This is a genomic window from Mycobacterium sp. (assembly GCF_039583805.1).
In the GTDB taxonomy this organism is placed as follows: domain Bacteria; phylum Actinomycetota; class Actinomycetes; order Mycobacteriales; family Mycobacteriaceae; genus Mycobacterium.
Genome location: NZ_JAVKSH010000003.1, coordinates 16,146 through 60,471 on the forward strand (window position 1 = coordinate 16,146; position 44,326 = coordinate 60,471).

33 protein-coding genes, 5 tRNA genes and 1 pseudogene are annotated in these 44,326 nt (G+C 69.0%); 14 read left to right on the forward strand and 25 right to left on the reverse strand.

The annotated features are described in order from the left end of the window. Positions 1-720, forward strand: a 720-nt coding sequence (gene mmuM, locus ABDW21_RS00575) for a homocysteine S-methyltransferase (protein WP_343709926.1), incomplete at its 5' end; no start/stop codon positions are given. 55 nt (positions 721-775) lie between these two features. On the opposite strand, the gene clpP2 is transcribed toward mmuM, so the two are convergent. The 4 genes from clpP2 to ABDW21_RS00595 all read right to left on the reverse strand — a co-directional run bounded on the left by clpP2 (position 776) and on the right by ABDW21_RS00595 (position 3,611). After that, entirely contained in the window at positions 776-1,411 is a 636-nt protein-coding gene (gene clpP2 / locus ABDW21_RS00580; protein ID WP_343601001.1) for an ATP-dependent CLP protease proteolytic subunit ClpP2, read from the reverse strand. Further along, positions 1,408-2,001, reverse strand: a complete 594-nt coding sequence (locus ABDW21_RS00585; protein WP_343601002.1) for an ATP-dependent Clp protease proteolytic subunit — start codon at positions 1,999-2,001, stop codon at positions 1,408-1,410. The genes clpP2 and ABDW21_RS00585 overlap by 4 nt, the downstream gene beginning before the upstream one ends. A gap of 96 nt (positions 2,002-2,097) precedes the next feature. Beyond that, positions 2,098-3,489, reverse strand: coding sequence for a trigger factor (gene tig / locus ABDW21_RS00590; protein ID WP_343709927.1), 1,392 nt, complete (start codon positions 3,487-3,489; stop codon positions 2,098-2,100). 48 nt (positions 3,490-3,537) lie between these two features. Beyond that, positions 3,538-3,611, reverse strand: a tRNA-Pro gene (locus ABDW21_RS00595). A 127-nt stretch (positions 3,612-3,738) separates the two neighbouring features. On the opposite strand from ABDW21_RS00595, the gene ABDW21_RS00600 reads away from it, so the two are divergent. Continuing rightward, positions 3,739-3,809, forward strand: a tRNA-Gly gene (locus ABDW21_RS00600). A gap of 31 nt (positions 3,810-3,840) precedes the next feature. Further along, complete coding sequence (locus ABDW21_RS00605) at positions 3,841-5,025, forward strand: serine hydrolase domain-containing protein (protein ID WP_343601004.1); 1,185 nt, start codon at positions 3,841-3,843, stop codon at positions 5,023-5,025. A gap of 35 nt (positions 5,026-5,060) precedes the next feature. Here ABDW21_RS00605 and ABDW21_RS00610 read toward each other — a convergent pair whose 3' ends face one another. Genes ABDW21_RS00610 through ABDW21_RS00620 form a run of 3 tightly spaced genes read right to left on the reverse strand, consistent with a single transcriptional unit; the run spans position 5,061 to position 6,994 of the window. Continuing rightward, positions 5,061-5,855 carry a DNA-formamidopyrimidine glycosylase family protein gene (locus tag ABDW21_RS00610; RefSeq protein ID WP_343601005.1) on the reverse strand — a complete coding sequence of 265 codons (795 nt, stop codon included), beginning with the start codon at positions 5,853-5,855 and terminating at the stop codon, positions 5,061-5,063. A gap of 2 nt (positions 5,856-5,857) precedes the next feature. Beyond that, the gene (locus tag ABDW21_RS00615) at positions 5,858-6,337 is read right to left on the reverse strand and encodes a ribose-5-phosphate isomerase (RefSeq protein ID WP_343601006.1); all 480 of its coding nucleotides are present in this window, start codon (positions 6,335-6,337) and stop codon (positions 5,858-5,860) included. Between the two features lie 45 nt (positions 6,338-6,382). After that, entirely contained in the window at positions 6,383-6,994 is a 612-nt protein-coding gene (locus tag ABDW21_RS00620; RefSeq protein ID WP_343601007.1) for an Rv2466c family mycothiol-dependent reductase, read from the reverse strand. A 166-nt stretch (positions 6,995-7,160) separates the two neighbouring features. Between ABDW21_RS00620 and pepN the strand changes: the two genes are divergently transcribed. Continuing rightward, positions 7,161-9,719, forward strand: a complete 2,559-nt coding sequence (gene pepN, locus ABDW21_RS00625) for an aminopeptidase N (protein ID WP_343709928.1) — start codon at positions 7,161-7,163, stop codon at positions 9,717-9,719. Between the two features lie 309 nt (positions 9,720-10,028). On the opposite strand, the gene ABDW21_RS00630 is transcribed toward pepN, so the two are convergent. From ABDW21_RS00630 to ABDW21_RS00640, 3 genes are read right to left on the reverse strand one after another with little or no spacing between them, the layout of a single operon-like run. Continuing rightward, positions 10,029-10,496, reverse strand: coding sequence for a DUF5130 domain-containing protein (locus tag ABDW21_RS00630; RefSeq protein WP_343600436.1), 468 nt, complete (start codon positions 10,494-10,496; stop codon positions 10,029-10,031). After that, positions 10,483-10,701: a hypothetical protein gene (locus ABDW21_RS00635; RefSeq protein WP_343600455.1), complete on the reverse strand. Its 219-nt coding sequence runs from the start codon at positions 10,699-10,701 to the stop codon at positions 10,483-10,485. Before ABDW21_RS00635 ends, ABDW21_RS00630 begins: the two co-directional genes overlap by 14 nt. Positions 10,702-10,736: 35 nt before the next feature. Then, complete coding sequence (locus ABDW21_RS00640) at positions 10,737-11,393, reverse strand: HNH endonuclease (RefSeq protein WP_343600456.1); 657 nt, start codon at positions 11,391-11,393, stop codon at positions 10,737-10,739. A gap of 122 nt (positions 11,394-11,515) precedes the next feature. On the opposite strand from ABDW21_RS00640, the gene ABDW21_RS00645 reads away from it, so the two are divergent. Both ABDW21_RS00645 and ABDW21_RS00650 read left to right on the forward strand, forming a co-directional pair. Next, positions 11,516-11,902: a globin gene (locus ABDW21_RS00645; RefSeq protein ID WP_343600457.1), complete on the forward strand. Its 387-nt coding sequence runs from the start codon at positions 11,516-11,518 to the stop codon at positions 11,900-11,902. Next, on the forward strand, positions 11,899-13,464 hold the full coding sequence (locus ABDW21_RS00650; protein ID WP_343709929.1) for a glycoside hydrolase family 13 protein: 1,566 nt from the start codon (positions 11,899-11,901) through the stop codon (positions 13,462-13,464). Before ABDW21_RS00645 ends, ABDW21_RS00650 begins: the two co-directional genes overlap by 4 nt. A 47-nt stretch (positions 13,465-13,511) precedes the next feature. Here ABDW21_RS00650 and ABDW21_RS00655 read toward each other — a convergent pair whose 3' ends face one another. The 8 genes from ABDW21_RS00655 to ABDW21_RS00690 all read right to left on the reverse strand — a co-directional run bounded on the left by ABDW21_RS00655 (position 13,512) and on the right by ABDW21_RS00690 (position 29,814). Continuing rightward, entirely contained in the window at positions 13,512-18,347 is a 4,836-nt protein-coding gene (locus tag ABDW21_RS00655; RefSeq protein ID WP_343600438.1) for an NAD-glutamate dehydrogenase, read from the reverse strand. A 49-nt stretch (positions 18,348-18,396) separates the two neighbouring features. After that, complete coding sequence (gene ettA, locus ABDW21_RS00660) at positions 18,397-20,073, reverse strand: energy-dependent translational throttle protein EttA (protein WP_343600439.1); 1,677 nt, start codon at positions 20,071-20,073, stop codon at positions 18,397-18,399. 72 nt (positions 20,074-20,145) lie between these two features. Next, positions 20,146-20,628, reverse strand: coding sequence for a single-stranded DNA-binding protein (gene ssb, locus ABDW21_RS00665; protein WP_343600440.1), 483 nt, complete (start codon positions 20,626-20,628; stop codon positions 20,146-20,148). A gap of 204 nt (positions 20,629-20,832) precedes the next feature. After that, positions 20,833-22,842 carry a cytochrome c oxidase assembly protein gene (locus ABDW21_RS00670; protein ID WP_343600441.1) on the reverse strand — a complete coding sequence of 670 codons (2,010 nt, stop codon included), beginning with the start codon at positions 22,840-22,842 and terminating at the stop codon, positions 20,833-20,835. Next, positions 22,839-25,199 carry a glycerol-3-phosphate 1-O-acyltransferase gene (locus ABDW21_RS00675; RefSeq protein WP_343709930.1) on the reverse strand — a complete coding sequence of 787 codons (2,361 nt, stop codon included), beginning with the start codon at positions 25,197-25,199 and terminating at the stop codon, positions 22,839-22,841. The genes ABDW21_RS00670 and ABDW21_RS00675 overlap by 4 nt, the downstream gene beginning before the upstream one ends. Next, a complete protein-coding gene (locus ABDW21_RS00680) occupies positions 25,196-26,878 on the reverse strand; it encodes an HAD-IB family hydrolase/lysophospholipid acyltransferase family protein (RefSeq protein ID WP_343600443.1) in 1,683 nt (560 codons plus the stop codon). Before ABDW21_RS00680 ends, ABDW21_RS00675 begins: the two co-directional genes overlap by 4 nt. Then, on the reverse strand, positions 26,875-28,350 hold the full coding sequence (locus ABDW21_RS00685; RefSeq protein WP_343709938.1) for a wax ester/triacylglycerol synthase family O-acyltransferase: 1,476 nt from the start codon (positions 28,348-28,350) through the stop codon (positions 26,875-26,877). Before ABDW21_RS00685 ends, ABDW21_RS00680 begins: the two co-directional genes overlap by 4 nt. 222 nt (positions 28,351-28,572) lie before the next feature. Next, positions 28,573-29,814 (reverse strand): alpha/beta hydrolase, encoded by a 1,242-nt coding sequence (locus ABDW21_RS00690; RefSeq protein WP_343600445.1) that lies wholly within the window; start codon positions 29,812-29,814, stop codon positions 28,573-28,575. A 208-nt stretch (positions 29,815-30,022) separates the two neighbouring features. Here ABDW21_RS00690 and ABDW21_RS00695 point away from each other — a divergent pair. Next, a tRNA-Arg gene (locus tag ABDW21_RS00695) sits at positions 30,023-30,096 on the forward strand. A 60-nt stretch (positions 30,097-30,156) separates the two neighbouring features. Beyond that, positions 30,157-30,909 carry an enoyl-CoA hydratase gene (locus ABDW21_RS00700; protein ID WP_343709931.1) on the forward strand — a complete coding sequence of 251 codons (753 nt, stop codon included), beginning with the start codon at positions 30,157-30,159 and terminating at the stop codon, positions 30,907-30,909. A 10-nt stretch (positions 30,910-30,919) separates the two neighbouring features. On the opposite strand, the gene ABDW21_RS00705 is transcribed toward ABDW21_RS00700, so the two are convergent. From ABDW21_RS00705 to ABDW21_RS00715, 3 genes are read right to left on the reverse strand one after another with little or no spacing between them, the layout of a single operon-like run. Then, positions 30,920-32,083, reverse strand: a complete 1,164-nt coding sequence (locus tag ABDW21_RS00705) for an acyl-CoA dehydrogenase family protein (RefSeq protein WP_343600447.1) — start codon at positions 32,081-32,083, stop codon at positions 30,920-30,922. After that, the gene (locus ABDW21_RS00710; protein WP_343709939.1) at positions 32,080-34,080 is read right to left on the reverse strand and encodes a biotin carboxylase N-terminal domain-containing protein; all 2,001 of its coding nucleotides are present in this window, start codon (positions 34,078-34,080) and stop codon (positions 32,080-32,082) included. The genes ABDW21_RS00705 and ABDW21_RS00710 overlap by 4 nt, the downstream gene beginning before the upstream one ends. A 2-nt stretch (positions 34,081-34,082) precedes the next feature. Continuing rightward, on the reverse strand, positions 34,083-35,630 hold the full coding sequence (locus tag ABDW21_RS00715; RefSeq protein ID WP_343600448.1) for a carboxyl transferase domain-containing protein: 1,548 nt from the start codon (positions 35,628-35,630) through the stop codon (positions 34,083-34,085). 82 nt (positions 35,631-35,712) lie between these two features. Here ABDW21_RS00715 and ABDW21_RS00720 point away from each other — a divergent pair, with 82 nt between their 5' ends. Next, the gene (locus tag ABDW21_RS00720; RefSeq protein WP_343600449.1) at positions 35,713-36,360 is read left to right on the forward strand and encodes a TetR/AcrR family transcriptional regulator; all 648 of its coding nucleotides are present in this window, start codon (positions 35,713-35,715) and stop codon (positions 36,358-36,360) included. Positions 36,361-36,427: 67 nt separating this feature from the next. Then, positions 36,428-37,171, forward strand: a complete 744-nt coding sequence (locus ABDW21_RS00725; RefSeq protein WP_343709932.1) for an MmpS family transport accessory protein — start codon at positions 36,428-36,430, stop codon at positions 37,169-37,171. A gap of 7 nt (positions 37,172-37,178) precedes the next feature. On the opposite strand, the gene ABDW21_RS00730 is transcribed toward ABDW21_RS00725, so the two are convergent. Further along, entirely contained in the window at positions 37,179-38,507 is a 1,329-nt protein-coding gene (locus ABDW21_RS00730) for an MFS transporter (protein ID WP_343709933.1), read from the reverse strand. A 42-nt stretch (positions 38,508-38,549) separates the two neighbouring features. On the opposite strand from ABDW21_RS00730, the gene cmrA reads away from it, so the two are divergent. Beyond that, positions 38,550-39,359 carry a mycolate reductase gene (cmrA, locus tag ABDW21_RS00735; protein ID WP_343709934.1) on the forward strand — a complete coding sequence of 270 codons (810 nt, stop codon included), beginning with the start codon at positions 38,550-38,552 and terminating at the stop codon, positions 39,357-39,359. On the opposite strand, the gene ABDW21_RS00740 is transcribed toward cmrA, so the two are convergent. Next, positions 39,356-40,885 (reverse strand): helicase HerA-like domain-containing protein, encoded by a 1,530-nt coding sequence (locus ABDW21_RS00740; protein WP_343600453.1) that lies wholly within the window; start codon positions 40,883-40,885, stop codon positions 39,356-39,358. The genes cmrA and ABDW21_RS00740 overlap by 4 nt on opposite strands. Positions 40,886-41,014: 129 nt before the next feature. Between ABDW21_RS00740 and orn the strand changes: the two genes are divergently transcribed. Next, the gene (gene orn, locus ABDW21_RS00745) at positions 41,015-41,653 is read left to right on the forward strand and encodes an oligoribonuclease (RefSeq protein ID WP_343709940.1); all 639 of its coding nucleotides are present in this window, start codon (positions 41,015-41,017) and stop codon (positions 41,651-41,653) included. A 39-nt stretch (positions 41,654-41,692) separates the two neighbouring features. Continuing rightward, positions 41,693-41,765, forward strand: a tRNA-His gene (locus ABDW21_RS00750). A 563-nt stretch (positions 41,766-42,328) separates the two neighbouring features. On the opposite strand, the gene ABDW21_RS00755 is transcribed toward ABDW21_RS00750, so the two are convergent. Then, positions 42,329-43,546, reverse strand: coding sequence for an Ig-like domain-containing protein (locus ABDW21_RS00755; RefSeq protein WP_343709935.1), 1,218 nt, complete (start codon positions 43,544-43,546; stop codon positions 42,329-42,331). 157 nt (positions 43,547-43,703) lie between these two features. Between ABDW21_RS00755 and ABDW21_RS00760 the strand changes: the two genes are divergently transcribed. Next, positions 43,704-43,776: transfer RNA gene (locus ABDW21_RS00760), tRNA-Lys, on the forward strand. A 169-nt stretch (positions 43,777-43,945) separates the two neighbouring features. Here ABDW21_RS00760 and ABDW21_RS00765 read toward each other — a convergent pair. Beyond that, positions 43,946-44,326: pseudogene (locus ABDW21_RS00765) on the reverse strand (hypothetical protein); the annotation flags it as partial.

The following is a 44,326-nucleotide window of genomic DNA, read 5'->3' on the forward strand; positions in this document are numbered from 1 at the left end:
GGGCGCAGCGGGTCGCCCGCCGACGGTCACGGCGATCGCAAGCGCGGCGAAGCCGGGCGCAGCGGGTCGCCCGCCGACGGTCACGGCGATCGCAAGCGCGGCGAAGCCGGGCGCAGCGGGTCGCCCGCCGAGCATCGATGGGTGGCGGCCTCGGTCGGCCCGTACGGCGCCGCACTGGCCGACGGATCGGAGTACCGGGGCCGCTACGGGCTCAGCGTCGCCGCGCTGGAAGCCTGGCATCGGCCCCGGCTGGAGGTGCTAGCCGGCGCCGGCGCCGACGTGCTCGCCGTGGAAACCATTCCCGACGCCGACGAGGCCGAGGCGCTGGTGGGCCTGGTCCGACAGGTCGGCGTGCCGGCCTGGCTCAGCTACACCGTCGTGGGCACCTTCACCCGCGCCGGCCAGCCACTGGCCGATGCGTTCGCGGTGGCGGCCGGCGTGCCGGAGATCGTCGCGGTCGGCGTCAACTGCTGCTCACCGGACGACGTGCTGCCGGCGATCGAGTTGGCGGCCCCGACCGGGAAGCCCGTCATCGTCTACCCCAACAGCGGCGAACGCTGGGACGGCGCCCGCCGTGCCTGGACGGGGCCGAGACTCGGCGGATTTTCCGGGCAGCTCGCCCGTGAGTGGGTTGCGGCCGGAGCCCGCATCGTCGGCGGCTGCTGTCGGGTGCGGCCCGCCGACATCGCGCGGGTGACGGCGCTGCTGCGTCGAACGTGAAGCCCTTGCGAAAAAACGAGCGAAAATTCGCAACAGCGTCACGCTCGGCGGAGGATCAGGCCGTCGCCGTCGACAGCTTCCGGTACTCCAGCACGGTGTCGATGATCCCGTACTCTTTGGCCTCGGCCGCGGTCAGTATCTTGTCGCGGTCGGTGTCTTTGCGGATCACTGCGGCGTCCTTGCCGGTGTGGCGCGCCAGCGTGGTCTCCATCAGTGTGCGCATCCGCTCGATCTCGGCGGCCTGAATTTCCAGGTCGGAGAACTGACCCTGGATGACACCGGACAGCGACGGCTGGTGGATCAGCACGCGCGCGTTGGGCAGCGCCATCCGCTTGCCCGGAGTCCCGGCGGCCAGCAGCACCGCCGCGGCGGACGCGGCCTGGCCCAGGCACACGGTCTGGATGTCGGCCCGCACGTACTGCATGGTGTCGTAGATCGCCATCAGCGAGGTGAACCCGCCGCCGGGTGAGTTGATGTACATGGTGATGTCGCGATCCGGATCCAGCGACTCGAGCACCAGCAGCTGGGCCATGATGTCGTTGGCGGACGCGTCGTCGACCTGCACGCCGAGGAAGATGATGCGCTCCTCGAACAGCTTGTTGTAGGGGTTGGACTCCTTGACTCCCCAACTGGAGTGCTCGATGAACGACGGCAGGATGTAGCGCGCCTGCGGCTGGATATCGGGATTCATGATGCGGCTCCGTTGACGTGGGCGCGGGTGATGATGTGGTCGACGAAGCCGTAGTCCAGGGCTTCTTGGGCGGTGAACCAGCGGTCGCGATCCGAATCGGCTTCGATGCGCTCGATGGGTTGGCCGGTGAACTGGGCGTTGAGCCGGAACATCTCCTTCTTGATGACGGCGAACTGTTCGGCCTGGATGGCGATGTCGGCGGCGCTGCCGGTGACGCCGCCGAGCGGCTGGTGCATCAGGATGCGGGCGTGCGGCAGCGCGTAGCGCTTACCCCTGGTTCCCGCCGCCAACAGGAACTCGCCCATCGACGCCGCCATGCCCATCGCGTAGGTGGCGATGTCGCACGGCGCCAGCTCCATGGTGTCGTAGATCGCCATGCCGGCGCTGATCGAGCCGCCCGGGGAGTTGATGTACAGCGAGATGTCCTTGGTCGAGTCCTCGGCCGCGAGCAGCAGAATCTGCGCACACAACCGGTTCGCGATGTCGTCGTTCACCTCCGATCCCAGGAAGATGATGCGCTCGGAGAGCAAACGCTCATAGACCGAGTCGACGAGGTTGAGACCCTGCGCATTCGAACGCATGTCAGCCACGGCGCGATACCTGCTTTCTCGAGATCCGCTATGCCCCGACACTAACGAACCCACGCCGGTGCGCACTCCCCGAAGGACCCGCGTTCGCTCACAGCGTCACTTCGCCTGGTCCGCGGCCTCGCCGGAGTCGTCGGCCTCGTCGGAGTCCTCGGCCTCGTTGGACGCAGCAGTCCGCCCGAAGAAATCGCTGGTGTCGACGACATTGCCGGCGGTGTCGGTGACGGTGGCCGCCTCGATGACCGCGGCGATGGTCAGCCCGCGCCGCACGTCGGCGAACATGGCCGGCAGTTGGTTGTTCTGCTGCAGGTACTGCAGCAGCTGCTGCGGGTCGACCCGGTACTGCTGCGACGTCAGCACCAGCCTCTCGGTGAGGTCGTTCTGGGTCACCTGGATGTCGAGGTCGTCGGCCAGCGCGTCCATCAACAACTGCGTGGTGAGGGTCTTCTCGGCAGAGGACCGGGCGTCGGCGGCGAACTCCTCGCGGGAGGAGCCCCGCGTCGCGAGCGCCTCGGCGAACTTGGCCTCGTCGTGGTCGAGGCCGTGCAGGGCCTGGTGCAGCGTCCTGTCCACCTGCGCCTGAACGATCGCCTCCGGCAGCGGGATGTCGACCTGCGCCAGCAGGGCGTCCAGCGCCGCGTTGCGGACCGCCTCCGCCTGCCGGATCCGCTTGGCCTGGCGGACCTGGTCGGCCAGGCTGGCCCGCAGCTCGTCGATCGTGTCGAATTCGCTTGCTAGTTGGGCGAATTCGTCGTCGGGCTCGGGAAGTTCGCGCTCCTTGACCGATCCGACCGTGACGGTGACCTCGACCTGTTGCCCGGCGTGCCGGCCGCTCGCCATCGTGGTGGTGAAAACCCGGGATTCGCCGGCCGACAACCCGATGATCGCTTCGTCGAGGCCCTCCACCAGCTGGCCGGAGCCGACCTCGTGGGACAGGCCCTGCGTCGCCATGTCGGGCACGTCCTCGCCGTCGAGGCCGGCCGACAGGTCGATCGAGACGACGTCGCCATCGGCGGCCGGCCGGTCCACCGCGGTCAGGGTGCCGAACCGGGCACGCAGCGACTGCAACTCGGCGTCGACGTCGTCGTCGCCGACCTCGACCGGGTCCACCGTGACCCGCAACGCGCTCAGGTCCGGAAGCGTGATCGCGGGGCGCACGTCGACCTCGGCGGTGAAGACCAGCTCCTGGCCGTACACCTTCTTGGTCACCGCGATCTTGGGCTGGCCCAGCGGCCGCACATCCGATTCCGTCACGGCCTGGCCGTAGCGGCTGGGCAGGGCCTCGCTGACCACCTGGTCGAGCACCGCTTCCCGGCCGATCCGCGCCTCCAGCAGCTTGGCCGGCGCCTTGCCCGGCCGAAATCCCGGCAGCCGCACCTGCTTGGCCAACTCTTTGTAGGCGCGCTCGAAGTCCGGCTGGAGCTCGGGGAACGGCACCTCCACGTTGATGCGAACCCGGGTCGGGCTCAACTGCTCGACGGTGCTCTTCACGTGCGTACTCCTCGGTGTCGTTCGTCGGACGGCCGCCGCCGCGGTGGGTCGGGGTGACAGGATTTGAACCTGCGGCCTTCCGCTCCCAAAGCGGATGCGCTACCAAGCTGCGCTACACCCCGCACTCGACTCCGCGATCCTACGGCCCGACCCGGCGGGCCCGGCTGACGACCTCACCGCGAGATAACGAGGGAACGGCAGTTGGATTTGATCCCGGCGGGGACGTAAGGTCACGCACGAGCAATTCGCGCGGGTGTAGCTCAATGGTAGAGCCCTAGTCTTCCAAACTAGCGACGCGGGTTCGATTCCCGTCGCCCGCTCCGGCTGGGGGCCGCGCGACAGGAAGGCGCCATGCGCGACGTCGACATCCAGGGCTCATGCGCGCCGGGATTCGAGAAGGTGCGCGACGCGTTCGAGCAGAACTTCGCGCTGCGCGCCGAAATCGGAGCCGCCGTGGCGGCCTGGGTCGACGGCGACCTCGCGGTCAACCTGTGGGCCGGCTCGGCCGACGCCGGCGGGGCCCGCCCGTGGCGGGAAGACACGCTGGCCAACGTGCTCTCCGGCACCAAAGGGCTGACCAGCACCTGCGTGCATCAGCTCGTCGAGCGCGGTGAGATCGACCTGCATGCTCCGGTGGCCCGGTACTGGCCCGAGTTCGGGCAGGCCGGCAAAGAGGACGTCACCGTCGCGATGGTGATGAGTCACCGATCCGGGGTGATCGGCCCGCGCACCCGACTGCCCTGGCGGCAGGTCGCCGACTGGGATTTCGTCTGCGAACGGCTGGCGGTCGCCGAACCGTGGTGGAAACCCGGAACGGCCCAGGGCTACCACATGACCACCTTCGGGTTCATCCTCGGCGAAGTGTTCCGCCGCGTCACCGGACGCACGGTCGGCCAGTACCTGCGCGCCGAAATAGCCGAGCCGCTCGGCGCCGAAGTCCACATCGGCCTGCCCCGCAGCGAACAACACCGCTGCGCCGAGCGGCTGAACAAGCCGCACATCCGCACGATGCTGGCCGACGTGTCAGCGCCCGAGCACCCCACCACGCTCGACGCCCACCCGAAGGCGGGGCTGGCCGTCGCGATGGGGTTCGCCCCCGACGACGAGCTCGCCTGCAACGACCCGCAGCTGTGGCGGGAGTTGGAGTTCCCCGGCACCAACGGCTACGTTTCGGCGTTGGGCCTGGCGACGTTCTACAACGCGCTCGCGCAGGAGAAACTGCTGAGCCGTCGCCACATGGAGCTCGTCCGGGTGTGCCAAGGCGGCTTCGACACCGACCTGGTGCTCGGCCGCCGCGTCGCCGACCACGGGTGGGGTCTGGGCTACATGCTCAACCAGCGCTGCGTCAACGGCCCCAACCCGCGGATCTTCGGCCACGGCGGCCTGGGCGGCTCGTTCGGGTTCGTCGACCTCGAGCATCGCATCGGCTACGCCTACGTGATGAGCCACTACGACGCCACCAAGGCCAACGCCGACCCGCGCAGCGTGGCGCTGTCCGGCGAGATCTACGCCGCGCTGGGCGTCACCACCGGCTGACCGGTGCCGCACGGCACGCGTCGGCCCCGCCGGCGTCACCGCTGACAGCCCGGGCACCAGAACAGGTTCCGGCCTTCCAGTTCCGCGGTGCGAACCGTGGTCGCGCACACCCGGCACGGGTCACCGGCCCGGCGGTACACGTAGGTCCGCGGGCGCCGCGGCGCGTAGGACGGCGCGCCGTGGTCGTGCTCGGGACGGACCACCACGATCCGCCCGCGGCGCAACCCCACTGTCATCAGCGCAACCAGATCGGTCCACGCCGCGTCGAATTCGGTTTCGGCGATCGCTGTGCCGGGCCGGTACGGGTCGATGCCGTGGCGGAACAACAGCTCACTGCGGTACACGTTGCCCACCCCGGCGATCACCGCCTGATCCATCAATAACGCGCCAATCGGCCTGCGGGACTTGTGAATTCGCGTCCACGCCGACAGCGGATCGGCGTTCCGGCACAACGGATCGGGCCCGAGTCGGGCCACCAGGTCGGCGACCTGGGCGTCGTCGATCACTTCGCACACCGTCGGGCCGCGCAGGTCGGCGCCGTACTCGGCGCCGACCATCCGCATCCGCACCTGGCCGACCGGCGCCGGCATCGGCGTGGCGTGTTCGGTGAACCTGCCGTAGAGGCCGAGGTGTATGTGCACCGTGGGGCCATGCGCGTAGTGGTGGAACAGGTGTTTGCCCCACACGCCGGTGCGCTGCAGCACCTGCCCGTCGATGGCGGCAGCCGACGCCGCGAACCTGCCCTGCGGGCTGGACACCGCGACCGGGGCGCCGGCGAACCGCCGCTGGTGCAGCCGGGCCAGCCGGTGCAGGGTGTGCCCCTCGGGCACGGTCAGCCCGACGCGCCGGGTACCGGCGGCGCTTGGTGGGTGCGCTCGTAGTCACCGAGGATGTCGATACGACGCTGGTGGCGCGGTGCTTGTGACCACGGTGTGGTCAGGAACGCGTCGACGATGGCCAGCGCCTCGGAGACGGTGTGCATGCGGCCGCCGATGCCGATCAGCTGCGCGTTGTTGTGCTCGCGGGCCAGTGCGGCGGTCTTCACGCTCCAGGCCAGCGCGCATCGGGCCCCGGGCACTTTGTTGGCGGCGATCTGCTCACCGTTGCCCGAACCGCCCAGCACGATGCCCAGGCTGCCCGGGTCGGCCACGGTGCGCGTCGCGGCGGCGATGCAGAACACCGGGTAGTCGTCGTCGGCGTCGTAGCTGAAGGCGCCGCAGTCGATCGGCTCGTGGCCGGATTTCGTCAGATGACCTTTGATCTGCTGCTTGAGCTCGTAGCCGGCATGGTCGGAACCGAGGTAGACGCGCATCCCGCCATTGTGCCCGACCCGAGGTGCCGTGACCGCGAGGCGCCGTCAGTCGAATTGCGGCGGCTCGGTGCGGGTCCGCTTGAGCTCCCAGAAATGCGGGTAGGACGCGAAGGTCACCGAGGCATCCCACAGCGCGCCCGCCTGTTCCCCACGCGGAATCCGCGACAGCACCGGCCCGAAAAACGCCACCCCGTTGACGTGGATGGTCGGCGTGCCGACGTCCTCGCCGACGGCGTCCATGCCGGCGTGGTGGCTTGCGCGCAGCGCCTCGTCGTAGGTGTCGCTGTCGGCGGCACCGGCCAGCTCGGCCGGCAGACCGACCTCGGCCAGCGACTGCTTGATGACGTCGTCGAGCTCCTTGTTGCCGTCGTCGTGGATGCGGGTGCCCATCGCGGTGTACAGCGGTCCGAGCACCTGCGCGCCGTGGGCCTGCTCGGCGGCGATCGCCACCCGCACCGGACCCCATGCCTTCTTCATGCCTTCCCGGTACTTTTCGGGCAGGTCCGCGCGGTTCTCGTTGAGCACGGCCAAGCTCATCACCGCGAAATTGACGTCGATGTCGCGGACCTTCTCAACCTCCAGGATCCAGCGTGAGGTGATCCAGGCCCACGGGCACAGCGGATCGAACCAGAAATCGGCTCGTGACTTCTCAGACATGCACAATCCTCTCGTCGACGGTCGGGACAGCCGCTGAGCACAACCGTAGCCACGGGAGGGCTGTTCCCGGCGCTCAGGCTCGATCGGACAGCGCTCTCACGCCGACGGGTCGGCTCACCTGCGACCGCTCCGCGCCCCGCATCGGCGCAGGCCTAAGTTGGGACGCGTGGCTCTTCCCAACCTCACCCGCGACCAAGCCGCCGAGCGCGCGGCGCTGGTCACCGTCGACAACTACCGCATCAGCCTGGACCTGACCGCCGGCGACGGCGCGCCCGGCGAACGAACCTTCCGGTCGATCAGCACCGTCGAGTTCGAGGCGCTCCCCGGCGCCGAGACCATGCTCGACATCGCCGCGGACACGATTCGCAGCGCCACGCTCAACGGCCGCGAGCTCGACGTGTCGGGCTACGACGAGTCGACCGGCATCGCGCTGAGCGGCCTGGCCGAGCGAAACGTCGTCGTCGTCGACGCCGACTGCCGCTATTCCAACACCGGCGAAGGGTTGCACCGCTTCGTCGATCCGGTCGACGACGAGGTGTATCTGTACTCGCAGTTCGAAACCGCCGACGCCAAGCGGATGTTCGCGTGCTTCGACCAACCCGACCTCAAAGCCACCTTCGACATCACGGTGACCGCGCCACCGCACTGGCAGGTGATCTCCAACGGCGCAGCCGTCAGCGTGGACGACGGCGTGCACCGGTGTGCCACCACGCCCCGGATGAGCACGTATCTGGTGGCGCTCATTGCCGGTCCATATGCGAGGTGGACCGATGTCTACACCGACGAGCACGGCGACATCCCCTTGGGCCTGTACTGCCGGGCATCGCTGGCCCAATTCATGGACGCCGAGCGGCTGTTCGCCCAGACCAAGCAGGGATTCAGCTTCTACCACAAGCACTTTGGCATGCCGTATGCGTTCGGTAAATACGACCAGCTGTTCGTTCCCGAATTCAATGCCGGAGCAATGGAAAACGCCGGTGCGGTGACCTTCCTGGAGGACTACGTCTTCCGCAGCAAGGTCACCCGCGCCTCCTACGAGCGCCGCTGTGAGACCGTGCTGCACGAGATGGCGCACATGTGGTTCGGCGATTTGGTCACCATGCGGTGGTGGGATGACCTGTGGCTCAACGAATCTTTTGCCACCTTCGCATCGGTGCTGTGCCAAAGCGAGGCAACCGAATTCACGCAAGCGTGGACGACGTTCGCCAACGCGGAGAAGTCGTGGGCCTACCGGCAGGACCAGCTGCCGACGACGCATCCAGTGGCCGCCGACATTCCCGACCTGGCGGCCGTCGAGGTCAACTTCGACGGGATAACCTACGCCAAAGGCGCTTCCGTGCTCAAGCAACTGGTGGCCTACGTCGGGTTGGAGCACTTTCTCGCCGGCCTGCGCGACTACTTCCGCAAGCACGCCTTCGGCAACGCCACGTTCGACGACCTGCTCACCGCGCTGGAGAAGGCGTCCGGCCGCGATCTGTCCGACTGGGGCCGGCAGTGGCTGAAAACGACCGGCCTGAACACGCTGCGGCCGGATTTCGACGTCGACGCCGACGGCCGGTTCACCCGGTTCGCGGTCACGCAGAGCGGCGCCGCGCCGGGTGCCGACGAGACGCGGGTACATCGGCTCGCGGTCGGCGTCTACGACGACGACGGCGGCGGGCGGTTGGTCCGGGTGCATCGCGAAGAGCTCGACATTGCCGGCCCCGTCACCGAAGTGCCTGCGCTGGACGGGGTTTCACGCGGCCGGTTGGTTCTGGTCAACGACGACGACCTGACCTACTGCTCGCTGCGACTCGACCCGGAGTCGCTGCAGACCGCGTTGGACCGCATCGCCGATATCGCCGAGGCGTTGCCCCGAACGCTGGTGTGGTCGGCGGCCTGGGAGATGACCCGTGAGGCGGAGTTCCGGGCCCGCGATTTCGTGGCTCTGGTATCCGGTGGCGTGCATGCCGAAACCGAGGTCGGCGTGGCGCAGCGGCTGTTGCTGCAGGCACAGACCGCGCTGGGTTCTTACGCCGAGCCGGGTTGGGCGCGTGCGCAGGGTTGGCCGGCGTTCGCCGACCGGTTGCTGGAGTTGGCGCGCGGCGCCGGCGCCGGATCCGACCATCAGTTGGCTTTCGTCAACGCGATGTGCACGTTGGTGCTCTCGGACCGGCACACCGACGTGCTGGCGGCGTTGCTGTCCGGCGACCCGGCCGAGGTGGAGCTGCCCGGGCTGACGGTGGACACCGACCTGCGCTGGCGCATCGTCACCGCGCTGGCCGCCGCGGGAGTGATCGACTCCGACGTGATCGACACCGAGATACAGCGCGACCCGACCGCCGCCGGCCGGCGGCAGGCCGCCCAGGCCTCGGCGGCGCGACCGCACCTGGCGGTCAAGGAAGACGCGTGGGCCCAGGTGGTCGACGACGACACGCTGCCGAATATCACCGGGCGGTCGATTATCGCCGGCATCACCGCGCCCGGCCAGTCGGAGCTGCTCACGCCGTTCACCCCGCGCTACTTCGAGGCGATTCCCGGCGTGTGGGAGCGCCGGTCCAGCGAAGTCGCGCAGACCGTCGTCGTCGGGCTGTACCCGTCATGGGATATCGGCGACGACGGGATCGCCGCCGCCGACACGTTCCTCGCCGACCCCGAGGTGCCGCCGGCGTTGCGGCGGCTGGTGCTCGAGGGCCAGGCCGGCGTCAAGCGGGCGCTGAGGGCGCGGATGTTCGATGCGGGCTGACGGCGACCCCGTCGGCCGCGAGCGCGCACCGAATGCCGCGCGGACAGGCTCAGCGGTCGCGCTCGTAAGTTTGTCGGGATCATGTGCTTGTCACCAGGTCTGCAGCACAGCCAGGTAGCTGTGCCTAACGAGGCGTGTGGGTCGACCCTGTGCAGCTAGGCCGCACCGAACGTGAAGCCGTTGCGAGAATTGGCCGGATTTCTCGCAACGGCTTCACGTTCGGTGATCTGACCCCCGGTGCACGGCACCCCGACGAACTGACGAGCGAGACCACCCTCGGTCGGAGCTTGCAGGCGTAGGCCCAGACCGCTAAGCCGGCGAGATGCCGGAGCTGAGCACTCGCACCGCGCTGACCAGACCGTCGATCAGGTTGCCGTCGGCGAACGACGCCGCGGCCGCGGCGACACCCAGCGGTGCCGCCGACTCCGCCCCGCGACCGCGTACCTGCGAGCCGTAGACCACCTCGATCGCATGCTGGTCAGGGGATACCGCGACCAGAACCGCGTTGTCCGGCGTGGGCACCTTGGCCAGGATCTCACGGGCCCGCGCCGCCGTGTCCTCGCCGAGGTCGCCGATGTAGACGGCGAACCGGGCGCCGGCGGCCCGCGTTCCGTAGGTCAGCGCGTCGTCGAGGGTGACCAGGTCGGCGTTCGGGAACGGGTACCACACGGACAGTTCGCCGGGCTCGGTGACCCCGGAGATCCGCCCGCTGGTCGTGAACACCCAGCCGTCGGGCAGTTGGGCGGGCTCGATGGTCGCGACCTCACCACGTGCCACTGGCGCCACCTCCCACACTGAACTCGGACGGACCGTGCCCGTCGCCGACGTTCTCGTCAACAGCGGACCACAGGATGGGCGGATGCGTCCACGGCTCCGACATCGTGTAGGTCGCCGGATGCGGCCCCGGGTGCGACCAGATCAGCGTCGCCAGCACGATCACCAGCAACAGCGGGATCCCCACGAAGTAGAGGTGAATTTCCAGGATGCTCACGACGACACCGTATCCCATGACGCGCGTTACGCGGCGCCTTCGCCCAGATAGCGCACCCAGGCCGGGTCGAGTTCCTTGACCGTCGACAGCAGCCGCCAGTGCCGGCCCTGCGGCGACGTCGGCGTCAAACGCAGCGACCAGCCCAGCTCTACCAGCAGCCGGTCGCCTTTGCGGTGGTTACACGTCGAGCAGCAGGCCACGCAGTTCTCCCAGGAGTGGTCGCCGCCGCGGCTGCGCGGCACCACGTGGTCGACCGTGTCGGCTTTGGACCCGCAGTACGCGCAGCAGAAGCGGTCGCGGTGCATCAGCGCCGCCCGGGTCATCGGGACACGGGCCCGATACGGCACCCGGACGTAGGACCGCAGCCGGATCACCGACGGCGCCGCGATGGACCTGGTCGCCGAGTGGATGATCGGGCCGGACGGGTCGTCGTGCACGACGTCGGCTTTGCCGCAGATCAGCATCACCACGGCCCGCCGCAGCGGCAACGCGGTCAGCGGCTCGTAGGTGGAGTTCAGCAGCAGCACCCGCCGCCGGTTCCAGAGCGATCCGGCGTCACGCGGCCCGGGGGCGTCGACACCGTGTAAAAAGGAAGCACCGTGCAAGCTGGAAGCGGCCACCGGTCCGGTCGGCCCTGCCGCGTCACCCAGTCGGTGACCGCGGCGCTTGGTGCGCTGCGCCATACATCCTCCGCCGAACAGTCCACCATGATTCGCCGCCGATCGCACGCTCATTGGGCCGCTGTACACCCGCGCCGCCGGAGGCCCATGCGCAGCGATGGCCCACAATGGAGGCGATGGAGCAACTGCAGCAGACCTTCTACGACGCCGTCGGCGGGGCCGACACCTTCCACGCCATCGTGTCGCGGTTCTACGAACTCGTCGCCGAGGACGAGATCCTGCGCCCGATCTACCCCGAGGAGGACCTCACGGGCGCGCGGGACCGACTCCGGATGTTCCTCGAACAGTACTGGGGTGGCCCGCGAACCTACTCCGACCGGCGCGGGCATCCGCGGCTGCGGATGCGTCACGCCCCCTACCGGATCTCACCGATCGAACGCGACGCCTGGCTGCGGTGCATGAACATCGCGGTGGCGTCCATCGACTCGCGCACCCTCGACGACGAACACCGCCGGGAACTGCTGGAGTACCTGGAAAAGGCCGCCCACTTCATGGTCAACTCGCCGCTGTGACGGGCGCTGTGGGCTGGTGGCCGAACGCTGTCTTCTACCAGCTGTACCCGCGCTCGTTCGCCGACAGCAACGGCGACGGCGTCGGCGACTTGGACGGGGTGGTGGCCCGGCTGGACTACCTGGTAGCGCTCGGCGTCGACGCACTGTGGATCAATCCCGTCACCGTCTCGCCGATGGCCGACCACGGCTACGACGTGGCCGATCCCCGCGACGTCGACCCCCTCTTCGGCGGGCTGGAGGCTCTCGAGCGGCTGATCGTCGCGGCCCACCGGCGGGGCATCAAGATCGTCATGGACGTGGTGCCCAACCACACCAGCTCGGCCCACCCATGGTTTGCCGCCGCGCTGGCCGCCGGGCCGGGCAGCGACGCGCGCGGGCGCTACATCTTCCGCGACGGTCGCGGACCCGGCGGCGCTGAGCCCCCGAACAACTGGGTCTCAGTGTTCGGCGGGCCGGCCTGGACGCGGGTCGGCCAACCCGAGGGCAACCCCGGTCAGTGGTACCTGCACCTGTTCGACGCCGCGCAACCGGACCTGAATTGGGACAACCCGGAGGTGTTCCACGATTTCGAGAAGACGCTGCGGTTCTGGCTGGACCGCGGCGTGGACGGTTTCCGCATCGACGTCGCGCACGGCATGGCCAAAGCGCCGGGGCTGCCGGACATGACGTCGGTGGACAACATGTTGCTGCGCCACGAAGACGACGACCCCCGCTTCAACCACCCCAACGTGCACGCCATCCATCGCGACATCCGCCGGGTCGTCGACGACTATCCCGACGCGGTGACCATCGGCGAGGTATGGGTCCGCGACAACGTCCGGTGGGCGCAGTACCTGCGGCGCGACGAGTTGCACCTCGGCTTCAATTTCCGCCTCGCGCAGGCCGGTTTCGACGCCGCCGAGATCCGCGACGCGGTCGAGAACACGCTGGCGGCCGCGGCGATCGAAGGCGTGCCGCCGACCTGGACGCTGTCCAACCACGACGTCGGCCGGGAAGTCACCCGCTACGGCGGCGGCCGGGCCGGGCTGGACCGCGCCCGCGCGATGGCGCTGGTGATGCTTGCCCTGCCGGGCGCGGCGTTCGTCTACAACGGCCAGGAACTGGGGCTGCCGGACGCCGAGCTGCCCGACGACGCCCTGCAGGACCCGACCTGGGAACGCTCCGGCCACGCCGAACGCGGCCGTGACGGTTGCCGCGTCCCGCTGCCGTGGTCGGGGCAGACACCCCCGTTCGGGTTCTCGCGCAACGTCCGCACCTGGCTCCCGATGCCACCGCAGTGGGCGGAGCTGACCGTCGAGAAGCAGCTCGCCGACCCCGGCTCGACACTCTTGTTGTTTCAGCGGGCACTCGAAATACGCAGGGATAGTTCAATTTTCACTGGTGACGGAATCGAGTGGCGGTCCGCGCCACGCGACGTGCTGACGTTCCGGCGCGGCGCCGGGGTGTGTGTGCTCAACGCCGGCCGGCGTCCGCTGCCGCTACCGAACGACGAACTGCTGCTGGCCAGCGCACCCGTGGGCGGCGGCGCGTTGCCGCCTGGCGCCGCGGCCTGGCTTGTGTAACGCGGTCACGCCAGCGTGACACTGGCCGCCGACCACGAACGCGGCGCTCAGCCCGACGGCCCCGGCCCGACGGTGCGTGTCATGCGCCGGATCTGCCGCGCCGCCACCGACAGCGTGGCCAGGTCCTTGCGGCCGCTCTGGTAGATCTCGGTGAGCGTGCGGCGGGCCCGCTCCACCCGCGACGCGCTGGTGTGCTCCCACTCGGCGATCTTCTGTTCGCCGCTCTCGTCCGGCTCGCCGACGGCCAGCACGTCGAAGCACAGCGACCGCAGTGAGGAGTAGACGTCGTCGCGAATCGCCAAGCGTGCCAGGGAATGCCAGCGGTCGTTGCGTGGCAGTTGGGACACCGCGGTGAGCAGGCCGTCGGTGCCCAGCCGGTCCATCAGCGCGAAGTAGGTGTCGGCGACCTCGGCGGCGTCGATCTCGGCGATGTCGGCGATGTCGATGACGTCGAGCAGGCTGTAGCGGTACAGGCCGGCCGCAACCAGGTAGGCCACGTCCGCCGGCGCGCCCTGTGCGGCGAACTCTTCGGCTTCCTTGTCGACGATGGCCTTGTCGTCGCCGCGCAGCCACTCCGGCATACGAGGTGTCAGCGCGTGCACGGTGGCGGCGAACCGGTTGATCTCGGCACCGACCGCCAGCGGCTGCGGGCGGTAGTTGAGCAGCCAGCGGCCGGCCCGATCGATCAGCCGGCGGGTGTCCAGCATCATCCGATCCGACACCGCGGCCGGCATCCCACCTTGCGCCCCAGCCGCGCGGATCCGGTGCCACAGCTCCCCCACCCCGAAGATGGCTTCGCTTGCGACCCAGGTGCGCACTGCATCCACCGGTTTTACGCCCACGTCCTCGGTGATTCGAAAGGCGTAGGTGATGCCGGCGCTGTCGACCAGATCGTTGACCAGCATGGTCGTCACGATTTCGCGGCGCAGCTGATGCGACCGGATCTCCGCGGTAAACCGGTCCTTCAGCGCCGACGGGAAATAACGCGGCAACCGGGCCGCGAAGACCTCCTGGTCGGGCAGGTCGGTGGCCAGCACCTCGTCCTTGAGCGCCAGCTTGACGTGCGCCATCAGGGTCGCCAGTTCCGGCGACGTCAGGCCGAGGCCGGCCTCGGCGCGCCGGTCGATCTCCTTCTCCGACGGCAGCGCCTCCAGTTCGCGGTTGAGCCCGCGCTCGGCCACCAGATATTTGATCTGCTCGGCATGCACCGGCAGCAGGCTGGAGGCGTTGGCCCGGCTGGTGCCCATCAGGGCGTTCTGGTCGGCGTTGTCGGCGAGCACCAGTGCGGCGACCTCGTCGGTCATCGACTCCAGCAGCGGCGGCCGTTCGTCGGGCGTGAGCTTGCCGGCAGTGATCAGCGAGTCGATCAGGATCTTGATGTTGACCTCGTGGTCGGAGCAGTCGACCCCGGCGGAGTTGTCCAGAGCGTCGGTGTTGACCCGCCCGCCGCACAGGTCGAATTCGACGCGGCCCAGCGCCGTGACCCCCAGGTTGCCGCCCTCGGCGATCACCTTGGCGCGCAACTCGTTTGCGTTCACCCGCACCGGGTCGTTCGCGCGGTCGCCGACGTCGGCGTCGGACTGGGCTTCGGCCTTGACGTAGGTGCCGATGCCGCCGTTGTAGAGCAGGTCCACCGGCGCCTTCAGGACCGCCCGCACCAGGCTCGGCGGCGCCAGCTCGGTGACGTCGTCGGAGATGCCCAGCGCCGCGCGCACCTGGTCGCTGACCGGGATGGTCTTCTGCTCGCGGCTGTACACCCCGCCGCCCGCGCTGATCAGCGACCTGTCGTAGTCGTCCCAGCTGGAGCGGGGCAGCTCGAACAGCCGGCGCCGTTCCGTCCACGAAATGGCGGCGTCGGGGTTGGGATCGAGGAAGACGTGCCGGTGGTCGAAGGCGGCCAGCAGCCGAATGTGCTTGGACAGCAACATGCCGTTGCCGAACACGTCGCCGCTCATGTCGCCGATGCCCGCGACGGTGAAGTCCTCGGACTGGGTGTCGACGCCCATCTCGGCGAAGTGCCGCCGGACCGCTTCCCAGGCGCCCTTGGCGGTGATGCCCATCACCTTGTGGTCGTAGCCCACCGAACCGCCGGATGCGAACGCGTCGCCCAGCCAGAAGCCGTAGGACAGGGCGACGTCGTTGGCGATGTCGGAGAACTCTGCGGTGCCCTTATCGGCGGCCACCACCAGATATGCATCGTCACCGTCGCGGCGTACCACCTGCGGCGGGACAGTGACCTTCCCGGTGGCGTGGTCGACGTTGTCGGTGATGTCGAGCAGCCCCGAGACGAACAGCCGGTAGCAGGCGATGCCCTCGCTGCGGGTGGCGTCGCGGTCAGCAGCGGGGTCGCCGGTGGGTAATGGCGGGCGTTTGAGGACGAACCCGCCCTTGGCGCCCACCGGCACGATGACGGCGTTCTTCACGGCCTGCGCCTTGACCAGGCCGAGGATCTCGGTGCGGAAATCGTCGCGCCGGTCCGACCAGCGCAGCCCGCCGCGCGCCACCGGGCCGAAACGCAGATGCACACCCTCGACCCGCGGAGAGTAGACGAAGATCTCGAATTTGGGACGCGGCAACGGCAGCTCGTCAATCAGCTGGGCATCAAGCTTGACGGCCAGCACATCCTGGCTACGAGCCGAACCCTCCTGTGTGACGTAGTAATTGGTACGCAATGTCCCCTGGACCAGCGAGGCGAACGCGCGCAGGACGCGGTCGGTGTCCAGGCTCACCAGGGCGTCGATGTCGGCTGCGACCGCGCCGGCCGCGGCCTGGGCGTCGCGCTTCCTCGGCGCTCCGGAAGGCGTGGGATCGAAGAGCGCTTCGAACAGTGCGACCAGAGAACGTGCGGTGTGCGGGTTTTCGTTGAGAACCGACTCGATGTGCGACTGGCTGTACGGAAAGCCAACCTGCCGAAGGTATTTGGCGTACGCGCGCAACAACACCACCTGCCGCCAGGTCAGACCCGCGCGCATCACCAGCTCGTTGAACCGGTCGATCTCGACGCGGCCCTGCCATATCGCGGTCACCGCGTCGGTGAATCGCTGCCCGGCGGCTTTCCGCTCGGCGCCCTCGGGCGGCCGCGGGAAGGTCTGCTGCGGCCGAACCTTGAACTGGTAGATCGAGACCTGCAGCCCGTCACCCCGAGTAACGGTGAACGGCCGCTCCTCGAGGACGACCATACCCATGGACTGCAGCATCGGGAGCAGCCGGCTCAGCGACGCGGTCCGCCCGCCCAGATACCAGTTCAGCTGCGCGATATCGTGATCGTCGCGTTCGGAGATCGTGAGCTTGACCGAATCATCTTTCAGCTCTTCGATGATGGCGATGTCGTCGATCGCGTCGTCGGGTGTGACGGCCTGCTTGTAGGCTTCGGAGAAAGCCGTCGCATAGTGGTCGGCCTCGCGCTGTGCGATCGATCCGGTCTGCACCGCGGCGAGCAACCGGTCGGCCCAGGTCCGGGTGGCCTCGGTGATCAGCGCCTGGATGCGCGCCCGGTTGGCTTCGGAGACGTCGACTGCACGCGAACCGTCCGCCAGCAGAACCGTGAAATGCAAAAGCGCCCAGGGTGATTCGGTGACACGCGCGGTGAATTCGAGGCTGGTGCCACCGAACTCGCTGACCAGGATGTCCTCGATCCGCAGGCGCACGGGCGTGGTGTAGCGGTCCCGGGGCAGATACACCAGGCACGACACGAAGTGCTCGAGCTGGTCGGCGCGCAGGAACAACAGCGCTCGCCGCGCTGAGCTGAGGTCCACCACGGCCTTGGCTATCGCCAATAGGCGCTCGGCGTGCAGCGTGAACAGCTCTGAGCGTGGAACCGTCTGGATGACGTCGAGCAGCAGCTGCCCCGGGTAGCTGGGATCATGGGCGGCCAGCGCGAGCGCGTCCCGCACCCGGCGCGAGACGATCGGGATGTCGAGGACGTCGGCGTTCACGGCGGCGACCGTGAACAGCCCGACGAAGCGATGCTCGAAGACACCGTGCGGGGCGTTCTCCCGCACCGCCACGACATACGGGTAGGCGCCGTAGCGCAGGTAGCTCGACGCGGTGGTTTGCGCCAAGCCCAGCAGTTTGGCGTCGTCGGTCAACCGGGGCCGAGACGCGGTACGCCGGCGCAGCACGCCCAGGCTGACGGTGGACTCGTCGCCCCAGACCCGTCCGTCGCGCACCGGGCAGTGCTGGTAGCCCAACAGGATGAAATGCCCGTCGGCCAGCCAGCGCAGCAGTGCGCCGGCGTCCTCGCGGTCGGCTCCCGGGTAGCGGCCGTCGCGATCGGCCTCGAGATCGGCGGCGGTGTCCGCGAGCGTCGTCGTCATCGCGGCGGAATCGGCGGCGACCTGCCGGACGTCGGCCAGCACGCGGGGCAGCAGCCGCTCGAACTCGGCCAGCGCCGCGCGGTCCACCGACGGCGAGAGCTGGACGTGGATCCAGGCCTCGTCGAGATGGTCCGGGCTGTCGCCGGTTCGCGGCCGGACCTGCTGCAGGTCCCCGGCCGGGCTGCGGCGCACCTCGAACACCGGGGTCATGATCGCCCGGTAGGCGATGCCCAGCCGGTGCAGCAGCGTCGTGACGGAATCCATCAGCATGGCGCCGTCGTCGGTGACCACCTGCAGCGCGGGCCCGAACCCGCCGGAGTCCTCGGCCGCATACACCGCGACACAGCTTTCGTTGGGCGGGCGGTGCAGGCCGAGTCGGTAGTGCGCGCTCAGCAGCGCCGGCCCCACGTGGACGGGACCGGCCGGCGCGGAGTCGGTTCCGGGCCCGCCACCCTGCGGGCCCTGGTAGGTGGCGGTGTAGGCCGTCGAGATCGCGTCGGGGACAGTCCCGGTGCGGGTGAACGTGGTCCACGCCTCGTCGAGGCTTTGGCCGGAATTGACCGTCATGCCGACTGCTCCTGACTCAGTACCCCCACCGGTGCTGGTAGCGCAGACACTAGTCGCGGGTGAGCTTTCGGTGGGTCACTCGGTGCGGACGTGCAGCCTCGACACCGAGACGTTCCACTTTGTTTTCCTCGTAGGCGCCGAAGTTGCCCTCGAACCAGTACCAGGTGGCCTCGTTGTCGTCGTCGCCCTCCCAGGCCAGGATGTGCGTGCAGGTGCGGTCGAGGAACCAGCGGTCGTGGGAGATCACCACCGCGCAGCCGGGAAACTTCTCCAGGGCGTTCTCCAGGGAGCCCAGCGTCTCGACGTCGAGGTCGTTGGTGGGTTCGTCGAGCAGGATGAGGTTGCCGCCCTCTTTGAGGGTGAGCGCGAGGTTGAGCCGGTTGCGCTCGCCGCCGGAGAGCACGCCCGCCGGCTTCTGCTGGTCGGGGCCCTTGAAACCGAACGCCGACACGTACGCCCGCGACGGGATCTCGGTCTGGCCGACCTGGATGTGGTCCAGCCGGTCGGAGACCACCTCCCAGACCGTCTTGGCGGAGTCGATGCCGGCTCGGTCCTGGTCGACGTAGCTGATCTTGACGGTGTCGCCGACCTTGACGGTGCCGCTGTCGGGTTGCTCGAGCCCGACGATCGTCTTAAACAGCGTGGTCTTGCCGACGCCGTTGGGCCCGATGACCCCGACGATGCCGTTGCGGGGCAAGGTGAAGGACAGGTCTTTGATCAGCGGGCGCCCCTCGTAGCCCTTGTCGAGGTGGTCGACTTCGACGACCACGTTGCCCAGCCGCGGGCCCGGGGGAATCTGGATCTCCTCGAAGTCGAGCTTGCGGGTCTTCTCCGCCTCGGCCGCCATCTCCTCGTAGCGCTGCAGCCGGGCTTTGCCTTTGGCCTGCCGGGCTTTGGTGCCCGAGCGCACCCAGGCCAGTTCGTCCTGAAGTCGCTTCTGCAGCTTGGCGTCCTTGCGGCCCTGCACGGCCAGCCGCTCGGCCTTCTTCTCCAGGTAGGTGGAGTAGTTGCCCTCGTAGGGGTAGGCGCGGCCGCGGTCGAGTTCCAGAATCCACTGCGCGACGTTGTCGAGGAAGTAGCGGTCGTGGGTGACCGCCAGGATCGCTCCCGGGTAGCCGGCCAGGTGCTGTTCGAGCCACTGCACGCTTTCCGCGTCGAGGTGGTTGGTCGGCTCGTCGAGCAGCAGCAGGTCGGGTTTACTCAGCAGAAGTTTGCACAACGCCACCCGGCGCCGCTCGCCGCCGGACAGCTGGGTCACCGGCTCGTCGGGCGGCGGGCAGCGCAGCGCGTCCATGGCCTGCTCGAGCTGCGAGTCGACGTCCCAGGCGCCGGCATGATCGAGCTCCTCCTGCAGCCGGCCCATCTCCTCCATCAGATCGTCGGTGTAGTCGGTGGCCATCAGCTCGGCGACCTCGTTGAACCGGTCGAGTTTGACCTTGAGTTCGCCCAGGCCCTCCTCGACGTTGCCACGGACCGTCTTCGACTCGTCCAACGGCGGCTCCTGCGCCAGGATGCCGACGGTGGCGCCGGGCGCCAGCAAGGCGTCGCCGTTGTTGGGCTTGTCCAGACCAGCCATGATCCGCAAGACGCTCGACTTGCCCGCCCCGTTGGGGCCGACCACGCCGATCTTCGCGCCCGGCAGGAAGCTCAACGTGACATCGTCGAGGATGACCTTGTCGCCGTGCGCCTTGCGGACCTTCTTCATCGTGTAGATGAACTCAGCCATGCCGCGGTGTCGCCTTTCTGATCCGGGTTGCCCCGACCATCCTAGGCACCGCCCCGCAGGGCTGAGCCTGGGCTAAGCCGACAGCGGCAGCCTCGTCGGCGACTCCGGTTCGCCATCCCCGCTGTCGCCGGCGTCCTCGGGATCGGCCGGCCCCGTCGCGGCGGCCGGTGCCGGCGGTGTCGCCGCGTCGGTTGCGCTGGGGACGGTCTTTTCGACGCGGGCGAAGCACCGCGACAGGTCGGGGCCCACCGAGGTGGCGCGCATCTCCAACGTCGAGCGCCGGATGCCGTCGCGGTCCTCGTACTCGCTGGTGTAGATGTTGCCGACCACGATGACCGCCGAACCCTTGCCCAACGATGCGCCGACGCCGGAGACCAGCCGGCCCCAGCAGTTGACGGTGACGAACAGCGAGTTGCCCGGCTCCCAGGTGCCGTCGGCGCCGCGGCGGCGCGAGTTGCTGGCAACCCGGAACTTCATCACCTCGCCATCTCCCACCGGGCGGCGTTGCGGGTCGTTGACGATGTTTCCGACCACGGTGACCGGTGTTTCGAACATGTCGATTCCTTTCCTGTAGGGCGGTGGCGCCTGCGGTGGCTACCCCCGTCGGTGCTGTGCGTTATTCAGCACGGCATCGCCGACAATTCCGACGGGTCCACTCCGGCCTCGTCCCCACCCTGTGGAGACAGCCGGGACTGTGGATAGGCAGGACTCGCGACCGGACGGCTGGCGTGGCGGACGGCTGGCGTGATCGAGCCGCGGCTAGCGCCGTTCGGCCCTGTCCCGGCGGGCCAGCTCGGCCAGCATCGCGTTGTAGGCGGTCAGCTCGGCGTCGTCGCGGTCGGCTGCCCGATCCAACCGTGTGGCGGTCCGCTGGTCGCTGCGCCGCCACTGCACCATCAGCGCGACCATGACGATCACCAGTGGCAGTTCGCCTGAGCCCCAGGCGATTCCACCACCGAGTCGTTGATCACCGAGCAGATCGGCGGGCCAGCCCAAATGCAGCGACCGGTAGAAGGCTTGCCCGAGCACCGCTTTGGTTCCCATCAGCACTACACCGAAGAAGGCGTGCAGCGGCAGCGACGCGAGGACCACGGCCAGCTTGCCCAGCGGCGGCAGCGGCCGCGGCGTCGGATCGACACCGATCACCACCCAGTAGAACAGGTAGCCGGTGGCCAGGAAGTGCACGTTCATCAAGACGTGCCCGACGTGGCTGCCGACCGCCGCGTCGAAGAGGCTCCCGAAGTACAGGCCGTAGAAGCCGGCGACGAACAGCACGGTCGCCACGATCGGGTTGGTGAGGAACCGCGACACCCTGCTGTGCAGGGCGGCCAGCAGCCATTCCCGCGCACCCGGCGGGCCGGCGGGGCCGGCGGCGGGCAGCGCCCGCAACGCCAACGTCGCCGGGGCTCCCAGGACCAGAAAGATCGGGGCCATCATGGACAGCAGCATGTGGGCGGCCATGTGCATGCTGAACATGGCCGGCATGTATCGGCCCACGCCCGACGACGTCGCGAACAGCAACACCCCGCAGCCGGCCAGCCAGGCCGCCGTCCGGCCCGCCGGCCAGCTGTCACCACGCCGGTGCAGTCGCCGCACCCCGGCCAGATACACCGCCGCCAGCACCAGCGCGGCCGTCCCGAAAACCACGTCGAAGCGCCAGTCGACGAGCACGCGCAGCAGGGTGGGCGGCCCGGCAAGGTCGTAGCCGATCTTCACCTGCGGGATCGACGGACGCAGGATCGGGGGCGGGGGCGGGGGTGTGCGACCCAGCCCGACCGCGATGCCGAACGTGACACCGAAGATCGCGGCCTCGATCAGAGCCAACCGGATCAGCACCCGTCGTGCACCTGGATCTGCCTGCAACGCAACGACTCCGGTGTGCCGCTGCCGCCAGCCGAGCAGACCGAGCAGGCACAGCGCGACGAACTTGGCGACCACCAGCCGCCCGTACCCGGTGCTCAGCAGGTCGGCCGGCAGGACCCGGATCAGGGCATTGAGCACACCGCTGCACGCCATCGCGACGAAGCACCACAGGGCGACGGCGGAGAACCGTCGCGCGGCCAGGTCGGCGTGCCCGCCGCCGCGGACGGCGTGGGCCAGCAGAGCCAGCAGGCCGCCGGCCCACAGGCTGGCCGCGACCAGGTGGATCAGCAGGCTGTTGGTGGCCAGGTCATGTGATCCGCCCGCCGACGAATGGCCGGTCAGCCCGAGCGGGACCAGCGTCACCAGCGACCCGGCCAGCAGCAGCGGTGTCCACGACCAGCGCAGCACCGGCAGGCTCGACAGCGCCACCACAGCGGCCAACACGGCGGTCCACCGCCACGCCGACACGATGTTGATCAGGCCGGCCAGCGACCACATACCGGCAGGGTTGAGGTGGGCGCCGACCGGTTGACCGGAGACGTCGGAGATGGTCAGCGGAACCAACAGGACCGCGCAAACCGCCCACATGCCCGATGCCGCGGTGCCCACCCGCAGTGCGCGGTAACCGTCGGCGCCGAGCACTCCGCTGCGTTGCGGCGGTACCAGGAACGCCGCGAAGAAGAACGACCCGACAGCGACCACCGCGGCGATCTCGCCGGCGGCGCGCACGAACGGCAACCCCAGCGTGGTCACCGGCCCGGGGTCGGGTAGCCCGGTCGCGGTCAGCGCGTCGGCCAGCGACAACGCCGCAATTCCGGCGGCCGTGCAGCCTGCCAGCGCGGCCACGCCGGTCAGCAGCGGCCACACCGCCGCGCGCCGCCGGCCGGTCGCCGGAACATCCGTCATGAATCAAGCGTATGACCGTCGAGCCGCGCCCGACGCGCCGCGGACTCGCGAGTGCCGAACTGATCACGGGCGATCCGCTCGACATGGTCGAAATCCCGCAGAATGCTCCGCAGTTCACGGTGGAACGCAATCCGGCGCCCGGCCAGATCCGGCGCCGGCTGCAACAGATCCTGGTCGGCAACGACTTGGCGCGCGGTGGCGAACAGCAACGTCGACACCGACTCGCTGCTGCGGACCCGGCCCTGGGCGACGTACTGGCGACCGACACCCAACGCCAGCGCGGTCAGTTCCTTCTCGCCGATGCCGGCCGGCGCGTCGCGCAGAACGTCGGCGACGATCTCGTAGGCCTCGAAGAACACCCGCAGCATCGCCATCGACATCAGCGGCCGTTTCGCGCAGAGCATCGAGTCGATCCCATCGCCGCCTGCGACGACCTGGGCCTCCCAATTCTGGTTCCAGTCCATTTCCTCGGCGATGTTGGCGCGGAACGTCGCCGAATCGGCAAAGTAGAACTCGAACTTCAGCAGATCGCGCAGTCGCAGCGCCTGCGACCAAAAGGCCGCCAGCCGGTCGCCGTCAGCGTGCCGGGCGTGCGCCAGCGCCAGCTCGACGATCGAGGTCTCCAGGAAAGCGTGTATCACCGAATTGCGATAGAAGGCCGCGGCGTGCTCGTCCTCCGGGGCGATACGCCACACCGGTTGCCGGCCACCGTCCACGCGGGTGACCGGGTGGCCGTTGGACAACGAGTCCACCGCCGCGCGGACACCGTCGGCGCTCCGGAGCCGCAGCGCGCTGGTCGACATCGGGGTCTTTTTGCGTTCCAGATAGTCCAATGCGTCCTGCAGGGTGTGATGCAACTGATCGAGCGTCAACGCCAACCCGCGGGTGGTCAGCAGCAGCGCCGACAGCAGCCCGGTGGCGTTCACCGGGGTCGCCTGCAGGATCCGCCATGCAACCTCGAACGACATCTTCTGCAGCGCAAGCCTTTTGGCGGCCGGATCCTCAGTAGTCGCATCGTGTGGCGGTCCGAGGTATTGGCGCATGGACACGGCCTCGGGGAAACGGACGTAGATCTTGCCGTAGTTGCGCTCACCCTGCGCCTTGATGAACCGGTAGAGCCAGCCCACCCCCTCGGCTTGTTTCTCCGCGCCGCGCGCGTACGCGGCGTACTCGGCGGTCTCGTGCAGCTGGTCAAAGCTGATCGACACGCCTTGCAGGAGAATGTCGTCGCTCCGGCCATCGAGGTAGGCGTCGGCGACGTAGCTCATCAGACCGAGCTTGGGCGGCAACATCTTTCCGGTACGAGACCGCGTGCCCTCGATGGACCAGCTCAGGTTGAACCGCTTCTGCACGACGTAGCCGACGTACTCTCTGAGCACGTACTTGTACAGCGGATCGTCGGCGATGTTGCGCCGGATGAAGATGACGCCGGCGCGGCGCATCAGCGGCCCCATCACCCCGAACGCCAGGTTGATGCCCGCGAACACGTGCACCGGCGGCAGCCGGTTCTCCTGCATCGCAACCGGCACGACCGCGCCGTCGATGTAGGACCGGTGCGAGAACAGCAACACCGCCGGATGAGCTTCCAGCGCAGCGCGCATCGCCGCCACCTGAAATGCGTCGTAGTCGATTTCGCGGTCGAAACCCCGGCTGAGCAACCGTGCGAGCACGGACACCAGGTCGACGGAGACTCGACTCCACCCGGTGGCCAACTCGTCGAGCATCTTTCCCGCATCCTCGACGGTCGCACCCTCGATTTTGTCCAGGCCGGCACGAAATCGCGCGGACGCCAATATTTCCGGCTTCACCAGCCGCGGAGACTTGTACTGCGGACCCAGAATTCGGTACTCGGCGCGTTCCAGCGCCAACAGCGCCCGGCGGGTGACGAAGTGCGCGAAATCCCTCGGGCTGTCACCGACGGTGGTGTCGCGCCACTGCTGGCGCAGCTCGGAGACCTTCGCGGATTCGCCGGCCAGTACCCGCGCGCGGGAGGGTTCGGCGCGCACGATCCGTCGTTGCCGACGATCGCTGGGGTGGTAGGGATCTTGTCCCGGGAGCAGTGCCGCCACCCGGCTGAGCGCCGACGCGCCCGCCCGCGGCAGCCAGAACACCCGCACCGGCACGATCGACCGGTCTTCGTCGGCCTCCAGCGCCTCGACGAGCTGCGCTAATTCTGCCGGCGCCGCGTTGCGGGGCGGCAGCCGCAGCACGCGGATCGTGCTGTCCGGGTGGCGCGCACGCTGCTGATCGAGCCACCGCTCGATCAACTCAGCCTCGACCGGCGCCGACACCGACACCAGGACCAGCGTGTCGTCGGCTGGGTTGAAGGTGCCGGCGTCGACGGCCGACGTCGTCACTGTCGTCCCCTGGGACGCGGTGTCGCCTTCTTCGCCGCTTGGGCTTTCTTCGCCGGCTGGGCTTTCTTGGCCGCTTGGGCTTTCTTCGCCGGCTGGGCTTTCTTGGCCGCTTGGGCTTTCTTCGCCGGCGCCGTCGCGCCGGACGCCGTGGCGGTCTTGGCGGCGCGCGTGCGTCGCGGCGTTGTTCGGTACAACCCCGACTGCGGCAGCTCGTCGACAGGCCAGTCGGCCAGCGTGTCCAGATACAGTTGACGCACCTGCGCGATCCGATCCTCCAACGTGTCCAGCGTCCAGTCGCCGACCGAAATCGGCGGGAAAACAGCGACATCCACCGTCCCGGAATTCATCACGCTGGAGTTTCGCGAGGCGATGATCTCCGCGTTGCGAATCACGATCGGCACGATCGGGATTCCCACCGCCATCGCGATCCGGAACGGCCCCTTCTTGAATGGGCCGACCGTGGTGGTGTCCAGCCGGGTGCCCTCCGGTGCGATCACAATCGACAGCCCTTTTCGGGCCCGATCCTCGGCCTCGTGCAGCATCTCCACCGCGGCCACCGGATCGTCGCGGTCGATGAAGACGGTGTCCAGCAGCTTGCCCAGCGTGCCCATGACCGGGTCGCCGGCCAGCTCCTTCTTTCCGACGCCGACCCAGTTGTCGCGCACCAGCGAGGCGACCATGACCGGGTCGACCTGGTTGCGGTGGTTGAAGATGAACACCGCCGGACGCTGCGCGGTGAGGTTCTCCTCCCCTAGCACATTCAGACGCACGCCGCTGGTAGCCAGCATCAGCTGCGACCAGGTTGAGTTGAAGAAGTTCACGCCGCGGCGCCTGCTGCGGGTCAGCAGACCGATCCCCACCGCGCCGGCGGCGACCGGCACCATCGAGCCGATGCCGGCCAGGGTCCGCAGCTGGGTGCCGACACCGATGCCGTCCCGGCTGGTGAACCGGAGGATCGGCCAGCCGCGGCGGCGGGCGACCGCGGCCATGTTGCCCTCGGGGTTCGTCGGTCGCGGATTGCCCACCAGATACATCAGCGCGACGTCTTCGTCGCCGTCGGCGTAGAAGTAGCTGTCTTTGAGGTCGATGTCGTGCTCGGCGGCGAACTTTTGCACGGCCGCAGCCTTGCCCGGACCCCACAGGATCGGCGTCACCACGGTGCCGACGAGCACCCCGTTCTCGTCGGTCTCGAATTGGTTCGTCAACGTGTTGGGGATGCCCAGAAAGCGGGCCACCGGCTCCACCTGGATGGTCAGCGCCGAGGAGCTGAGCACCACGGTGTGCCCGCGCGCCAGATGCGCCCGCACCAGCTCACGCATCTCCGGGTAGATCCGGGACTCGATCTTCTGGGCAAACAACCGCTCGCCGATCTCTTCGAGGTCGCTGAGCGAGCGGCCGCGCAGCGCTGAGGCGGCCTTGAGGATGAGTTCTTCGAACTCGATGCGCCCGAGTTGGTGATTCAGCCCGGCCTGAATCATGCCGATCAGCTCACCGACGCCGATGTCGCCGCGCCGAAAACGTTCCCGCGTCAACAGGACAGCGGTGAAACCCGCGACCAGGGTGCCGTCCAGGTCGAAGAACGCACCGATCTTTTTCCCGGGCGGGCTGGCCATGATCTCGGCGACCGAGCCGGGCAACCGCAGATCACGCGACGAGCCGCGTTCTTCGGTGTCGGTCATGAGCCCGCCGCCGATCGGGTCGACGCCTCGGAGGACTCGAGCGTGAACGAGGCGGGCACGGCGTGCGATGCGTCCTCACCAGCCAACGCGAGGATCTCATCGAAGCCCTCTAACAGGCAGCGAACGAACAGCTTCTCGTGACGCACCGCGGCCCGATCGTAACGCACGGTGATGGTGCACATGCCCGACCTCGATACCAGCACGACCATCATCGCGACACCGGGAAGCGGGCCAATACCGTAGTGGCGCAGCACTTTTGCGCCCGCGATGTAGGTGTCCACCTGGACCAGGGGAACATTGCTGGCTTGCACGTCGGAGCCCACCACCGAGGCGGTCACCCTTTCCAGCAGCGGCGCCGGCAGGATGCTCAACATCGGTGCGACGGAGCCGACGATGTCCATCGCGGGCTCATCGCGCCGCTGGGTCATCTGGGCGCGAATCTTCTTCATGCGGGCCACCGGATCGGCCGTCCCCACCGGCGCCGCCAGGTTGACGCCGGTGAACCGGTTGCCACCGGCCGGGTCGGATTCGGCACGCAAGTTCACCGGCACCGCCATCGGCAGGGTGGCTGTCGGCACACCGAGCGCCCGATGGTAGCGGCCGAGCGCACCGCACAGACCTGCCAGATACGCGTCGTTGATCGACCCGCCGCCCGCCTTGGCGGCCCGGTGCAGCGCAGACAGCGGGATGTCGAGGGCGTCGATCCGGCTGGCCAGGCTGCGGCGCCGCAGCAGCGGCGACGGCTCGGCGGCGCGGCTCACCACCCGGACTCCGGACCGGGCGTAGTCCACCGCCGTGGCGACCGCGGACCCGGGGTTCAGCACTGTCCGCCCGACCAGCGACGTGGCCCCCGCGAGCGCGTTGAGCACTCCGCCGACCGCGGCTCCGGGGAGGTGGCCGATGCCTTCCCACATCAGGTCGTTGGATGACAGGTCTTGCGGAATCGGTTGTGGCGGTGGCGGTTCAGGGTTCGGATCGCGCTCGAGATCATAGATCTGCGAGAACATCTCGATGCTTCCGACGCCGTCGGTGACGGCATGGCTGAGGTGCAGCAGTGCGGCGGCCTTTCCGCCGGCGAGACCTTCGACCAGCGTGGCCGTCCACAACGGGCGCGCGATGTCCAGGGGGGACTGCAGGATCACCTCGGCCAGGTCGAACACCTGGCGCAGGGTGCCGGGGTCGGGGACACGCATCCGGCGCACATGGAAGTCGAGGGTGAAGTCGGGATCGACCACCCAGCGTGGCGCCGCCGTCGGCAGCGTCGGCACCACCACCCTCTGCCGCAGCCGCAACACCCGCCGCGACGCGTGCTCGAAGCGGGTCCGGAAACGGTCCCAGTCCGGGGTGGTGTCGAGTATCTCGAGCCCCACAATCCCGGAACGGGTGCGTGGATTGGCTTCACCGCGATGCAACAGGTAGTCGACCGGCCCCAACTCGGCGGGCAGTCCGGCGGCATCCACCAACTCAGCCACCGTCACCGCCCCCTGCCCATCCCGCCATCGCTACCGCAACCTCCCGTCGCCGACGTGTCCAACCCTGTGCTCACTTACGCTAGTCCGACCGGCGATGCGGTGCGAGCCGATCCTGCGGATCGAGTCGACGCAGAAAGCGCGCACCGACCCGCGCACGAAATACGAAGATAGGCGGGCCAATTCGGAGCCGGGGCGCTGGGACCGAATTCAGTTCGCGTGAATTCAGCTGGCTGTGTTTTCCCGTTGCCGCATTCGGGCCGACCGCGAACGGGCATAGCGGCCGTAAACGACACCCAAAAAGTCGGCGACGGCATCGGCTGCCAGCCGTGACCGCACGGTGGCGACGGTGTCGAAGGCGTGGTGCGCGTTGGCGAGCTCGGCGTAGCACACCGTCCGGGCGCCGGCCTCGCGCAGCGCCGCACAGAAGGCCTGCGCCTGGCTCGCCGGAATCAGGGAATCACTGTCGCCGTGCAACACGAAGAACGGCGGAGCGGCGCGGTGCGCGTGCGAAATCGGCGAGGCTGATTTGAACAAACCCGGATTGTCGGCGTAACGACTCCGCATGACGACCTGTTCCAGAAAAGGCAACGTGATGTCATGCATTTTCCTGGCATCGGTGAAGTCGTAGATGCCGTAATAGGGCGCCGCGGCCTGCACCGTCGTGTCGGCTGCCTCGAACCCGGGCTGCAGGCGCTCGTCGTTGGCGGTCAGTGCGGCCAGAGAGGCCAAATGTGCCCCCGCCGAGCCGCCGGTGATCGCGATGAAGTCCGGGTCGCCGCCGTACTCGGCGATGTTCTCGCGAACCCAGGCGATCGCCCGCTTGACGTCGATGATGTGCGCGGGCCAGGACTTGCGCGGGCTCTTGCTGTAGTTGATCGACACACAGACCCAGCCGAGCCCGGCCATCCGGTCCATCAGTGGGTACGCCTGGCCGCGTTTCCCGCTGATGGCCCACCCGCCGCCGGGAACCTGCAGCAGCACCGGCGCCCGGCGCCCCTGGGGCAGCTCGGGATGCCGCCAGACGTCGAGCAGGTTGTCGCGACCGTCCGGACCATAGGCGATGTCCGACGTCTGGGCGGCGTACCGCTTGCGGCTGCCGGCTGCCTGCAGTATTCCGCCACGCCGCCCGGGCTGTTCGCCGACGGGGTGGCGCACCCGGTCGTGGTATTTCACCCCGAAGGATTCCTCCAGGGCCGCACCGAGAATCTGGTCGGCTCGCTGGGCGGCCCAGGCGGCCGCGACGCGTCCCACCACCGGCGGGCTCACCGCCGACAGCGCATGCCCCGTCAGCACGTGTGGGGGGAACTCCGCCGACAGCCAGCCCGCGAACCACCCGAGCGCCGAGGGCGAGCCGCGCAGCAGCAGCGTGCCGGTGCGGTAGGCGTCGGCGGCGTCGGACGCCAGCCGCAGCGCCAGCGAACCGGTTCGCGAGCACCGTGCGGTCACGTCAGTGGCTATGCTCACGCCTGTCACCTCTCGCCGTCGAGCAGACAGAAAGCCGCCTCGCGGGCGGCTTGCGATCATCAGCAGCGTACCTGTGTCGTGCGTCACAGACTAGCGAATCACGAATGTCACCAACGGCATTTCACTCGGCGTTGCGCGGTCGCCGCGGGCGTTGCGCCCGGTTGGATAGCCCGGTTGGCTAGACTGACCTGGGATTTGTGACAGATGGGCCTCCGTAGCTCAGTTGGACAGAGCACATGACTTCTAATCTTGTGGTCGCAGGTTCGAGTCCTGCCGGGGGCACCTGGTGAGCAGCGCGAACGCCGGGGCAGTGAGTCCCCGGAGATCCTGAGGAGGTGCCCGGTGGCCGACCTGGTCGCCTACCGCGTCGATGATCGCGTCGCGCTCGTCACCGTCAACGATCCCGATCGCCGCAACGCCGTGACGGCGGACATGTCGACCCGGCTGCGGGCGGCGGTCGAACGCGCCGAGGCTGATCCGGACGTCCACGCGGTGGTGGTCACCGGTGCCGGCAGCGCGTTCTGCGCAGGTGCCGACCTCAGTGCACTGGGCAGCGCCGCCGAGGACGGGCTGCTGCAGCTCTACGACGGTTTCATGGCCGTCGGCCGGTGCACGCTGCCGACGATCGCCGCCGTCAACGGCCCCGCCGTCGGCGCCGGCCTGAACCTGGCGCTGGCCGCCGACGTGCGCATCGCCGGACCGGCGGCGGTGTTCGACGCCCGCTTCCAGCGGCTGGGACTGCATCCGGGTGGCGGCGCGACCTGGATGCTGCAGCGCGCCGCCGGGCCTCAGGTTGCTCGCGCCGCCCTGCTGTTCGGAATGCGTTTCGACGCCGAATCCGCTGTTCGGCACGGCCTGGCGCTGTCGGTTGCCGACAACCCGGTGGCCGCCGCGATGGAGCTGGCCGCCGGGCCCGCCGCCGCTCCGCGCGACGTGGTGCTGGCAACCAAGGCCACGATGCGCGCCACCGCCAGCCCCGGCTGGATCGACGTCGAGGCGCACGAGTTCGCCATGCGCGCCGAACTCGGCCCGCAGGCGCAATCCGCCCGATCGCCGGATTTTGCCGCCCGGCTGGCCGCGGCGCGGCGCCGTTAGCCGGCTCAGCTCAGCGCAGACCTAGCTCGCGGGCGATCAGCATCAGCTGCACTTCGCTGGTGCCCTCCCCGATTTCGAGGATCTTGCTGTCCCGATAGTGCCGCGCGACCGGGAACTCGTTGACGAACCCGTAGCCGCCGTGGATCTGGGTGGCATCGCGGGCGTTGTCCATCGCGGCCTCGCTGGCGACCAGCTTGGCGATCGCCGCCTGCTTTTTGAACGGTTTGCCGGCCAACATCAGGGCCGCGGCGTCGTAGTAGGCGGTGCGCGCGGTGTGCGCACGAGCCTCCATCCGCGCGATGGTGAACTCGATCGCCTGATACCGACCAATCGGCTGGCCGAACGCTTCACGCTGATTGGCGTACCTGACGCTCTCGTCGACGCAGCCCTGCGCCGCGCCGGTGGCCAGGGCGGCGATCGCGATCCGGCCCTCGTCGAGAATACGCAGAAAGTTGGCGTAGCCGCGGCCGCGCTCGCCCAGCATGTTCTCCTCGGGCACCCGCACGTCGACGAAGCTCAGCGGATGCGTGTCGGAGGCCCGCCAGCCGACTTTGTCGTAGGCCGGCCCGACGGTGAAACCCGCGGCCGGCACCGGCACCAGGATCGACGAGATCTCTTTGCGGCCGCCCCGTTCACCGGTGACCGCGGTGACGGTGACCAGCCTGGTGATGTCGGTGCCGGAGTTGGTGATGAACTGTTTGGACCCGTTGATCACCCAGTGCCCGTCGTGCAGACGCGCGGTGGTCGTGGTGGCGCCCGCATCGGTGCCGCCTCCGGGTTCGGTCAGGCCGAACGCACCCAGGGCACGGCCACTGGCCAACGGCGGCAACCATTCCCGCTTCTGCGCCTCGGTGCCGAACCGGTAGACGGGCATGGCGCCCAGCGACACGCCGGCCTCCAGCGTGATGGCCACGCTCTGGTCCACCTTGCCCAGCTCTTCCAGGGCCAGGCACAGGGCGAAGTAATCGCCGCCCATGCCGCCCCACTCCTCGGGGAACGGCAGACCGAACAGGCCCATCCCGGCCATCCCGGCCACCACCTCGTAGGGGAACGAATGCTCGGCGTCGTGTCGGGCGGAGACCGGCGCGACCACCGACTGCGCGAAGTCGCGGACCGTCTCGGTCAACTGCCGGTATTCGTCCGGCAGCGACCCGGTTGCCAGGAAATCGGTCATGATCGGTCATCCTCTGCTGCGTTCACGTTGCCGTGCAGGGCAATTCGGGCCAGCGGCTGCCCCACCTTCACCTGCTCGCCGACGCCGACGAGCAGTTCGACCACGCCGTCGACGGGCGCAACCAGGGCGTGCTCCATCTTCATCGCCTCGACCGTGACGACGACGGCTCCGGCCGCCACGGATGCGCCGTCGGCGACACCCACCGCGACGACCGACCCCGGCATCGGGCTGGTCAACTCGGCGTCTCCACGGTGTGCGTCATCCGGGCGCACCGGTGCTTCGCGCACCTTTTCGAGCACCACCGCGGCGCCCCCGCCGACCAGCCAGATCCGGTGGTCGGATACTGCGGCCACGTAGCGCACGCGCAGCCCGTCGAGCGTCACCAGGAGATTCCGGCCTTCCAGAGTTGCTGCCAGCGTTCGGGATTGGCCGCCTTCGATGCGCACCACCGCGGCGTCGGGGGTGCCGGTGATGTGGACGTGGTCGGTGCGGTCGCCGGCGCGCAGCCGGATGCTGACCGGCGCTCGCGCGCCGATCCGCCACCCCGACGGCACCTCCCACAGGTCGGCCTCCGGCGCGGGGAACGACCGCAGCCAGCGGTAGGCGGCCGCGGCGACGAAATGTTCGTCGGACGGCTGCGCCGCAACGAATTCGGCCGCCCGCCGGTCCAGCAACCCGGTGTCGAGCCGGCCGGCGACCACGTCGGGATCGGCCAGCAGGAACCGGACGAACTCGACGTTGGTGGTCACCCCCAGGATCGCGGTGCCGGCAAGCGCCCGGTTCAGTGTGCGCAGCGCGGCCGCCCGGTCCGGCGCGTGCGCGATCACCTTGGCCAGCATCGGGTCGTACTGGCTGCCCACCGTCATACCGGTGGACAGGCCCGAATCGACGCGCACCCCAGGCCCTTCCGGCTCGAGCACGTCGAGCACGTCGCCACCGGTGGGCACGAATCCACGCGCCGGGTCCTCGGCGTAAACCCGGGCTTCCACCGCGTGCCCGGTCAGCGCCACGTCGGCCTGCGCGGCGGTCAGCTTCTCCCCCGCCGCGATGCGGACCTGCCATTCGACGAGGTCCCACCCCGTCACCAGCTCGGTGACCGGGTGCTCGACCTGCAACCGGGTGTTCATCTCCATGAAGAAGAACTCCTGCGGACGGTCCGCGGACACGATGAACTCCACGGTGCCTGCACCGGTGTAGTCCACGCTGCGGGCGGTGTCACACGCGGCCGCGCCGATGCGGGCCCGCGTCGCGGCGTCCAGCAGCGGCGACGGCGCCTCTTCGACGACCTTCTGGTGGCGACGCTGCAGGCTGCACTCGCGTTCGCCGAGATGGATCACGTTGCCGAAGCCGTCGGCCAGCACCTGAACTTCGATGTGCCTGGGGCGCTGGACAAACCGCTCCACGAAAAGCGTGTCGTCACCGAACGCGGCCGCCGACTCGCGCCGGGCGCCGGCCAGCGCGGCGGGCAGGTCGTCGGCCCGCTCCACCAACCGCATGCCTTTGCCGCCGCCACCGGCCGACGGCTTGACCAGCACCGGGTAGCCGACGTCGGCGGCGGCGGCGATCAGTTCGGCGTCGGTCAGTCCCGGGCGCGCGACGCCGGGAACGACGGGCACACCGAACGCCGACACGGTCGCCTTGGCGGTGATCTTGTCGCCCATCGTCGCGATGGCCCGTGCCGGCGGTCCGATGAAAACCACCCCGGCAGACGCCAGCGCTACCGCGAAATCGGCGTTCTCCGAGAGGAATCCGTAGCCAGGGTGCACGGCCTGGGCTCCGGTGCGCAGTGCGGCGGCTACGACCGCGGCGATGTCGAGATAGCTGTCCCGCGCGGGTGCGGGACCGATGCGGACCGCGGCGTCGGCGGCGGCGGCGTGGCGCGCCCCGGCGTCGGCATCGCTGTAGACGGCCACCGAGCGGATGCCCATCGCCCGCAACGTGTCGATCACCCGGACGGCGATCTCGCCCCGGTTGGCCACCAGCACCGTGTCGAACATACTCACATCCGGAACACGCCGTAGCTGACCGGTTCCAGCGGCGCAGTGTTGGCAATCGAAAGCGCCAGTGCTACAACAGTTCTGGTGTCAGCCGGGTCGATCACGCCGTCGTCCCAGAGTCGCGCGGTGGAATAGTACGGGTTGCCCTGCTGCTCGTACTGAGCGCGAATCGGAGCCTTGAACGCGTCTTCCTGCCGCGGCGTCATCTCGCCGCGGACCGTCGCCAGCACCGACGCCGCCTGCTCGCCACCCATCACCGAGATCCGCGCGTTCGGCCACATCCACAGGAAGCGTGGCGAATAGGCCCGACCGCACATCGAGTAGTTGCCCGCCCCGTAGGAGCCGCCGATCACCACGGTCAGCTTCGGCACCCGCGCACACGCCACCGCCGTCACCATCTTCGCGCCGTGCTTGGCGATGCCGCCGGCCTCGTAGTCGCGGCCGACCATGAAGCCGGAGATGTTCTGCAGGAACAGCAGCGGCACTACCCGCTTGTCGCACAGCTCGATGAAATGTGCTCCCTTCACAGCGGATTCGGAAAACAACACTCCGTTGTTGGCGACGATCCCGACCGGATGGCCACGGATGCGGGCGAACCCCGTGACCAGCGTGCTGCCGTATTCGGCTTTGAACTCGCCGAACTCGCCGCCGTCGACCAGCCGGGTGATCACGTCGTGGACGTCGTAGGGAATCCGCGGGTCGACCGGCACCACGTCGTAGAGCTCGGTTTGGTCGGCGACCGGATCCACCGGCGGCGCGACGTCCCATGCGCGCGGGTCGCGCGGACCCAGCGTGGCCACGATCCGCCGGACGACGGCCAGCGCGTCACGGTCGTCGTGCGCGAGATGGTCGGTGACGCCGGAGGTCTTGGCGTGCAGGTCCCCGCCGCCGAGCTCCTCGGCGGTGACCACCTCGCCGGTGGCGGCTTTCACCAGGGGCGGGCCGCCGAGGAATATCGTGCCCTGGTTGCGCACGATCACCGCCTCGTCGCTCATCGCGGGGACGTACGCCCCGCCGGCGGTGCAGGATCCGAGCACAGCCGCGATCTGCGCGATGCCCTGGGAGCTGAGTTTGGCTTGGTTGTAGAAGATCCGGCCGAAATGCTCGCGGTCGGGGAACACCTCGTCTTGGCGGGGCAGAAACGCCCCGCCCGAGTCCACCAGGTAGATGCACGACAACCGGTTCTGGCCGGCGATCTCCTGGGCCCGCAGGTGCTTTTTGACGGTGATCGGGTAGTAGGTCCCGCCTTTGACGGTCGCGTCGTTGGCGACGATCATGCATTCCCGCCCGGAGATCCGCCCGATCCCGGTGATGATGCCCGCCCCGGGACACTCGTCGTCGTACATGCCGTCGGCGGCCAGCGGAGCCACGTCCAGAAACGGGCTGCCCGGATCGAGCAGACCGTCCACCCGATCCCGCGGCAGCAGCTTGCCGCGACCGACGTGACGTTCGCGGGCCCGCTCCGGACCGCCCAGGCACGCCGCCGCCAGTTTGCCCCGCAGCTGCGATACCAGCGCGAAATGCGCCTCGCGGTTCGCGGCAGCGGTCATCGGGCGCACCCCAATCTCGGTTAATGGCGACTAACTCAGGTAATGTTAATGACGGCTAACCGAACTGTCCAGGGAGGCTGTCATGGCGACGTCCGCCCCGGCCTACCGCGAGGGCGCCCCGCACGCCCCGACGCGGCGGCGTCAGCGCAAGTCCGACCGGCGCTGCCAGCTGCTGTCGGCCGCCGAACGGCTCTTCGCGGAAGGCGGCTTCCCGGCGGTCCGGCTGGAGGACATCGGCGCGGCCGCCGGGGTCAGCGGCCCGGCGATCTACCGGCACTTTCCCAACAAGGAGTCGCTGCTGGTCGAGCTGTTGGTCGGGATCAGCACCCGGCTGCTTGACGGCGCCCGCGAGGTGACGTCGCGCAGTCGCGACGCCGTCGCGGCGCTCGACGGCCTGATCGACTTTCACCTCGACTTCGCGCTGGGCGAGCCGGATCTCATCCGCATCCAGGACCGCGACCTGGCGCACCTGCCGGCGCCCGCCCAGCGCCAGGTCCGCCGAGCGCAACGGCAGTATGTCGAGGTGTGGGTGGGCGTGCTGCGCGACCTGGAGCCCGGGCTGGCCGAAACCGACGCGCGGCTGATGGCCCACGCCGCCTTCGGCCTGCTGAACTCCACCCCGCACACCATGAAACCCGCCGACACCACAGCGGCTCGTGCGGCACGGTCGCGCGCGGTCATGCGAGCGATGACGGTCGCCGCGCTGAGCGGAGGCGCGCGCTGCCCGTGACACGGCGCATCGGGCGCGTTCCCCGTTCGGCGACCGGACCCCGGTACCCTACAGCCATGGGGTGGGTATGACCGATCCGCGTCGACCGTGGCAGCCCGATCCGACTGAGCGGATGGGTGTGCCCCACCCGCCGCACAGCGACCCGGCCTACGTCGGTCAATCGCCGTCTACGGCGCCGTATCGCCCGCCGACCCCGAACCCCGGCGAGTTCAACCCGACCGAGCAGTGGCCGTACCCGTGGCCCGCCGGGCAGCGGCCACCGGATCAGCAGGACACCCAACCGACTCCGCCGGGCGGGCGGGGCAAGCCGCCGCGATGGTTGTGGATCGCGGCCGCCGCTGCCGTTCTGCTGGTCGTCGCACTGGTCGTGGCGTTGGTGATCACCGACAACTCGGCCACGAAGCCATCCGCCGTGGCGCCGATACCCGCGATGCCCAGTTCCACCGCCGCAACCTCGTCGTCGACCACAGCCGCACCCACCACGACGTCCCCGAGCGCCACGACCTCTCCGACCGCCACGTCCACCGAGACCACCAGCGCGGGCGCGGCCGCGGCCGTGGTCTACAACGTCACCGGGGAGGGCCGCGCGATCAGCATCACCTACGTCGACAGCGCCGGCGTCGTCGCGACCGAGTTCAACGTGGCGCTGCCGTGGAACAAGCAGGTGAGCCTGCCGGCGTCGGGCGGCCACCGGGCCAACGTCACGATCATCAACGTCGGCCATGACGTCACCTGCACCATCACCGTGAACGGTGCCCAGGTGCGCGAGCGCACCGGCGCGGGTCTGACGGTCTGCGACGCGACGAGCTGAGCCGGGCTCAGGCCACGTGCACGGTCGCCTCCCGGCGTGGAGCATGCACCAGCAGCATGGCCGCCAACCCGGCCCCCAGCACCAGGCACAGTCCCCCCATCCCGGCGCGGACGGTGCCGAACACGTCGACGAACACCGAGAACAGCCACGGCGCCACGAACGACACCGCCCGCCCGGTCATGGTGTACAGGCCGAAGGCCACGCCCTCCTTGCCGTGTCTGGACATCCGCAGCAGCAGGGTGCGCGACGAGGACTGCGCCGGCCCGATGAACACGCACAACAGCAGTCCGCACATCCAAAACGCTTGCGGCCCAGTCAATGTCATCAATGTCAGTCCCGTGGCGATGATCGCCGACAGCGAGCCGACGATGACCGGCTTGGACCCGACCCGGTCGTCGACGAGCCCGCCGAGCACCGCCCCGGCCGCGGCCACCACACTGGCGGCCGCCCCGAACAGCAGAACCCCGCCCCGGGAGATCCCGTAACCGTTGACGCCGAGCACCGCGCCGAAGGTGAACACCCCCACCAGGCCGTCGCGAAACACCGCGCTGGCCACCAGGAAATACACCAGGTTGCGGTCGCGGCGCCATTCCGCGGTCAGGTCCGCCCACAGTTTGCGGTAGCCGCCCAGCACGTCGGCCGCGGAGTCGGCCGGCGCACCGGATCCGGGAAAGCGGTGCGCGGTCAGCACCAGCGGCACGGCCAGGACCGCGAACCAGCCGGCGGCCAACAGCATCGCGGCCCGCACGTTGACGCCGTCGCCGGTGGGCAGGTGCAGCAGCCCGCGGGTCGGGCCGGCTCCGGACATGAAACCGGCGTAGACCACCACCAGCAGCAGCACACTGCCGACGTACCCTGACGCCGAGCCCAACCCCGAGATCCGGCCCGCGGTCTGCGGCGTCGAAAGTTGGCGCAACAGCGCGTTGTAGGGGACGCCGGCCAGGTCCGCGCACGCCGCGGTCGCTGCCAGCAGCGCCAACCCCGCCCACAGATACCCCGGCCGGCCGCGGATCAGGCTCATCGCGCTGGTCAGCACCACCGCGAGCCCGGTCAGGACGGTCAGCGCCGTGCGCCGCCGGCGGGGGCGGTCCACCCAGACGCCGATCAGCGGGGACAGCGCCGCAATGGTGAGCCCGGCGACCGCCAGGGCGCGACCCAGCCAACTCGCCGGCGAGCTGCCGCCGGGCATCCCGGTGGCGACGGTGTCGGTCAGGTAAACCGAGAAGACGAAGGTGACGACGATCGCGCTCAGGCCGGTGACACCGCAGTCCCACAGCGCCCACGCCAGCACCCCGGATCGCCCGGGTGTGCGCGCACCCGGCCCCGGGATGCTCATGTGCGGGACTGTACTGACGTGCGCGCTGGCTACGATTGGCCCATGCCGGTACCCGCCGCCAGCCCGGACGCTCGCGCCGTCGTCACCGGAGCCTCGCAGAACATCGGCGAGGCACTGGCCACCGAACTGGCGGCGCGCGGCCACCACCTCATCGTCACCGCACGACGCGAGGACGTGCTCACCGCACTGGCCGCCCGTCTGGTCGACAAGTACGGCGTCGCCGTCGACGTGCGCCCGGCGGATCTCACCGATCCCGCCGACCGGGCCAAGCTGACCGAGGAGCTGGCCACCCGCAACATCTCGATCCTGTGCGCGAACGCGGGAGTGTCGACTTTCGGTCAGGTGGCGACGCTCGACCCGGCAGCCGAAAAAACAGTTGTCCAGCTCAACGCCGTCGCGGTGCACGACCTGGTGCTGACGGTTGTGCCGGGCATGATCGAGCGCCGGGCCGGCGGCATCTTGATCTCCGGGTCGGCGGCCGGCAATTCACCGATCCCCTACAACGCGTCCTACGCGGCCACCAAGGCGTTCGTGAACACCTTCAGCGAGTCGCTGCGCGGCGAACTGCGCGGCTCCGGTGTGCACGTCACGCTGCTGGCACCGGGCCCGGTGCGCACCGAGCTGCCGAATCCGGACCAGCAGTCCCTCGTCGAAAAGCTGGTGCCGGACTTTCTGTGGGTCTCCACCGAGCACACCGCACGGATATCGCTGGATGCGTTGGCGCGCAACAAGATGCGCATTGTGCCCGGGTTGACGTCCAAGGCGATGTCGGTGGCCGCCCAGTACGCGCCGCGCGCCGTCGTCGCACCGATCGTGGGCAGCTTCTACAAGCGGTTGGGCGAGTCGGGCTAGCGGCGGCGCCGTCTGCTGCGGATGAACTCGCGGCCGAGGGCGGTGGCGAGCGCGGTGACAAAGGTCTGGAAGCCGCGGCTGTTCACGAACCGGCTGAACCAGCCGGGCCGTGCTGCAGCGCCCTTGGGCGCCGGCGTGGGCTGCGGCACTCCGGCCGGAGCGGCCTGCGCGGCCTGTTCTTCGAGAATCTCGTAGGCCGATCTGGCGTCGATGGTCCGGCCATAGGTGGCCTGCAGCGGGCTGGCCTTGGCGGCGGCCGCGATGGCGTCGTCACCGATCGCGGCCATCAGCGACCGCGGTGGGGTCATCCTGGTCCACGCCACAGGGGTGGGGGCACCCCGCTCCGAGAGCACGGTGACGACGGCTTCGCCGATGCCCAGCGACGTCAGCGCGGACGCCAAGTCGTAGACGTCGGTCTTGGGATAGGTGCGGACGGTCCTGGTCAACGCCTTCTGGTCGTCGGGAGTGAACGCGCGCAGCGCATGCTGGATGCGGGCACCCAGTTGCGAGAGCACGTCGTTGGGGATGTCTGTCGGCAACTGGGTGCAGAAGAACACCCCGACTCCGCGGGAACGGATCAGCTTGACGGTCTGCTCGACCTGGTCCAGGAACGCCTTCGAGGCGTCGGTGAACAGCAGGTGGGCCTCGTCGAAGACGAACACCAGCTTGGGTTTGTCGACGTCGCCCACTTCGGGCAGCATCCGGAAGAGGTCGGCCAGCACCCACATGAGGAACGTCGAGAACAGCACCGGGCGTGACGCTTGGTCCCCTAACTCGAGCAGCGAGATGACGCCGCGGCCCTGACCGTCGACGCGCAACAGGTCCTCGGGCCGCAGTTCCGGCTCGCCGAAGAACGTGTCGGCGCCCTCGGCCTCAAGATTGACCAGCGCACGCAGGATGACCCCGGCCGTGGCTGCCGACACTCCGCCCAGTGTCTTCAACTCGGCCTTGCCCGCGTCGCTGGTCAGGTGGCTGATCACCGCGCGCAGGTCCTTCAAGTCCAGCAGCGGCAGCTTCTGCTGCTCGGCCCAGTGAAAGATCAGCCCCAACGTGGACTCTTGGGTCGCGTTGAGCCCCAGCACCTTTGACAGCAAAATGGGGCCGAAGCCGGCGATGGTGGCCCGAACCGGCACACCGATCCCGCCGGTGCCCAGCGACAGAAACTCCACTGGGAACGCGGCCGGCGCCCAGGTGTCGCCGGTTTCCCTGGCGCGCTGGGTGATCTTGTCGTTGGCGGTGCCGGACCGCCCCAACCCGGACAGGTCGCCCTTGACGTCGGCCATCAGCACCGGAACTCCGGCCGCGGAGAGCTGCTCGGCGATCAACTGCAACGTCTTGGTCTTACCGGTGCCGGTGGCGCCGGCCACCAGGCCGTGCCGGTTCACGGTGGCCAGCGGGATGCGGACCTGCGCGCTCGGGTCGACCGTGCCGTCGACGACGACCGCACCCAGGGCCAGCGCCTGGCCCTCGCCCGCATAACCGGCTGCGATCTGCTGTGCGGGGCTGGCTGTCGATCCAGTGCTCATCAGGCCGCATCTCCCCTTCCTGGGAGGTCCCCGAGTAGTCCGGCAGACCCTGACGTCCTGGCAGCGACACTACTGGCACCCGTGCCCGTCGGCAGGCGATGCGGCTAACGTGTGTTGACTGTGAACGCTGTGCACGACCACCTGGTGTGGATCGACTGCGAGATGACCGGGCTGGATCTGCGATCGGACAAGTTGATCGAGATCGCCGCCCTGGTCACCGACGCTGACCTGAACATCCTCGGCGACGGCGTCGACCTGGTGATCCATGCCGACGAGGCGGCGTTGTCGTCGATGATCGGCGTCGTCGCCGACATGCACGCCCGCTCGGGGCTCGTCGACGAGGTGCGCGCGTCGACAGTCGACCTGGCCACCGCGGAAGCCATGGTGCTCGACTACGTGCGCCAGCACGTCACACACGCCAAGACCGCGCCGCTGGCCGGCAACTCGATCGCCACCGACCGCGGTTTCATCGCCCGCGACATGCCCGCCCTGGACTCGTTTCTGCACTACCGGATGATCGACGTCAGCTCGATCAAGGAGCTCTGCCGGCGCTGGTATCCGCGCATCTACTACGGGCAGCCCGAGAAGGGGCTGGCGCACCGGGCGCTGGCCGACATCCGCGAGTCGATCCGGGAACTGCGGTTCTACCGGCGCACCGCCTTCGTGGCGCCGCCGGGCCCGTCTACCGGGGACATCGCGGCGGTCGCGGCCGAGCTCGACGGTGCCGCGGAGGTAATCGATTCGGCCGCCGAGACCCCGAACGGCTAATATCGACGCTGCTGTCGGTCTACCGTGCCGGCGGCGATGGTGAGTGTAGTTCAGTTGGTAGAGCACCAGGTTGTGATCCTGGGGGTCGCGGGTTCGAGTCCCGTCACTCACCCCGAGTGGTTTACGTGCGCATTTTGGCACCTGAGCCTTTTCTTTTCCCAGTCCCGTCGCGAATCCGGCGAGTTCACAGACCAGAGCTGCTGGAGAACGCCCTGCGCGGCGGCCTTGGCCCGGGCAGCACCACCTCGCAAGCGATGCGAGACAGAATCTGCGACGTCGCAGTTCTCTGAATCTGCCACTCCCAAAAGTACTTTCACCGGACGGGCTATCCGGCCTGCGGGTGGTCTTTGGCCGCCACGTACTGGCTGATTGCCTCTCGCATCACGTCGCTCGGGCTGCGGCTTTCCTGTTCAGCGGGGGCATCCACGCGCTCACTGAGCGCACGCGGGAGTCGCACCTGGCGCCGTGGCGCGTGTGCGCCCGGTTCTGCGGCGGGGTCCACGCTTGGCCGGCCCCAACGCGTCGGAGCAATCCGCGTGTGGATGCCTGGGACGCGGGCCCGGATTCGCCTCTCTCGGGGTGGATTTCGCGTTCAACGCTTTACGCCCAAAGGAGCGTTGCCGCCTTCTCCTTTTGGCTCTCTCGGAGTTCCCCGCCCCGACCTTGGCCCCGGAGTCACGCGTTGGCGTTGCCGGCGCGCCACTGCTCCCAGGGGATGTTCCAGTCGCCGAGCCCTTCGGTGCCCGGCAGCGGCGGGCCGACGGTGTTGACGACCTCGACGACGTCGCCGCGCTTGGTGTGGTCGTAGAACCAGTGTGCGTTGGCGGGACTGACGTTCAGGCAGCCGTGGCTGGTGTTGGTGTAGCCCTGGGCGCCGACCGACCACGGCGCGGAGTGCACAAAGACGCCGCTGTAGGACATCTGGGTGGCCCAGTCGACTTCGGTGCGATACCCGTTGGGCGAGTTCACCGGTACGCCGTAGGTCGACGAGTCCATGATCATGTGCGCGAACCGCGCGCCGATGAGGTAGATCCCGCTGGCCGTCGGCGTGCTGTCCTTGCCCATCGACGTCGGCATGGTCTTGACGACTTCGCCATTGACCCGAACGGTCAGCAGCTTGGTGGTGTCGTCGGCGGTCGCGATCACCTCGTCGCCGATGGTGAAGTGCGTGCTCGCGTTGTCCTCACCGAACACGCCGTCCCCCAGGTCGACCCCGTAGGTGTTGACCGCGACGTCCACGGCGGTGCCGGGCTTCCAGAAATGCTCTGGGCGCCAACGTACTTCACGATTGGTCAGCCAGTAGAAGGCGCCCTGCACCGGCGGGTCGGTGGTGACCGTGATGGCCTTCTCGGCCGCCGCACGGTCGGCGATGTTCTCGTCGAAGCGGATCGCGACCGGTTGACCGACCCCGACAACCTCGCCGTCGCCCGGCATGACGTAGGGCATGGTGAGGTTCTGCGGCGAATGGGTCCGGAAGGTGATCTGCCGGGTCGCGACACCGGCCAGCCCGCGCGCGTTCGCGGTGATGGTGTAGCGGCGGCTATAGCCGAGCGGCTCGGTGGTCGACCAGCGCACGCTGTCCGGGCTCAGCTGGCCGCTGATCGACCTTCCGTTCTCGTTGACCATGGTGACCGCGGCCAGAACGCCGTCCTCGGCGGACACCGTCACCGGTATGTCCACTGCCACGCCGACGGCGCCGTCGGTGACCGACGCGGTCAGCTTGGGCACCATCAGGTCGCCGAACGGTGTGGCCTTGTCGAAGATGACGTTCGGCTGCCGCGCACTGCCGCTGCTGCTGCAGGCGGCGACGCCGCCGACGACGGCAAGCGCAATCACCAGCGCGGCCGGCCACCGACGGCGCCGGTGCGCACACGTCACTACACCACTTGCCACCTGCGTTGCTCCCCTTCGCGACCCCGCTATCGACCACCGCCGGGTCGTAGTCCTGGGGAACAGTGTAAGCGGCACGCGAGTGACGGGAGTGCCTACTGTCAGCGATTTCACTCGACAGCCGCATCCCTGTTATTGTCGCGTTTCTGGTACCCACCAGGCGCCGTTAGCTCAGTTGGTAGAGCAGCTGACTCTTAATCAGCGGGTCCGGGGTTCGAAACCCTGACGGCGCACCGTCCTCGCAGGTCAGCGCGGTTCACTGGCATGCACAGTAGTCTGCGTGAAGTGTTCGAGGTCAGCTGTCGCCGCCTTGCTGACGCTTGGATGCCACACCGTTGGATGCCACACCGTCAAAAGTTGCCCGCAAGCGTGGGTAAACTTCGCCTCTAACAGACGGTCCCGCTAGCCAGCGGCGCCTGGTGCGCCGTTGGCACCGCCCGGCCCCGCGTGGCCGGACGCACCGGCAGTGACGCCGCTCCCGCCACCTCCACCGGGAGAGCCGATGCCAGCAACTCCGCCGGAGCCACCCGCTCCGGCCTTGCCGACCTGGCCGGTGTCGGTGACGACGCCCGCGCCGCCCTGACCGCCGGTGCCGCCGGCCCCGCCGTTGCCTCCGATCCCACCGGCTCCTCCGTCGCCAGTCTTGCCTGACCCGCCCTCGGCCACGCCACCGCCGTCACCGCCGTAACCGCCGGGCCCACCTGTCCCGCCGGTGCCGCCGTGACCGCCCGTGCCGCCGTCACCGGTGGTGGTGGGGTTCCCGGCCCCGCCAACGCCGCCGGT

Bases quoted from the DNA above. Each gene is read 5' to 3' on its own strand.
- clpP2 (WP_343601001.1), bottom strand. From the start codon at position 1,411: ATGAATCCCGATATCCAGCCGCAGGCGCGCTACATCCTGCCGTCGTTC.
- ABDW21_RS00605 (WP_343601004.1), top strand. From the start codon at position 3,841: ATGCGCGACGTCGACATCCAGGGCTCATGCGCGCCGGGATTCGAGAAG.
- ABDW21_RS00615 (WP_343601006.1), bottom strand. From the start codon at position 6,337: ATGCGCGTCTACCTCGGTTCCGACCATGCCGGCTACGAGCTCAAGCAG.
- ABDW21_RS00620 (WP_343601007.1), bottom strand. From the start codon at position 6,994: ATGTCTGAGAAGTCACGAGCCGATTTCTGGTTCGATCCGCTGTGCCCG.
- ABDW21_RS00640 (WP_343600456.1), bottom strand. From the start codon at position 11,393: ATGGCGCAGCGCACCAAGCGCCGCGGTCACCGACTGGGTGACGCGGCA.
- ABDW21_RS00655 (WP_343600438.1), bottom strand. From the start codon at position 18,347: ATGACGGTCAATTCCGGCCAAAGCCTCGACGAGGCGTGGACCACGTTC.
- ettA (WP_343600439.1), bottom strand. From the start codon at position 20,073: ATGGCTGAGTTCATCTACACGATGAAGAAGGTCCGCAAGGCGCACGGC.
- ssb (WP_343600440.1), bottom strand. From the start codon at position 20,628: ATGTTCGAAACACCGGTCACCGTGGTCGGAAACATCGTCAACGACCCG.
- ABDW21_RS00670 (WP_343600441.1), bottom strand. From the start codon at position 22,842: ATGACGGATGTTCCGGCGACCGGCCGGCGGCGCGCGGCGGTGTGGCCG.
- ABDW21_RS00680 (WP_343600443.1), bottom strand. From the start codon at position 26,878: ATGACCGACACCGAAGAACGCGGCTCGTCGCGTGATCTGCGGTTGCCC.
- ABDW21_RS00705 (WP_343600447.1), bottom strand. From the start codon at position 32,083: ATGACCGATTTCCTGGCAACCGGGTCGCTGCCGGACGAATACCGGCAG.
- ABDW21_RS00710 (WP_343709939.1), bottom strand. From the start codon at position 34,080: ATGTTCGACACGGTGCTGGTGGCCAACCGGGGCGAGATCGCCGTCCGG.
- ABDW21_RS00715 (WP_343600448.1), bottom strand. From the start codon at position 35,630: ATGACCGCTGCCGCGAACCGCGAGGCGCATTTCGCGCTGGTATCGCAG.
- ABDW21_RS00720 (WP_343600449.1), top strand. From the start codon at position 35,713: ATGGCGACGTCCGCCCCGGCCTACCGCGAGGGCGCCCCGCACGCCCCG.
- ABDW21_RS00725 (WP_343709932.1), top strand. From the start codon at position 36,428: ATGACCGATCCGCGTCGACCGTGGCAGCCCGATCCGACTGAGCGGATG.
- ABDW21_RS00730 (WP_343709933.1), bottom strand. From the start codon at position 38,507: ATGAGCATCCCGGGGCCGGGTGCGCGCACACCCGGGCGATCCGGGGTG.
- cmrA (WP_343709934.1), top strand. From the start codon at position 38,550: ATGCCGGTACCCGCCGCCAGCCCGGACGCTCGCGCCGTCGTCACCGGA.
- ABDW21_RS00740 (WP_343600453.1), bottom strand. From the start codon at position 40,885: ATGAGCACTGGATCGACAGCCAGCCCCGCACAGCAGATCGCAGCCGGT.